This is a genomic window from Isoptericola sp. NPDC056578, from assembly GCF_042793275.1.
Taxonomy (GTDB): Bacteria; Actinomycetota; Actinomycetes; order Actinomycetales; family Cellulomonadaceae; genus Isoptericola.
Genome location: NZ_JBHTVC010000015.1, coordinates 13,123 through 67,582, shown reverse-complemented (window position 1 = coordinate 67,582; position 54,460 = coordinate 13,123). Strand labels below are relative to the sequence as shown.

The following is a 54,460-nucleotide window of genomic DNA, read 5'->3' as shown; positions in this document are numbered from 1 at the left end:
CCCTCGGTCTTGCCGCGCCGCACCGCGTCGAACGCGACGGCGGCCGGGTCGGCGCCGTCCCGGTCCGAACGGACGGTCTCCACGCCCACGCGGGCGCCCCACGTCTGCAGCTGGTCGGCCGCCGCCGCGCGGAACGTGTCGGCCGCGCCGAGCACCACCGACCGGTCCTCCGCGACGAGCACGCGGGCGAGCTTGCCGACGGTCGTCGTCTTGCCGGTGCCGTTGACGCCCACGACGAGCACGACGGCGGGCAGCCGCGTGCCGTCCTCGCCGACCGGACCGGTGGTGGCGACCTCACGGTCCAGCGCCGGGTCGACGACCTTGAGCAGCTCCTCGCGCAGCAGGTCGCGCACGGCCTTCGGGTCGCGCACGCCGAGCACGCGCACGCGGGTGCGCAGGGCCTCGAGGAGCTCCTCCGCCGGGCCGGCGCCGATGTCGGCCAGCAGCAGCGTCTCCTCGAGCTCGTCCCAGTCGTCCTCGGTGAGGTGGTCGCGCGACAGGACGCTGAGCAGCCGCGCACCGAGCGGCGACCCGGACCGGGCGAGCCGGTCGCGCAGGCGCACCAGGCGGCCGGCCACCGGCTCCGGCGTCTCGAGCGCGGGGGCCGCCGGCTCCGCCACCTCGGGCTCCGCGGCGGCCGCCTCGGGGGCGGGTCCGGCGGCGGGCCGTCCCGGCGCGGGCGCGACCGTCGTCGTGCCCTCGTCGCGCCGGTCGACCTGCTCGTCGAGGCGACGGCGGCGCGACCGCGGGACGAGCAGGGCGGCGCCGCCGCCGACCACGACGACGACGCCAAGAAGGATCCAGAGCCAGAGCAGATCAGTCACGCGCACAGTCTCCCAGAAGCGCACGACCGCGCCGCGCGACCCGGGTCGCCGCCGGGTTCACCGCCGGACCCACGGGCGGGGGGTCACTCCGGCTTGCGGACCGTCCCCACGTGCCACGAGCTGCGGGCCTGCAGGCGTGCCCGGTGCAGCGCGTCGGTGAGCTCCTCCGGGTCGACGTAGCCCGGTGCGTCCTCGATCGTCGCGGCGAAGAACTCGTCCATCCCGGTCTCGACCGGGGCAGGGGGCGCGACGCGCTTGCGCCGCAGCCCGGACCGGAAGTCGCGCAGGAAGCGACCGAGGCCGGGTGCCTCGTCGTCCTGACCCCCACGACGCTCCATGACGTTGGCCACGAGGAACACCACCGCGGCGAGAACGAGGGACCCGAGGACCCAGAGGACGAACGTGAGCATGGCGCTATTCTCCCCGCGCATCGACGGTCTCGCGCATCCGCTGGGAGATGACGGTCGTCACACCGTCGCCGCGCATCGTCACGCCGTACAGCGCGTCCGCGACCTCCATCGTGCGCTTCTGGTGGGTGATGACGATGAGCTGGGAGTCCTCCTGCAGCTCGCGGAAGATCTCCAGCAGGCGGCCCAGGTTCACGTCGTCGAGCGCCGCCTCGACCTCGTCCATCACGTAGAACGGGCTGGGGCGCGCCTTGAAGATCGACACGAGGAACGCGACCGCGGTCAGCGACCGCTCCCCTCCGGACAGCAGCGACAGCCGCTTGACCTTCTTGCCCGCCGGGCGCGCCTCGACCTCGATGCCCGTGGTGAGCAGGTCACCCGGGTCGGTGAGCACCAGGCGCCCCTCGCCGCCCGGGAAGAGCCGGCCGAAGACCCGCTCGAACTGCTCCGCGGTGTCGCGGAACGCCTCCGCGAAGACCTGCTGCACCCGCTCGTCGATCTCCTCGACGATGTGCAGCAGGTCCTGGCGCGACTTCTTGAGGTCCGCGAGCTGCTCCGTGAGGAACTGGTGCCGCTCCTCCAGCGCCGCGAACTCCTCCAGGGCCAGCGGGTTGACCGCGCCGATGCGGGCGAGCGCACGCTCCGCCGTCGCGAGCCGCTTCTCCTGCTCCGCCCGCACGTAGGGCACGGGCTCCGGGTCCGGGTCCTCCTCGGCGGCGTCGGCGGGGCGCGCCACGGGCACGTCGTGGTGGGGGCCGAGCTCCTCGACCAGGACGTCGGGGTCGCTGCCGAGCTCGTCCACCGCCCGGGCCCGCAGCTGCTCGAGCCGCGCCACCTGCTGGGCGCGCGCCACCTCGTCGCGGTGCGCGACGTCGGTGAGGTCGCGCAGCTCGCCCGCGAGCCGGTCGGCGTCGACGCGGACCGCCTCGAGCTCCTGCTGCCGTGCGGCGCGCTCCTCGTCGGCGGCGGCGCGCTCGGCCTGGGCGCGCTCGATCGAACGGGCGAGCACGGTGAGGGCCGTGCCCGCGTCGTCGCGCACGCCGGCCGCCGTCCGTGCCTCGGCCGCGCGCTGCACCGCGCGTCGCTCCGCCTTCTCGCGGGCGGCCCGCTCCTGCGCCGCGGCCCGCGCGAGGCCCTGCGCACGGCCGGCGACGGCGCGCGCCCGCTCCTCGCCGGTGCGCAGCTCGAGGCGCGCCTCCGTCTCGGCGGCGCGCGCCTCGGTGGCGGCCGCCTGCGTCGTCTCGCGGGCCGCCTGCGCCTCGGCGACCTGCTCCTGGGTCTGCGCCGGCTCGGCCTCCGCGACCTCCAGGCGACGGGCCAGCTCGGCCAGCTCCGCCTCGTCGGCCTCCCGGCGCTCCGCCGCCTGTGCCAGCGTCGCGCGGTGCCGCTCCGCCTCCGCGAGCGCGGACCGGTGCGCCGAGCCCAGCGTGCCGAGCTGCTCCGCGACGGCGGCGAGCGCCGCGTCCGACTCGTGCAGCCGCGCCAGGGTGTCGTCGTGGGCGGCCTGCGCCGCTTCGAGCCGTTCGCGCGTCCCGACCAGCTCGAAGCGACACCGCTCGGCACGGGCCGCCGCGTCGTCGAGCCCCTCCTTGGCCTCGTCCAGCGCGGACGTCAGGTGCAGCACGCTCGGCGCGGCCGCGGAGCCGCCCCAGGCCCGCGTGGCGCCCAGCAGGTCGCCCGCCCGCGTCACGGCGACGACGGCGGGCGCCGCCTGGACCAGGGCGCGCGCCTGGGCCAGGTCGTCCACGACGACCACGTCGCGCAGCAGCGTGCGCAACGGCGCGGCCGCGGGCCCCGCCACGGTGACGACGTCGGCCGCGCGGCGTGCGCCGTCGGGCAGGTCGGCGGGGACGGCGGTCGGCCCCGACGGGCCGTCGTCCGCGCCGCCCACGACGAGCCCGGCGCGGCCGGCGTCGTCGTCGCGCAGGCGGCGCAGCGCGTCGACCGCCGCGCCGAGGTCGCGCACGGCCACGGCGTCCGCGACCGGGCCGAGCGCGGCCGTCACCGCGTCCTCGTAGCCGGGCTCGACGCCGAGCAGCGCGGCGACCGAGCCGAGCACGCCGGGCGCGGCGTCCGCGAGCAGGGCCCCCGCGCCGTCCTTGCGGTCCAGGCTGAGCTCGAGGGCCTCGACGCGCGCGCTCCAGGTGGCGCGGTCGCGCTCGGCCTCGGCCGCGCGGGCCTCGAGGTCTCCCACCGCCTCCTGCGCCTCGGCCAGCGCCGTCGTCGCCTCCTCGTGCCGGGCGTCGAGGTCCTCCTCGCCCTCCTCGGCACCCACGACCTGCACCTCGAGCGCGCCGAACTCGCGCGCCGCCGCCTCGGCCCGGCGCTCCGCCTCGGCCACGACCTCGCGCACGCGCTCCAGCTCGGCGTCGCCGGCCTCGACGCGGCTGCGGCGCGCGGCCACCTGCCCCGAGAGCCGGGCGAGGCCCTCGCGGCGGTCGGCCGCGCCGCGGTGCAGGGTCGCGAGCTCGCGCTCCGCGGCGTCCGCGGCCTTCTCGGCGTCGGTGCGGGCGGCGACGGCGGAGTCGAGCGCGGCGCGCGCGAGCTCGACCTCGCGGGTCAGCTCCGCCTCCGTGGCGCGCGCGCGCTCGGCCTGGGCCTCCAGGTCGGCCGGGTCCTGCCCCCGGTGCTCCGGCTCGGCGGCACCCAGCAGCCGCACCCGCTCGTCGGCGAGCGTGGCGAGGCCCCGCAGCCGCTCGCGCAGCGCGCTCAGCGCGTGGAACGCGTCGGCCGCGCGACCGGCGTCCGCGACCGCGGCGGACGCCGCGACCTCGAGCCGCGCCAGGTGCTCCCGCGCCCGCTCCAGGCCCTGCTCCGTCTCCTGCTGCCGCTCGCGCAGCGCCGCCTCGTCGGCCCGCTCCTGGGCCATCTGGGCGGTGAGCTGGGCCAGGTCGTCCGCGAGCAGGCGGGCCTTCGCGTCGCGCAGGTCGGCCTGGACGGTGCGGGCCCTGCGCGCCGCCTCCGCCTGCCGTCCGAGCGGCCCGAGCTGACGGCGCAGCTCCGCGGTGAGGTCCGTGAGGCGGGCGAGGTTGCCCTGCATCGCCTCGAGCTTGCGCAGCGCCTTCTCCTTGCGCTTGCGGTGCTTGAGGACGCCGGCCGCCTCCTCGACGAAGCCGCGCCGGTCGTCGGGGGTGGCGCGCAGCACGGCGTCGAGCTGCCCCTGACCCACCACGACGTGCATCTCGCGGCCGATGCCGGAGTCGCTCAGCAGCTCCTGGATGTCGAGCAGCCGGCAGGAGCTGCCGTTGATCGCGTACTCCGACCCGCCGCTGCGGAACAGCGTGCGGGTGATCGTCACCTCGGTGTAGTCGATCGGCAGGGCGCCGTCGGTGTTGTCGATCGTGAGGGACACCTCGGCCCGGCCGAGCGGCGGACGGCCGGCGGTGCCGGCGAAGATGACGTCCTCCATCTTGCCGCCGCGCAGCGACTTGGCGCCCTGCTCCCCCATCACCCAGGAGAGCGCGTCGACCACGTTCGACTTGCCCGAGCCGTTCGGCCCGACGACGCACGTGATGCCCGGCTCGAGGCTCAGCGTCGTCGCCGAGGCGAACGACTTGAAGCCGCGGAGCGTGAGCGTCTTGAGGTGCACCCGGCGAGCCTAACCGCCGGATCCCGCCGATCCGCGGAACTACGCCGGTCCCGCCCGGAGACGTCCGGACACGCCGACGGCCGGGCCCGTGCGAGCCCGGCCGTGCGACGTCGTGCGTGAGTCGTGCGAGACGTGCGAGCGCTCAGAGGTTCGGGAACCAGAGGCCGATCTCGCGGGCCGCGGACTCGGGCGAGTCGGACCCGTGCACCAGGTTCTGCTGCACCTTGAGGCCCCAGTCACGACCGAGGTCGCCGCGGATGGTGCCGGGGGCCGCCTCGGTGGGGTTGGTCGCCCCCGCCAGCGAACGGAAGCCCGGGATGACGCCCTGGCCCTCGGCGACGACGGCGAGCGTCGGGCCCGAGAGCATGAAGTCCACGAGCGGCTGGTAGAACGGCTTGCCCTCGTGCTCGGCGTAGTGCGCGGCGAGGAGCTCGGTCGTGGCCTGCTTCAGCTCGACGGCGACGAGCGAGTAGCCCTTCGCCTCGATGCGCCGCAGCACCTCGCCGGACAGGCCGCGGCGCACGCCGTCGGGCTTGACGAGCACCAGGGTGCGCTCGATGGCGGGCTCGGCGGGCAGGGTGGTGTCTGCGACGTCGGTCATGGCGGAGAGCCTATCGGCGCCCGTGCCGTGCCCCGTACGCCCGACCGCCCGACGACCCCGGCGCGGCCGGTCAGAGGTTCGGCGCCGTCTCCGGGTGCTGCGCGTCGTACTCCGCGCGCTCGCGGTCGATGCGTCCGCCCAGGCGCATCGAGACGACCCACATCGCGACGAACACCACACCGACCACGAACATCATCGGCAGCAGCAGGCCCATCGCCAGCACGGGCACCTGCACGACCGTCCCCGCGTAGTACCCCAGCGGCGTCCCGACCATGCGGGACATCACCAGCAGCACCACGAACAGCACGCCGATCACGAGCCACAGGGCGAGCGGCGACTCGATCACCAGGGGGCCGCGCTCGTAGCCGGTGTTCCGCAGCCCGTAGAGGGCGACGCCGGCGAACAGCACCACGAACGCCTCCAGCTGCAGCATCATCGACGTGAACTGCACCTTGGCGGGCTTGCGGGGCTTGATGCGGTCCCCCGGGCGGGGACGGTCGTCCTTCTTGCTCACGACCCCACGATATCCGCGCGCTCGCGGGTGCCGGGACCGTCCTCGTCGGAGGTGACCTCGGACGCGCCGTCGGCGACCGGCAGCTCGTCGAGCGCCCCCGCCCTGGCCGGGTCGGCGACCGCCTCGCCGCGCGCCACCATGCCGGCGACGTCGGAGAGCTTGATCACGGGCAGGAAGAGGGCGAGCACCAGGCCCAGCACGATCAGGGGCAGCAGGTACCAGAACGACGGCGCCAGGGCGTCGGCGTAGGCGTCGATGACGCCGGTCTTCAGCGGCTCGGGCAGCTGCTGCACGAGGGCGGGGGTGAGGCTGGACTCCCCCGCACCGGCCGCGCCGCCCGGCACGCCGGCGAACACGCCCTGCAGGTTGTCGGTGAGCCGCGTGGTGAAGATCGTCGTGAACAGGGCCGTACCCGTGGCGGCGCCGATCTCGCGGAAGAAGTTGTTGGAGCTCGTGGCGGTGCCCAGCTCGTGCGGGTCCACGGCGTTCTGCACCGCGAGCACGACGGTCTGCATCACGAGGCCCATGCCGGCGCCGAGCGTGAAGATCATCGCGCCGAACGTCCACATGGACATGTCGCCCGACAGGGTCGTCAGCCACACCATCGCCAGCGCGACGACGATCAGCCCGACCACGGGGTACGCCTTGTACTTCCCCGTCTTGGAGATCGCGATGCCCGACACGATCGAGGTCAGCATCATGCCGGCCATCATCGGGAGCATCAGCCAGCCGGACTCGGTCACGCCGGCGCCGGTCGACATCTGCAGGAACGTCGGGATCATCGCCATCGCCGAGAACATGCCCATGCCGAGCACCAGGCCGATGAGCGTGGTGATCGTGAAGGTCCGGTTCTTGAACAGGCGCAGCGGGATCAGCGGCTCGGCGACGCGCGTCTCGGCCACGATGAACCCGGCCACGGCGGCCAGCGTCAGCACGACCAGCCCGGACAGGCGCCAGTCGGTCCAGTCGTAGCCGCTCGAGGAGAGCGACTCCCAGCTCGTGACGAGCACGATGCCGGTGGTGGCCACCGCCATCGTGACGATCCCGGCCCAGTCGACCGGACGGGAGGAGCGGTGGGAGGGCAGCTTGAGCGCGAACCACGCGATGACGAACGCGGCGACGCCGACGGGGAGGTTGATCCAGAACGTCCAGCGCCAGCCCGGGCCCTCGGTGAGCCACCCGCCGAGGAGCGGCCCGAGGACGGCGGAGATGCCGAACAGCGCACCGAGCGGGCCCATGTACTTGCCGCGCTCGGACGCCGGCACGATGTCGGCGATGATCGACTGCGACAGGATCATCAGGCCGCCGCCGCCGAGGCCCTGGACCCCGCGCCACAGGACGAGCTCGATCATGTTCTGCGAGAGCGCGGCGCCCACGGAGGCGAGGGTGAACAGCCCGATCGCGACGAGGAACGGCCAGCGCCGGCCCATGAGGTCGCCGAACTTGCCGTACAGGGGCATGCCGATGGCGACGGCCAGGATGTAGGCCGTGATGACCCACCCCTGGTGCTCGACACCGTTCAGCTCGCCGACGATCGTGGGCATCGCGGTGCCGACGATCGTCTGGTCGAGGGAGGACAGGAACATCGACGCCATCAGGGCGCCGAAGATCAGCCAGACGGTGCGCTGCGTCAGGACGACGAGCGGCTTGTCCGGCGCGGCGGGAGCGGCATGGCTCATGGAACACCTCGGATCGGCGGCGCACGGGGCGCCGGGGTAGTGACGGGGGCGGGGATGCTTCGGGTGACGACGTGCGCGGGTGCCGGCGGGCACCCGGGGGTCACGACGTGAGGATGGCGGCGAGCTGGCCGACGACGTGCGGCACGTGGTCGCCGACGTCGCCCTCGTGACCGGCGCGGGCCCAGTCGTCCATCGCTGCTCGCGTGACGACGAACACGACCATGGCGCACATCTCGGGGTCGGCGGGCAACGGGGCCGCCTCGTGCCGCCGCTCGAACAGGGCGACGACCTGGGTCTTGTGCCGCTCGAACCAGGCGAAGTGCCGGCCGAGCAGCCGTGGCTCCAGCTGCAGGATCTCCATCACCTGCTCGCCGTGGTGCTGCCCCGGGCCCGCGAAAGCCTCGAGCAGGGACCGGACGAGCACCTCGAGGTCGGCCACGAGGCGTCCGTGGGGCCCGCCGGCCGCGAACGCCTCGCGGATCTCGGCGCTCAGCTCGAACGAGCCCTGGCCGAGCACCGCGTCGTCCTTCGACTCGAAGTAGTTGAAGAACGTGCGGGGAGAGATCTGGGCCGCCTCGGCGATCTCCTCCACGGTCACGGCGTCCAGGCCGCGCTCGAGCACGAGGCGCTGGGCGGCGTCGACGATCGCGTCCGTGCGCGCGCGCTTCTTGCGCTCACGCAGTCCGAGGTCACCGGCGGGAGGAGTCACCGGACAATCATGCACCCGCTGCAATATTGCACCAAGTGCAATTTCCTGTGAGCGTGGTCACACCTCGCCGAAGCCGCCCTCGATCAGCCCGACGACGGTGGCCACCGCGTCGCGCGCGTCCGCCCCGTGCGCGGCCACCTCGACCTCGGTGCCGGCGGCCGTGCCCAGCGCCATGAGCTGCAGGACGCTCGTCGCGTCCACGCCCTGCAGGGTGACCGGCCCGCCGAACGCCGCCGCGGCGCGTGCCACCACCGCCGCCGGGCGGGCGTGCAGACCCAGCGGGTTGCGGATCACGACCCGCGCCGAGACCGTCTCGCCGCCCGCGTCCGAGGCCTCGGGGGTCGGGGCCGTCGGCGGGGCGACGGGCGGGGCGACGGGCGGGGCGACGGGCGGGGCGACGGGCGCGCCCGCCCCCTCGGCGGCGGCCAGCACCGCGTCCAGGTCGCCGCCCTGCTGCGCCGCGACCGCCGCGGCGACGGTGCCCTCGACGAACGGCGCGTCGGCGAGGCGCACCCGGTCCGCCAGGTCGGCGTCGAGCTCCAGCGCCGTCTCGACGGTCAGCACGGCGGAGCCCAGGTCCGCCAGGACGACGACGCCGTCGACGCGCGGCAGCGCGTGGCCCAGAGCGTCCTGCACGACCTCCAGCGACGTGCCCAGGCCGCCGTCGCCGTCCCCCGCCCCGCTCTCCAGGACGACGTCCGGCGCCATCTCGCGGGCCAGCTCGACCGCACCCTCGGCGAGCCGCGTCGAGTGGGAGACCAGCAGCAGCCCGACGCTCACTCCGCGACCGCCTCCGCCTCGCTCTCGCCCGCCGTGGAGTCGGGCGTGGAGTCGGGCGCGGAATCGGGCGTGGCGTCGAGCGCCGCGTCGAGCGCCGCGCGCAGCACCAGCGCCGTCGAGCGCGCGCCCGGGTCCTCGTGGCCGGCGCTCCGCTCCCCCAGGTAGGAGGCGCGCCCCTTGGTCGCGACGAGCGGGATCGTGCCGGTGGCCCCCGCGTCGGCCGCCTCCGCGGCGGCTCGGAGCACGTCGACAGGGTCCCGACCGGCGTCCGCGGCGGTGGTGGCCGCCTCGACCGCGGGGGCGAGGGCGTCGACCATCGTCTTCTCCCCGACCTGCGCCTTGCCGCGCGACGTCACGCCCTCGAGCGCGGCGTCGAGCAGCACCACGACGCCGGACCCGTCCACGCTGGGGCGGGCGGACCGCTTCGCCGCCCGCAGGAACGCCGTCCCGTACAGCGGCCCCGAGGCGCCGCCGACCTTCGACATCAGGGTCGTCGCGACGAGCATCAGCACGTCGCCCACCTCCGCGCGCTCCGGGGTGCCCGGCTCGTCCAGCTTCGCGACCACGGCCTGGAACCCGCGGTGCAGGTTCTCCCCGTGGTCGCCGTCCCCGATCTGCCGGTCGAGCTCCGTGAGCTCGTCCTTCGACCCCGCCACGACGTCGGCGGTGCGCCGCACCCAACGCTCCGCCCAAGCCACGTCGAGCCCCATGACCGCACGCCTCCTCGCCTCGGGGCGCCCCGCGGCGCCCGTCACCAGTGCAACGCCGCCGTACGCACCGGCGCGTCCCACAGCCCCCGCAGCTCGTCGTCCAGCCGCAGCAGCGTGATCGACGCGCCCTGCATCTCCAGCGACGTCACGTAGTTGCCCACGAGCGACCGGGAGACGGTGACACCGCGCTCCTCGAGCAGCCCGCGCGCTCGACCATAGACGACGTACAGCTCCGACAGCGGCGTGCCCCCCATCCCGTTGACGAACAGCAGCACGTCGTCGCCGCCGCCCAGCCGCAGGTCGTCGGCGACCGGGTCGAGCAGGCTGCGCGTGATCTCGGCGGCGCCGGCGAACGGGATGCGGTGGCGGCCGGGCTCGCCGTGGATGCCGATGCCGATCTCGACCTCGTCGTCGGGCAGGTCGAAGGACGGCTTCCCGACGTGCGGCACCGTGCAGGCCGTGAGCGCGACGCCCATGCTGCGCACGTTCGCCACGACGCGGCCGGCGATCTCGGTGACGGCGCCGAGGTCGTCGCCGCGGGCCGCGGCGGCGCCCGCGATCTTCTCCACGCAGACGGTGCCGGCGACGCCGCGGCGGCCCGCCGTGTACAGCGAGTCCTCGACGGCGACGTCGTCGTTGACGAGGATCGTCGCCACCTGCGACCCCTCCGCCTCGACGAGCTCCACGGCCGTCTCGAAGTTGAGCACGTCGCCCGTGTAGTTCTTCACGATCGCCACGACGCCGGCGCCCGAGTCCGCGCCCAGGATCGCCGGGACGATCTGGTCCGGCGTGGGCGAGGTGAACACCGCGCCCGGGACCGCCGCGTCGAGCATCCCGTCCCCGACGAACCCGGCGTGCAGCGGCTCGTGCCCCGAGCCTCCGCCGCTGACCAGCCCCACCTTGCCCGGGACGGGCCCGCCGGCCCGCGTCACGTACACGGGCTCGTCGTGCACCTCGACCAGGTCGGCGTGGGCGAGCCCGAATCCCGCGAGCGAGTCGGTCACCGCGTCCGCGGGGTCGTCGAGCAGCTTCTTCATGTCGTGCCTCCTCGCCTGGCACCGCCGTGCACCGTGGCGGCCTGTCCCCATCCAACACCCGGGCGGCACGCCACGCAGCACCCCCGGGGGGTGGCGGGCGGGTGATCGTGCGCGCGTCCCGGACGGGCGCGTCAGCCGCGGCCGAGCAGGATCCGGGCGTCCGCGACGGTGATGACCGAGCCGGTGACGAGCACGCCGCGGCCGGTGCCGACGCCCACCTGGTCGCCGCTCTCGGCGAGGTCGGCCGCCATCTGCAGCGCCTCGTCGAGGCGGGCGGCGGTGCGTACGCGGTCCTCGCCGAAGATCTCGTGGGCCACCTCGAGCAGGTCCTCGGGGTCGGCCGAGCGGGCCGACGAGTTCTTCGTGAGCACGAGCTCCGTGAGCGCCGGCTCGAGCGTCGCGAGCAGCCCTTCGACGTCCTTGTCCGCCATCACGGCGACGACGCCGACCAGGCGCGGCAGGTCGAACTCCTCGTCGAGCGCGTCGACGAGGGCCTGCGCCCCGTGCGGGTTGTGGGCCGCGTCCACCAGGACGGTCGGGCTCGAGCGCACCACCTCGAGGCGCCCGGGCACGACGACGTCGGCGAACGCCGTCTCGACCACGCCGCCGTCCAGGGCCCGGCCGCCGAGCAGCGCCTCGACCGCGGCGAGCGCGAGGAGCGCGTTGTGGGCCTGGTACGCGCCGTGCAGCGGCACCAGCACCTCGGTGTACAGGCCGGCGGGGGTACGCAGGTCGACGAGCTGCCCACCGACGGCCGGCCGACGGCCGGCGACCTCGAGCTCCACGCCCTCGCGCAGCAGGTGCGCCGACACCTCCGCCGCACGTTCGCGCAGGATCTCGTCGACGACGACCTCCTGCTCGGCGCTCACGACCGTGGCGCCCTCCTTGACGATGCCGGACTTCTCCGTGGCGATCTCCGCCAGCGTCGAGCCGAGCCAGCGCTCGTGGTCGATGCCCACCGGGGTGAGCACCGCGACCTCGCCGTCGACGACGTTGGTGGAGTCCCACCGGCCGCCCATGCCGACCTCGACGACCGCGACGTCGACCGGGGCGTCCGCGAAGGCCGCGACCGCCATGACGGTGAGCACCTCGAAGAAGCTCAGCCGCGGGCCGTCCGCCTCCTGCGACTCGCGGTCGACCACGCCGATGTAGGGCGCGACGTCCTCCCAGACCTCGACGAAGCGGGCGGCGCTCAGCGGCTCGCCGTCCACCTGGATGCGCTCGGTGACGCTCGTGAGGTGGGGCGACGTGAACAGGCCGGTGCGCAGGCCGTGCTCGCGCACGAGCCGCTCGGTCATGCGCGCCGTCGACGACTTGCCGTTGGTGCCGGTGAGGTGGATCGCGCGGAACGCGTGCTGCGGGTCGCCCAGCAGCTCGAGCACGCGCCGCACGCGGTCGAGCGTCGGGTCGATGTCGTGCTCCGGCGCCCGCGACATGATCTCCGCGTACACCTCGCGCAGCGACTCCTGCGCCACGGCGTCCTCCGCCGCCGCGCGGGCGGCCTGGCGCTCGGCGGCACGGGCCTTGCGCACGGCGGACGAGGGCTTGTTCTCAGCGTCGGGGGTCACCCCCGAAGGATAGGCGCTGCGCGCCCGCCGACGACGGCCGGTCAGCGCGGCGCGAGCACCACGACCGGGGTCTCCCCGGCGCGGTGCGCGGCGAACCGGTCGATCTCGCCCCAGCCCTGGTGGCGGCCGACGAGCGTCCAGAGCCGGTCGCGCTCCTCGCCCTGCGCCGCCGCCGCCCGGACCGGTCGCGGGCCGTCGACGGTGTCCACCTCGGCGTCCGGGTGCGCGCGCAGGTTGAGCCACCACGCGGGCGGCGGGTCGCCCCAGCCGTTCATCGCCAGGGTCACGTACCGGCCGTCGTCCTCGACGTAGCCGAGGATCACGGCACGCTCCTGGCCGCTGCGGCGCCCGACGACGCGCAGGCGCAGCATGCCGAACTTGCCGCCGGGGGTGGGCCGCCGCAGCGGCCACCGGCCGCCGCTGATCCGGTAGCCGGCGCGCTGGACCGCCCACGCCGAGCGGACGAACCATCGCGGCGGGACGAAGGGCGGGCGGGACTCGGGGGCCGGTGTCGCGTGCGTGCTGCCCATGGCGGACTCCTCGGCGAACTCCTCGCAGCGGGCCGGCGCGGCACGCCGGGGCACCAGGCTAGCCCCGGGGTGGGCGCCGCGCCGCTGTCGTCGGCCGGGGCTACGGTCGGGTCGTGGCCACCGCCTCCGACGCTCCCGAGCGTCCCGTCCGCCTCGCTCATCGCGTCGTCCCCGGCCCTCCGGGGTCGGACGCCGCGCCGCTGGTGCTGCTGCACGGCGGGGGCGGTGACGGCTCGACGTGGGACCCGTTCCTCGGCCCGCTCTCCCGCCGCGGCCCGGTCGTGGTGCCGGACCTGCGGGGCGCGGGGCGCAGCCCGCGGCGCGGCGTCGGGTCGGTGACCGAGCTGCGGGACGACGTGCTGCTGCTGCTCGACGACCTCGCCCTGGACCGCGCGGTGCTGGTCGGGCACTCGCTGGGCGCACTCGTCGGGCTGCTGGTCGCCCTCGAGCGGCCCGACCGCGTCGCGGCGCTGGTGCTCGAGGAGCCCCCGCCCCTGGAGCCCTTCCGCCTCCCCGCGCCGGCCAGGCGCCCGGACGACGCGTCGTTCTACGAGCGGGAGATCCGCCCCGCGGTGCTGGCGGCGCTCGCCGCCCCGGACCCCGCCTGGGTGGACGGTCTGGCCGCCGTCGCCGCGCCGACGCTGGTGATCGGAGGCGGCCCCGACAGCCACCTGCCGCAGGACGCGATGGCCCGCACGGCGGCCCGGCTGCCCGACGCCCGGTTCGTCACGCTGTCCGGCGGCCACCTGGTGCACCCGCACGCCCCCGACGCGTTCCTGCGCGAGGTCGAGGGGTTCCTCGACCTCGCGCAGGGCGGCTCGTGACGGCTGGTCCGCGGGTCAGCCGGCCGGCGTCTCCCGCTTGCTCACGCGCACGGCGCGCTCGCCGTCGCCCGCCGCCACGGCGAGGTCGAGGGCGAGGGTCTCGCGGGCGATGAGCTCCCGGTAGGTCTCCACCGCGGCGACGTGCTCGGCGGGCACGTCGAGCTCCAGGGCGATGCGGTCGCTCACCTCCAGGCCCGCGGCCTTGCGGGCGTCCTGCACGTCGCGGATAACGTCGCGGGCGTAGCCCTCGGCGCGCAGCGCGTCGTCGAGCGCGAGGTCCAGGACGACGAACCCGCCGCCCGGCAGCACGGACGCCGCGACGTGCTCGCCGGCCGCGTCGCCCACGACGGTGGTGAGCTCGTACTCCGCCTCGAGGAGGGGCTCGTCGCCGGCGTCGGTCGTGACGACGACGGTGCCGTCGTCGTCCCGGCGCCACGCGCCCGCCTTCGCCGCCTTGATGACGGACTGGACGCCGCGGCCCAGACGCGGGCCGGCGGCCCGGGCGTTGACGGCCAGTCGCTCGGTGATGCCGAACCGCTCGGACGCGTCGGCGTCCGCCTCGACGAGGTCGACCGCCTTGACGTTGAGCTCCGACGTCAGCAGGCCGACGTAGTCCGCGAGCGCCGCCGGGTCCGGCACGGCCACCGTGAGGCGGGCCAGCGGCTGGCGCACGCGCAGCTGGTGCGCCTTGCGCAGCGCGAGCGCGCTGGACACGACCGCGCGCACCTCGTCCATCGCCGCGACGAGCTCGTCGTCGCGCACGAGCGCGGCCTCGGGGACCTGGTGGACCGCGACGGCGTGGGCGCCGTCGGCGCCCTCGAACCGCTCGCCGACGTCCTGCGCGGTCGCCGGCCAGTCCGTGAGGTGCACGGACCGGCCGCCGGTGAGGCCGCGCCAGACCTCCTCGGTGAGCAGCGGCGCCAGCGGCGCCATGACGCGCGTCAGCGTCTCGAGCGCCGTGTACAGCGTGTCGAACGCGTCGGCGTCCTCGGCCCAGAACCGGTCGCGCTGGGTGCGCACGTACCAGTTGGTCAGGACGTCGAGGTGCTCGCGCACCGACTCGCAGGCGCCTCCGATGTCGTAGGCGTCGAGCTGTGCGGTGACCTTCGCGACCAGGTCGTGGGTGCGGGCCAGCAGGTAGCGGTCGAGGGCGGGCAGGCCGGGGACGCGCTCGGCCGTGACGGGCTGCGCCGTGTAGCCCGCGCCGTCCGCGGCGCTGTTCGCGTACAGGGTGAAGAAGTAGTAGGTGCTCCACAGCGGCAGCAGCACCTGGCGCACGGAGTCGCGGATGCCCTCCTCCGTGACGACGAGGTTGCCGCCGCGCAGGATCGGGCTGGCCATGAGGAACCAGCGCATCGCGTCGGAGCCGTCGCGGTCGAACACCTCGGAGACGTCCGGGTAGTTGCGCAGGGACTTGCTCATCTTGCGGCCGTCGGACCCGAGCACGATGCCGTGCGAGACGGCGGTGCGGAACGCGGGCCGGTCGAACAGCGCGGTGGCGAGCACGTGCAGCAGGTAGAACCAGCCGCGCGTCTGGCCGATGTACTCGACGATGAAGTCGCCCGGGTAGTGGTGCTCGAACCAGTCGGCGTTCTCGAACGGGTAGTGCACCTGGGCGTACGGCATGGAGCCGGAGTCCATCCACACGTCCATGACGTCCTCGACGCGGCGCATCGTGGACTTCCCGGTCGGGTCGTCGGGGTTCGGGCGGGTGAGCTCGTCGACGAACGGGCGGTGCAGGTCCGGCTCTCCGTCAGGGCCCAGCGGCAGGCGGCCGAAGTCGCGCTCGATCTCCGCCAGCGAACCGTAGACGTCGATGCGCGGGTGCGCCGGGTCGTCGCTCTTCCACACCGGCACCGGGGATCCCCAGAACCGGTTGCGGCTCAGCGACCAGTCGCGGGCGTTCGCGAGCCACTTGCCGAACTGGCCGTCCTTGATGTGCTCGGGGGTCCAGGCGATCTCCTGGTTGAGCTCGACCATGCGGTCCTTGAACTTCGTCACCTCGACGAACCACGAGGACACGCCCATGTAGATCAGCGGCTGCCGGCAGCGCCAGCAGTGCGGGTAGGAGTGCGCGTACGACTCGCGGCGCAGCAGCACCGTGCCGGCGGTGACCGACCCGGCGTCGGCCTCCCCGCGGGTGCGCGCCTTGAGGTGGTCGATGATCGGCAGGTTCGCGTCGAAGACCTGCAGCCCGGCGTACTCGTCCACGGGGTGGATGAACTTGCCGTCCGCGCCCACCGGCATGACGGACGCGACGCCCTCGCGGTCGCACACGACCTTGTCGTCCTCGCCGAACGCGCCGGCGCTGTGCACCAGACCGGTGCCGTCCGTCGTCGTGACGAAGTCGGCCTCCACCACCCGGTGCGCGCGCTCGCGCCCCTCGTAGTACGAGAACGGCGGGGTGTAGGAGGTCTGGAGCAGGTCGCGGCCGGAGAGGCGACCGACGACGCGCGGCGCGTCCTCGTCCGGGTCGGTGAGCTCGCGGGCGTACGCGTCCACGCGCGCCGCGGCGAGCACGTAGCGCTGCGGCGCGCCCGTGAACGACGACTCCACGACGACGTACTCGATGTCCTCGCCGACCATGACGAGCAGGTTGGACGGGAGCGTCCACGGCGTCGTGGTCCAGATGAGGAGCTTGTCGCCGGGGCGCACGACGTCCTGGCCCGCGGGCACGGCGGTGACGTCGAAGCCGACGGTCACGGCCGGGTCCTGCCGGGTCTGGTAGACGTCGTCGTCCATGCGCAGCTCGTGGTTGCTCAGCGGCGTCTGGTCGTTCCAGCAGTACGGCAGCACGCGGTAGCCCTCGTACACGAGGCCCGCGTCGTAGAGCTTCTTGAAGCCCCAGAGCACCGACTCCATGTAGGTGACGTTGAGCGTCTTGTAGTCGTGGTCGAAGTCGACCCAGCGCGCCTGGCGGGTGACGTAGTCGCGCCACTCGGACGTGTACTTCAGCACCGACGAGCGACAGGCGGCGTTGAACTTCTCGATGCCGAGCTCGAGGATCTCGTCCTTGGTCTTGATGCCGAGCTGGCTCATCGCCTCGAGCTCGGCGGGCAGGCCGTGCGTGTCCCACCCGAACCGGCGCTCCACGTGCTTGCCGCGCATCGTCTGGTAGCGCGGGACGACGTCCTTCGCGTAGCCGGTGAGCAGGTGGCCGTAGTGCGGCAGGCCGTTGGCGAACGGCGGGCCGTCGTAGAACACGAACTCGTTGCTGCCGTTCTCCCCCGCCGGGTTCTTCGCGACGGACGCGCGGAACGTGTCGTCGGCGGCCCAGAAGTCCAGGACCTCGCGCTCGATCGCCGGCAGGTCCGGGGACGCGGGGACCCCGGCGATGCCGAAGGCGGCGCCCTGGTGGGGCTGGTCGGACGAGCGGTGCTGCGGATAGGCCATGGGTGGGCTCCTGTGCGGACGAGCTGGCGGTCGGTGGTACGACGTCGGTGCTGCTGTGCTGGTGCTGTGCAAGGACGACGCCCCCGCCCCGAAGGGCGCGGGTCCCGCGGTACCACCTCGCTTGCGGACGCCGCTCGCGCTGACCTCCGCCGCTCGTTCACGGCTGTGACGGGCCTACCCGTCCGGTTCTACTGAGAGCGCGGGTGCGCTCGGTTCTTCCGGAGGCTCACCGGTGATGGCCGGGTCGACGCCTGTGCGTCCATGGTAGCCAGCCGCGCAAGTGCGGTCGTCGAGGGGCGGCTTCGGCAGCAGGAGGAAAAACCCGGGCGGCATCGCGGACGTTCTCGCCAGGATGGCGGGTATGGACGAGGTCGAGGTCGTCGTGGCCCACAGCCAGCGCGCGACGCTGCGCGTGGGCGACATGTTCCTGAAGGTCGACGGCGACCCGGGGCACGCCGAGCGAGAGGCGCGGGCGATGGCACTGGCTCCGGTCCCGACCCCGGCGATCCTCTGGTGCGAGCCGCCCGTGCTCGCCATCGCCGCCGTGCCCGGACAGGCGCTCGGCGTCCTCGGCGAACCGTCACCGGCGTCGTCGGCGGCCTGGGCCGCGGCCGGCGCCGCCGCCCGGACGCTGCACGACGCACCGCTGCCGCCGTGGCCGGGACGCCCGCTCGACGACATCAGGGCCGAGCTCGACGCCGAATGCGCCTGGCTGCTCGATCACAATGTCCTGCCCCCCGAGGTGATCCGCCACAACCGCGAGATCGCCGAGGCCGCCCTGCGGCCCTGGTCCCCGGTGTTCGTCCACGGCGACCTCCAGCTCACCCACGTGTTCGTCGACGGCGACGAGCTCACCGGCATCATCGACTGGTCCGAGGCCGCGCCCGGCGACGCGATGTTCGACCTCGCCATCCTGACGCTCGGGCACGAGGAGCGCCTGGACGACGTGCTGGCCGGCTACGGCCCCGGCGCGGACCGGGCCGTGATCCGCGCCTGGTGGTCGCTGCGGAGCCTGACGGCGTCGCGCTGGCTGATCGAGCACGGCTTCGACCCGGACGCGCCGGGAGCCGAGCTCGACGTGCTCAGAGCCCGGATGCGGGAGACCTAGGCACGGGCCTGCGAGCCCGCCACCTCACGCGCGGGCGTCCGCCGCCATCGCCTCGAGCGCGGCGAACGGCGCCGGGGCCGCGAAGCGCCCGCGCAGCGACGGCTCGTACGCCGTGAGCGGCCGCGCCTGGAAGAACCTCGCCAGCGCGGGGTCGTCCGGCTCGACGCCCAGCTCCGGAGCGGGCACGAACCCGAAGCGGGAGTAGTACGCCGGGTCGCCGACGAGCACGACGAGCGGCTCCCCCAGCGCGTCGGCGGCGCCCAGCACCGTGTGCACCAGCGCGGAGCCGACGCCGCGGGCCTGGTGGTCCGGGTGCACGCTCAGCGGGCCGAGCACGAGGGCAGGGTCGTCGCCCACGCGCGCCCGCGTGCACACGACGTGCCCGACGACGTCGTCCCCCGCGCCGGCGACGAACGCGAGCTCGGGGATCCAGCACTCGTCCGCGCGCAGGAGGCCGACGAGCGTCGCCTCGCCGGGTGCGCCGTCCGGCTCCACGGGCGGCGCCGAGTACGGCGCGCCCGCGAAGGCGGCGGCGGTGACGGCGCGGACGGCGGCGGCGTCGGTCGGGAGCTCGCGGCGGATCAGCATGGGCCGATGGTGGCATCGGCCCGCCGTCGTCGTCTCCGGTATTCCCGGTCCCGCCGCGGCGGACGCCGCGGTCTACAGTCCCTCGCATGCGCCGCGGACCGATCGTCGCCCTCGCCGGGATCTCCGGGCTCGCCGCCGTGCTGGCCTGGAGCGAGTGGCTGAACCGGCGCTGGTCGCGCACCCTCGTGGCCGACGCCGCGGGGCCGACGCAGGCCGTCGTCGTCCTGGGGTTCCGCAATCCCGGCCCGGCGGCGAACGTCGTCAACCGCTGGCGGGTGCGCGCGGGGCTGCGGTCGATCGACCCGGCGGCACGCGCGCGGCTCGTGCTCAGCGGGGGCACGACGACGTCCCGCCGCTCCGAGGCGAGGGTGCTGGCCGACCGCGCCGTCGGCGTCCTGGGCTATGACGGCCCTCTGGTGCTGGAGGAGGAGAGCCGGACCACCTGGGAGAACGTCGCGCGCGTCCTCCCGCTGGTCGAGGACGCCGACCGGATCACGTTCGTCTCGCAGCCGGCGCACGCGCTCAAGGCCCGGGTCTACGTGGCCCGTCAGCGGCCGGACCTCATGGGCCGGCTGACCCGCGCGGCCGACCACCGCTGGGGCGAGTGGCTGCCGCTCAAGCCGGCCCTCGCCGCCTACGGCCTGTGGACGCTGCGGGGCGTCCGGCGCGACCTGCGCGGGCGGTGACACCGCGCCGCACGGCTCGTATCGTGACGTCGTGACCGTCACCCAGGCGCTGCTCGCCTTCGCGCTCGTCGCGGGCCTCCTCACCCTCGTCCCCGGACTCGACACCGCGCTGGTGCTGCGCAGCACCGTGACCCGCTCGCGCTCGCACGGGTTCGCGGCGCTCGGCGGCATCCAGGTCGGCACCCTCGTGTGGGGCGCCGCCGCCGCGGGCGGCGCGGCGGCGCTGCTCGCCGCCAGCCAGACGGCGTACCGCGTGCTCACCCTGGCGGGCGCGGCATACATGGTCTGGATGGGGGCGTCGATGCTCTGGCGGTCCTTCCGGTCCCCCCGCGACGCAGCCGGCGAGGTCGACGTGCCGCTGCCGACAGGCGGCCGCTGGCGCGACTTCGGGCTGGGGCTCAGCACCAACCTCATGAACCCGAAGGTCGGCGTCTTCTACGTCGCCGCGATCCCCCAGTTCGTGCCCGACGGCGTCAACCCGCTGCTCATGGGCCTGCTGCTCGCCCTGGTGCACTGCGTGCTCGGGACCGTCTGGCTGTCGCTCGTCGTCCTCGGGGCGGGCTGGTTCGGGCCCCGGCTGCGCCGGTCGGGCGCCGTGCGCTGGGTGGACCGCGTCACCGGCGGGGTGCTGGTCCTGTTCGGCGCCCGGCTGGCGGCCACCGCGCGCGTCTGACGCCGCCCCGGGCCGGTCCGCGCCCGATCAGGTGATCGTCAGCTCGATCGTGTGCCAGCCGGTGGCGCCGTCCGGCGCGGGTGGTGCCTCCGCCTCGACCTGGACGGTGCCGTCCGCGTCCGTCGCGCGTACCGCCACGAGGTGGTCGCCGGGGGGCGCGTCCCAGTCCAGGCGCCACTGGCGCCACGTGTCCGGGCCGACGGTCTCGGCGAGCTCGGCCGCGACCCAGTCGCCGTCGTCCACCCGCACCTCGACGCCGGAGATCCCGGTGTGCTGGGCCCAGGCGACGCCCGCGAGCGTCACGGTGCCGGCGGGCAGGTCGTCGCCCGGGCGCGGGACGTCGATGCGCGACGACAGCTTGATCGGACCCAGCGCAGACCAGCCGCGCGGCGTCCAGTAGCCCTGCTCGTCGGCGAACCGGGTGACCTTGAGCTCGGTGACCCACTTGGTGGCCGACACGTACCCGTACAGGCCGGGCACCACGAGGCGCGCGGGGAAGCCGTGCTCGGTGGGCAGGGGCTCGCCGTTCATGCCGACCGCCACGAGGCAGGCGCGGTCGGGCTCCTGCAGCACCTCCAGCGGCGTGCCCGCCGTGAAGCCGTCGGTGCTGCGCGAGAGCACCATGTCCGCGCCGGCCTGCGGCTTCGCCCGGGCCAGCAGCTCCCGCACGGGGTAGCCGAGCCACAGCGCGTTGCCGATGAGGCTCCCGCCCACCTCGTTGGAGACGCACGCCAGCGTGACGTGATGCTCCTCGAGCGGCAGCGCGAGCAGGTCGTCCCACGTGATCGTGAACGGCTCGTCCACGAGGCCGGTCACGGTGAGCGACCAGTCGTCGGGGTCCACCTGCGGCACGACCAGGGCCGTGTCGATGCGGTAGAACTCCGGGTTCGGCGTGACGTACGGAGCGGCACCCTCGACGCCGAGGTCGGCGCCCGCGGGCACCGGCGGCGCCGACGTCGCGGGCCGGGGTAGCCGGATCGCCTCCCGCGCGGCCGTCACCGCGCGACCGCCGGCGGAGACCACGCGCGAGACGCCGAGCACGACCACGGCGCCCGCCGCCGTGACGCCGGTCCACTGCAGGAAGCGGCGCCGGTCGATCGCGGACCGCCAGTCGGCCCCGGGCCGCTCGTCCTCGGCGAACCACGTCTCGACCCGCCGCAGCAGGGCGCTGAGCAGGGCGATCGCGGCCACCACCCCGAGCAGGCTCGGCAGCGCCCAGGCGATGTTCGCCCCCGGACGTCCGGCGGCCACGACGGCCGCCACCGCGCCCACGGCGCCCAGCAGGACGGCGCCCCACGGCGGACGACGCCGCTCCAGGAACCCGACGAGCGCCGCCCCGGCGAGGGAGACGGCGCCCATCGTCGCGAGCAGCACGGCCTTGTCTGCCGTGCCGAACCACGACACCGCCAGGTCCTTCAGCCAGCCGGGGACGCCGTCCACCACCGCCCCGCCGACCGCCACGACCGGGCTCGACGACGGGTCGACGAACGCCGCGACCAGCTCCGCGACCGCCAGGCCCGCCGCCGTCGCGACCACGCCCGCGAGCGCCGCCCACCAGCCGTCGCGCCGCTTCGGCTCGGGCGGGACCCACGACTCGGCGTCCCAGCCCCCGGCGTCTCCCGGTGAGCTGCTCATGACCTCAGCGTCCCACCACGGGGCTGGCGGGGGCACCGGGGTCCGGCCAGCCGGCGAGGTGCCCGAGCCACGCGAGGGCGAGCCACGACCCCTCGAGGTCCAGCTCCGTCCCCGGACCCGTGACGCGCGCGGAGCAGAGTGCGTCCAGCGTCCACGGTCCCTGCTCCGCCGGCGCGAGCGTCAGCGACCGGAGCGTCAGCGTCGTGCGGTCCAGCTCGACGTCGGCGGGCGCCGCACCGGACGTCGCCGGCAGCGCGGCCCAGGTCCGCCGGCGCGAGGTCCACAGGGTCGGGCGCGCGCCGTCGACCTCGGCGAGCCCGTCCGCGGTGCCGCCGACGACGGCGCAGGGCAGCTCGGCGACGGGCTCGGCGGGGTCGCGCGGCACCCGCGGCGGCTCGTCCCCGAGGCTCGCCACGTCGCCCGTCGGCGCGTTCCCGTTCGCGATCGACAGCGCGAGGTCCACGGCGGCGCGCACGAGGCCCGACGCCGCGCCCGCGCTCTCGCGCACCCCGCGCCGCTGCCGGCGCGGGCGTCGCCACGAGATCACGTCCTGGACCCGGGGACTCGTCATGGCGTCGACCGTAGCGCCACCACGGTCGACGTCACGCCCCGGCGACCGCCGGGTCCTGCCGGGGCACGTGCGCGAAGACCGACTGCCCCAGCCAGCGGGGCACCTGGCGCCGTGCCACCTCGGGGCCCACGAGGTCCACCTCGCGCGAGCGCAGCGCGTTCGCCCAGGTCACGTCACCCCGCCACAGGCGGGTGAGGGCCCGCAGCGGCGTCGTCACGACCACCGCCGCTGCGTAGCCGGGGTCGTAGTCGCACACCTCGACCTGCCCGTCCCGCACGACGATCCACCACCGGGACACCCGGGGGGCCACGTCGGTGAGCACGATCCCGAGGACGGTCCGCTCCCGGGGCCAGGCGGCGACGTCGATCGTGCGGCGCATGTCCCACAGCAGCAGGTGCGGGTCGAGGTCCTCCTCACCGAGTCCGCCGACCCACCGCGTGCCCCAGGCGCCGAGCGCCTCGACCACCGGCCGCAGCTCCTCGCCGGCGGGCGTGAGCACGTAGCGGACGTGGCCCTCGTCACCGGCGCGTCGCACGACGCCCGCACGTTCCAGGGTCCGCAGCCGCTTCGACAGCAGCGTGGGCGACATCTTCGGGTTGCCGCGCCGCAGCTCGTTGAACCGCGAGCTGCCGAGCAGCAGCTCGCGCACGACGAGCAGCGTCCACCGCTCGTCGAGCACCTCCATCGCCTTGGCGACGGGGCAGAACTGCCCGTAGCCCGCCATCCCCCCAGTGAACGCCCGCGACGCGCGGCGGGCCAGTACAGATCCAGGACTTCGCCCGGTCCAGATCCGGCACTGGATCGCGGCCGGCGCCGGGCGCACCGTGAAGGGGTCGGCACGGTCCCGTGCCGGTCACCGTGGAGCGAAGGAGCCCCTCATGAGCGTCACCGATCCCCGGACCGTCCCCGCCGAGCTGCTCGAGACGGTCCGCACCAAGCACCGCGCCGTCTGGGAGTCGGGCGACTATCCAGCCGTCGCGGACCAGGTCATCCCCTCGTTGGGGGCCGTCCTCGTGGGGGCGTGCGACGTCGGCCCGGGCGACCGGGTGCTCGACGTCGGCGCCGGCTCGGGCAACGCGTCGATCCCGGCCGCGCTGGCGGGGGCCGACGTCGTCGCCTCCGACCTGTCCCCCGAGCTCCTCGAGGCGGGCCGACGACGCGCCGAGGCCACGGGCGCCACCCTGCGCTGGGAGCCGGCCGACGCGCACGCGCTCCCGTTCGACGACGGCGCGTTCGACGTCACCCTGTCGTGCGTGGGCGTGATGTTCGCGCCGTTCCACCAGCTCGCGGCCACCGAGCTCGCACGGGTGACCCGCCCCGGCGGCACGATCGGGAACGTCGCGTGGACGCCGGACGGGTTCATCGGCCAGATGTTCGCGACCCTCAAGCCCTACGCGCCCCCGCCGCCGCCCGGGGCCCTCCCGCCGCCGCTGTGGGGCACCGAGGAGCACGTGCTCGCGCTCTTCGGCGACCGCGTCACCGACGTCCGGGCCGAGGTGCACGGGCTCGTCGTCGACCGCTTCTCCGACGGCGCCGCGTTCCGCGACTTCTTCAAGGCCACCTACGGGCCGACCATCGCGACGTACCGGCACCTCGGGGACGACGACGCCCGGGCGGCCGAGCTCGACGACGCGCTGGCCGCGCTCGGCGACCGGCACCTGCGGGACGACGGCACGATGGTCTGGGACTACCTGCTGGTGCGCGTGACCCGGGCGTGAGCCCGCGCCCTCACCCCGCGGCGATGAGGCGGTGACGGACCCGGTCGAGCTCCGGGTCCGTCACGCCGTGCGCGCGCAGGTAGTCCGCCGGGTCCACGCCGTCGAGGAAGTCCCCGAGCGCCGCGGCGACGGTGTCGCACCAGGCCGCCAGCACGTCGGGCGCGCGGTGCGGCTCGCTCCATCCCGGCTCGGTGACGGCCCGGTCGTTGTTCGCGCGCACGGCCCGCAGGTAGTCGTCGACGACGACCGGGCGGGGGACGCCGACGAGGGTCAGCAGCAGGGCGGTGACCATGCCGGTCCGGTCGCGCCCGCCCGCACAGTGGTAGACGACGGCGCCGTCGGGCGCGTCGGCGATCGTGCGGAACACGTCGGTGACGAGCCCGGGCCAGCGCTCGAGCACGGTCGCGTAGTAGCGCGGGGTGTCGAGGTGCGGCGCCCAGGCGCGCATGAACTCCTCGTCGTCCGGGTCCTCGACGGGGCGGTGGTGACGCGTCACGGTCGGCGGCAGCTCCAGCGGCTCGATCTCGGCCGCGTTGCGCAGGTCGACGACGGTGCGCACGCCCGCGGCGGCCATCGCCGCGAGGCCCTCGGGGCCGGCGTCGTCGAGCCGCGACGTCCGGTAGAGGCTCCCGGTCCGGGTGCGCCCGCCGTCGGCGGTGGGCAGCCCGCCCAGGTCGCGGGCGTTCGGCAGCGCGCCCCAGTGCACCGCGCGGGCGTCGGGGCCGGTCGAGGCGGGGCCGCCCCCGCGGGCGAGGTGTCGGTCGGGATGCTCACGGGCGTCAGGCAACCACACGTCGTCGGCTGGGCGTACTAGGCTCGACGCCGGATCACGGGCACGACTCTGGCCCGTCGGCGCGACCCGGGCTGTGGGCCGCGGTTCCACCGGCGCGAGATGGCGCGCCGTCGGACGACACCACCGACGACGACCCCTGGAGCTTCCGCGTGCCCCGACTCCCCCGTACCGCCGTGCCCGGCGTTGCCCTGCTCGCCCTGTCCCTCGCCGCCCTCACCGGCTGCGGCCAGGACCCTGCCGACGCCGCGCCCTCGGCCGCCCCGACGGACGGGTCCGCCGGGGGGACCACCTACCCGCTGACGCTCGACAACTGCGGTGTCGAGACGACGGTCGACGGCGCACCGCAGCGCGTGGTGACGATCAAGTCGAGCACCACGGAGATGCTGCTCGCCCTCGGGCTCGGCGACCGCATCGTCGGGTCGGCGTTCCTCGACGGCCCCGTGCCGGACTCGCTGGCCGACGCCGCCGCCGACGTGCCCGCCGTCGCCGAGCCGATGGCGGAGCAGGTGCCCGGCGCGGAGGCCGTGCTCGGCCTGGAGCCCGACCTCGTCTACGCCGGCTGGGAGTCCAACCTCACCGCCGACGGCGCGGGCGACCGTGCCACGCTGGCGAAGCTCGGCGTGGCGACCTACGTCTCCCCCGCCGCCTGCAAGGCGCCGGAGTACATGCCGGACCCGCTGACCTTCGACGACGTCTTCGCCGAGATCGACGAGGTGGGCGAGGTCTTCGACGCCTCCGACGCCGCCGACGACCTCGTCGCGACGCAGCAGGACGCGCTCGCGTCCGTCGCCCCCGACGACCGCGGCCTCACCGCGCTCTGGTACTCCTCGGGCGACGACATCCCCTACGTCGGGGCGGGCATCGGCGCGCCGCAGATGATCATGGACGCCGTCGGCCTGGAGAACGTCGCGGGCGACGTGGACGACACCTGGACGTCGTTCTCCTGGGAGCAGGCGATCGAGGCGGACCCGGACGTCGTCGTGCTCGTCGACGCGACGTGGAACAGCGCGGAGCAGAAGATCGAGCGGCTCGAGTCGAACCCCGCCACCGCCCGGATGACGGCCGTGCGCGAGGGGCGCTACCTCATCGTGCCGTTCCCCGCGTCCGAGGCCGGCGTGCGCAACGTCGACGCCGTCGTCGACCTCGCCGACCAGCTGGCGGGCCTCGACCTGTGACGACCGTCGCCGAGCCGGTCCGCACCCCGCCGTCGACGTCGTCGACGGCGCGGCGGGGCGCGGCCTGGTGGCTGCCCGCGTCGGTGGTCGTGCTCGTCGCGACCGTCCTCGTGACCGTGACGGTCGGCCCGGCCGACCTGTCCGTCGCGGACGTGTGGCGTTCGATCGCGACGCACGTCGGCCTCGGCGGCGCGCTGGGCCTCGAGCCGCTCGACGCGCTGCCGGACGGCATGGTCTGGGAGCTGCGGCTGCCCCGCGTGCTCACCGCCGCGGCGGTGGGGGCGGGTCTCGCGGTGTGCGGCGTCGTCATGCAGTCCCTCACGCGCAACCCGCTCGCGGACCCCTACCTGCTGGGGCTGTCGTCCGGGGCGTCGCTGGGAGCGGTGCTCGTGCTGGTCGCCGGGCTGACGGTGCTGCTGCCGGTCGCCGCGTTCGGCGGCGCGGTCGCGGCGCTCGCCGCCGCCCTCGGGCTGGCCGGCGCGATCGGCACGATCACGCCGACCCGCACCGTGCTGGCCGGGCTGGCGGTGAGTCAGCTCGCCGCGGCCGCGACGAGCTTCGTCATCTTCTGGTCCGCCACCGGCGACTCGTACCGCGAGATCCTGTCGTGGCTCATGGGGTCGGTCGCGGGCGCGACCTGGACCTCGGTCGCGATCACCGGCGTGGCCGTGCTGGTGCTGGGCACCCTGCTCGCCTCGACCGGCTCGATCCTCGACGCGTTCACCTTCGGCGACACCGCGGCCGCCACGCTCGGCGTGCCCGTCGCGCGGGTGCGGTGGCTGCTGCTGGTGGGCGTCGCGCTGCTCACGGGCGCCCTGGTGTCCCAGAGCGGGTCGATCGGGTTCGTCGGCCTGATCCTGCCGCACGCCGTACGGCTGCTCACCGGTGCGCGGCACCGGCTGCTCCTGCCGCTGTCCGCGCTGTGCGGGGCGTCGTTCCTCGTCTGGGCCGACACGCTCGCCCGCACGGTCTTCGCCCCCCGCGAGGTGCCCGTGGGCATCGTCACCGCCGCGATCGGCGCGCCCGTGTTCGCCCTGCTGCTGTGGCGCGGCCGGAGGATCGCATGACCACCGAGACCCGCTCCCAGGCTCGCACCGAGACCCGCACCGGCACCCCCGCCCGGGACGCCGCGGCTCCGGCCGCCGACGGCCTGGACGCCGCCCGGGTCTCGTGGTCGACGGGCGGCCGCCTGATCCTCGACGGCGTGGACGTCACCGCCACCGCGGGCGCGGTGACCGGGCTGCTCGGCCCGAACGGCTCGGGCAAGTCCACGCTGCTGCGCGTGCTCGCCGGGGTGCAGGCGCCGACGGACGACGCACGCTCGGGCGGCGCACGCGTCGTCTTCGGTGGCGCCGACCTCCTCGCCCTGCCGCGGCGTCGTCGCGCACGGACGCTCGCGTTCGTCGAGCAGGAGGCGTCCACCGACCTGCCGGTGACGGTGCTCGACGCCGTCCTGCTCGGCCGCATCCCCCACCGCTCCCTGCTGGCCGGTGACTCCGCGGACGACCGCGCCGCCGCCCGGCGCGCCCTCGACGACGTCGGGGCGGCGCACCTTGCCGACCGCGAGGTCACGACCCTCTCCGGCGGCGAGCGCCAGCGCGTGCACATGGCGCGCGCCCTGGCGCAGGAGCCCGCGCTCGTCCTGCTGGACGAGCCGACCAACCACCTCGACATCGCCGCCCAGCTCGACGCGCTACGCATCCTGCGCGACCTCGCCGACCGGGGCGTCACCGTGCTCGCCGCCCTGCACGACCTCCAGCTCGCCGCCCAGCACTGCGACCACGTGGTGCTGCTGTCCGGAGGCCGCGTCGTCGTCGCCGGCGACGTGCGCGACGTCCTCGTGCCCGACGTCCTCGACCCCGTCTACGGCGTGCGCACCGAGGTGCTCACCCACCCGCGCACCGGTCGCCCGGTGCTGACGTTCGAGCCGGCCGACTGATCCGCTGCATCAGGCCCGCGGACGCCGCCCCAGCTCGATGGCCGGGCAGCGGTCCATCACCATGTCGAGTCCGGCGGCGCGGACGCGGGCCGCGGCGGCCTCGTCGACGACGTCGAGCTGGAACCACACCGCCTTGGCGCCGATCGCGATCGCCTCGTCGGCGACGGCCCCGGCCAGCTCGGAGCGGACGAAGACGTCCACGACGTCGACCGGGAACGGGATGTCCGCCAGGCTCGCGTAACCCTGCTCGCCGTGCACGGTCTCGGCGCGCGGGTGCACGGGCACGATCCGCTTGCCCGCGCGCTGCAGCACCCCCGCGACGCCGTACGCGGCCCGCTCCGTGTTCGTGGACAGCCCGACGACGGCCCAGGTGGTGGTCTCGTCGAGGACGCGGTCGATGGTCGCGTCGACGTCGGTGGTGGTCTCGCTGACCTCTGAGCTGCTCATGCCTCGTGCAACCGGCACCTCGATCGGCCTGTTCCAGTCGCGCGGGTCCCTGATCCTCATGCGTGCCCCCTCGTCGTCCGTTCCGTCCGAGCCCTCGTCCGAGCCGTCATGCGACCGCCAGCGCCACGCCCGCGAGCGCGCACGACGCGGCGCAGGCGACGGTCCGCACGTGGTTGAGCCGGCTCCAGGGCCGGTCGAACGCGGCCCACCCGGCGGCGTCCCGGTGCGCCATGACGTGGTTGTTCAGCGGCACGTTGCCCACCGCCGTCACCCCGAGCATGCCCACGACCACCAGCACGGCGCTCGCCACGACCAGCCACGCGCCGTCATACCCGCCGACGAGACCGACCACCGCCGAGCCCGCGGGCACGACCACGGCCGCGCCGAACAGGGTCATGAACGGTGGCCGGACGGCGTCCTCGTTGATCGCCGCGATCGCGGCGGCCGCCGCCGCGGGGTCGAGCCTGCGCAGCCCCGGCATGACGAAGGTCGAGAACGCCGCGAACACCCCGCCCGCCAGACCGGTGGTCAGCACGGTCAGCACGAGGAGCACGCCCCAGAGGTCCATGGGCCCATCCAACCAGCGGGACGGCCCCGGCCGCAGCAGGATGGACCGCATGCCCGTGCCTCCGGCCGTCTCCAAGGCCACCAAGCGTTTCAACCCGTACGCCCTCAAGGTGAGCTCGCGCGTGCCGCCGTGGGTCACGCTGCACCACACCGGCCGCAAGAGCGGCCGCGAGTACCGCACCCCCGTGGTGGCGTTCGCCGCCCGGGCGCCGATCGACACGCGGGTCGCCCGGCCCGGCGACCCGGTCGAGATCGGGGAGTACCGCGACATCCTCGTGCTGACACCGCTGCCCTGGGGCCCGGACGTGGACTGGTGCCGCAACGTGCGCGCCGCGGGCTCGTACCGGCTCACCCGCAAGGGGGTCGACTACCGCGCGGACCAGCTCCGCGTCGTGGACGCCGACGACGCCCGCGGGATGCTCGGCGGGTTCGTCGGCGCGGCGTCGGGGCTGATCGGCATCGAGTCGTTCCTCGTCGGGCGGCTGCACCGCTGGCCGGTCGACGAGCCAGGGCAGGGCTGAGGACCCGACGGCGTCGGCGGCGCGGGGCAGCTCCCCGGACACGAGGCCGGCGCCCGACGGTCCGTCCGCGCGCGCCCCGAGCAGAACACCGCGCGGCACTCGGCCGGTGGCGCGTCAGGCGTCCACGCCGTCGAGCAGCCCCGTCAGGATCCGGGGCAGCAGACGCCCCAGCAGGTCCTGGTCGCCCGTCGCGGGGGCCGACGTCGCGATCGCCCGCGCGAGGTGCGGATGCTCCCCGGCGACGACGACCGCGCGGAGGTACTCCTCCTGCGCCGACCGCCACTCCTCGGTCGAGCGGTCCGCGGCGAGCTCGGTCGCGGCGAGCGTCGCCACGAGCCCGATCGTCAGGCCCACGGCCTCGAGCTTGACCTGGCCGGGCGCGTCGACCGGGTCCAGCGCGGCGAGCGCCCGCTCGAGGAGGACGACGCCGTGGGGCGTCATCGGCGGCTGCGCCTGCAGGACGTCGACCGTCCACGGGTGACTCCGGCAGAGGGAGTCCAGCGCGCGGGCGAGCGCGAGGACGTCGGCCTGCCAACCACCGGTGAGGGAGGGGTACCGGACGTCGGCGAGCACCGCGTCGAGCATGAGCTGGATCAGCTCGTCGCGGCTGTCGACGTACCGGTACAGCGCGGTGGCGCCGGCTCCGATCGCGGCCGCCACCTTGCGCATCGACACGGCTCCGAGGCCCCCGGCGTCGGCCAGTCGGACCGCGGCGGCCGCGATGCCGGCGCGGTCGTGCCCGGGTGCCGGTCCGCGGCCCGCCCGTTCGGTCCGCAGCCAGATGCTGCGGCGCCGCTCGCTCTCTGTGTACATCGCTCGCAGTCTAGTAGCCTGGAGTACAGCGAACACTGTTCACAGAGAGCCCGAGGCGCCCGATGACCCCGCCGACCCGCTTTGCCACCCATGACGACGTCACCATCGCGTACGAGACGTTCGGCGACCCGGCCTCCGGCGAGCCGCTCCTGCTGATCATGGGGCTGGACTTCCAGATGGTGTGGTGGCCCGACGCCCTCTGCGAGCTGCTGGTCGACGCAGGGTTCGCCGTCGTGCGATTCGACAACCGCGACACCGGGCTCTCCACGCACTTCACGTCGCCGGCACGACAGAACCCCTGGCGGGCGATGCTCGGCGGGACGGCCCCGGCGTACACCGGCACGGACATGCTCGACGATGTCGAGACCGTGCTGGACGCCGTCGGATGGACGTCGGCGCACCTGCTGGGCATCTCGCTCGGCGCCGGCGTCGCGCAGGCGGCCGCGCTCCGACGTCCGACCCGGGTCCGCAGCCTGACCAGCTGCTGCGGCCTGCCGTGCACCGCCCCCGCGTGGCGCAGGTTGGCGTACGTGCGGTTCGGCATCTTCCGCGAGCTGGCGAGGCTCGGCGAGCCGACCACGTCCGCAGAGGCCGTCGACGTCCTGGTGGCGATCTGGCGGGCCCTCTCCGACCCGGCGCCGATCGACGAGGAGTGGGCCCGCCAGGCCGCGACCGTGAGCCACGACCGCGCGCCCCGGGACCCGCGCACCACCCAGCGGCAGCTCGCCGCGTGGTCCCGGGAGCGCCTGCCCGCGCTCTCGACCCTCCGCGTCCCGACCCTCGTGGTCTCCGGCGAGGACGACCCGCTCATGAAGGTGTCGGGCGGGCGCGACGTCGCCCGTCAGGTCCCGGGCGCCGTCTTCCGGACCCACCCGGGGATGGGGCACACGCTCCCGGAGAGGGTCTGGCCGGCGCTCGTCGCGGACCTGCGGCGGCTGGCGGACCGGGCGAGGGCAGCGGCCTAGGTGAACCCCCCTGGGCGCCGGGCGCGGCACCAGGGCCGGTTTCAGGGACCTCCCGGTTCCGTGACGCCGGTCACCTTCCGTACGTTCGACGGCATGATCGAGGCACAGGGTCTGTCCAAGCACTACGGGAGCACGACCGCCGTCGAGCGCGTCACCTTCACGGTGCGGCCCGGCGTCGTCACCGGCTTCCTCGGCCCCAACGGGGCGGGCAAGTCCACCACCATGCGCATGATCATGGGGCTCGACCGGCCCTCCGCGGGCTCGGTCACCGTCAACGGCCGCGCGTACGCGCGGCACCGGTCCCCGCTCACCGAGGTGGGCGCGCTCCTCGAGGCCCGTGCCGTGCACCCCGGCCGGACGGCGCGGTCGCACCTGCGCGCGCTGGCCGCCACGCACGGCATCCCCGACCGGCGGGTCGACGAGGTCATCGACATGACCGGCCTGGCCTCCGTGGCCCGCAAGCGGGTCGGCGGGTTCTCGCTCGGCATGGGCCAGCGGCTCGGCATCGCGTCGGCACTGCTGGGCGACCCGCGCACGCTCATCCTCGACGAGCCCGTCAACGGCCTCGACCCCGAGGGCGTGCTGTGGGTGCGCCGCCTCGCGCGGAGCCTCGCGGCCGACGGCCGCACCGTCTTCCTGTCCAGCCACCTCATGAGCGAGATGGCGCTCACCGCCGACCACGTCATCGTCATCGGGCGCGGCCGCATCCTCGCCGACGCTCCGGTCAGCGACGTCGTCGAGGCCGCGTCGCGGCGCGCGGTCACCGTCCGCACCCCCGGCCCATCGGCCCTGCGCACCGCGCTGGAGCGCGCGGGCGCCGCCGTCGTCGTGCCCGACGTCGCCCACGAGGGCTCGCTGGAGGTCACGGGCCTGGACGCCGCCGCGATCGGCGAGATCGCCCTCACCGCCGGCGTCGCGCTGCACGAGCTGACCCCGGTCGCCTCGACCCTCGAGGACGCCTACCTGGAGCTCACGGCGGACGCCGTCGAGTACCGCACCGACGACACCTCCGACCAGCTGGCGGCCGCCGGCACGACGACCACGGGAGACCCGTCATGAGCGCCGACCCGCGGCTCGCGACCCCGAGCGGCGCCGTCGCGGTGACGTTCGGGTACGGGCTCGCGCAGCTCACCGTGGCAGTGCTCGCCGTCCTGACCATCACCGGCGAACACTCCACCGGGATGATCCGCGCGACCTTCGCCGCCGTGCCCCGGCGGCTGCCCGTCCTGTGGGCCAAGCTCCTGGTCGTCGCGGCGACGACGGCGCTGCTGGCCGTCGTCGGCCTGGCCGCGGCCTGGCTCGCGACGCGTCCTCGCTGTCCGCCGACGGACTCGCGCTGGACCTCTCCGACGGCGAGCATCTCCGCGCCCTGGGCGGCACGGTCGCGTACCTGGTGACCGTCGCCGCGCTGTCGCTGGGCATCGGCGCCCTCTGGCGGAGCACCGCGGCCGGGATCGCCACCACCCTGGGCCTGCTGATGGTGCTGCCGCTGCTGTTCCAGGTGCTCGCCGGCTCGGCCGCCTGGGCGCAGGACGTCTACGCCTACCTCCCGACCGTGGCCGGCGAGCGCCTCGTCGCCACCGGGCCCACCCCGGACGGGCTCCTCTCCCCCGGTGCCGGGTTCGCGGTGCTGGCGGCCTACGCGACGGCGGTGCTCGCCGCGGCCGCCGTCGCCGTCCGGCGCCGCGACGCGTGACCGCGCTCGCGGCCGGGCTCAGTCGTCGCGCGCCTCCTTCACCTGGGCGACCAGCTGGGTCGGGTTCACGAACCTCAGGGCGGCGACGAGCATGACGAGCATCGTCGCCGTGTACATGACGGCCATGGCGGAGACGAGCTGGCGGGCCTCGCCGCCGCCCGCCGACGTCATGGCGCGGTAGATCGCCACGACGAGGGTGTCGGACTGCGGCCCGGACACGAGGAACGTCAGCTCGAACATGCCGACGGTGCGCACGAGCACGAGGATCGACGCCGCGAGGATGCCGGGCACGAGCAGCGGGGCCAGGATGCGCGTGAACACCTGCCGCATCCCGGCGCCGCACATGCGCGCCGCGGACTCGATCGCGGGGTTGATCTGCTCGATGAACGGCGTCATGGTCAGGATCACGAACGGCACCGAGGGCACCAGGTTGACGAGGATCACCGCGATCACCGACCGGCCCAGTCCGAACGCGTACATCACGGTGGCGAGCGGGATGCCGAACGTGATCGGCGGCATGAGGATCGGCAGCAGGAAGAGCAGGTTCACCAGACGCTTGCCGGGGAAGCTCCGCCGTGCCAGCAGGTACGCCGCCGGCACGCCGATCAGCACGGACAGCACGACGACGGCGAGCGCCACCCCGACCGTCACGCCCACCACGTGCGTGAGGTCGAACCGGTCCCACGAGCTCGCGTACCACTCGGTGGTCCACTCGGCCGGCAGCCACGTGTCGAACCACGACCGCCCGAACGAGTCCACGACCACGGCCGTGATGATGCCGAGCAGGAACACCAGGAACGCGGCCATGCCCGCCCAGACGAACCACGTCGACGGCGACGCCGCCAACGACCGCTCGCCCGGGGGCCTGCCCGCCGCGCCCCGCGCGCGGGCCGGAGCGTCCTGCGGCGCGCCCGACGTCGTCGGGCTCTCGAGCGTGCTCATCCCTTGCCTCCCGTCGATCCCTTGTAGAGCAGCGACCGCCAGGCGAGCACGACCGCGATGACGATCAGCTCGACGACGCCCATCATGAGCGCGATGGTCGAGGCCATCGCGTAGTCGTTCTGCTCGCCGAAGGCGCGGAACGCCATGAGCGACATCACGCGCGTGGAGCCCATCGCGTCACCGACGAGGCGGGCGGACGGGAACACCGAGAACGCCAGCACGAACGTGAGGACGAACGTGGTGGCCAGCCCGGGCGCGAGCAGCGGCAGGGTGATCCGCCGGAACCGCTGCCACCAGCCGGCGCCGAGCGTGCGCGCCGCCGAGTCGAGCGACGGGTCGATGCCCGACAGGTAGCTCGACACCAGCAGGAACGCGAACGGGAACCCGGTGATGATCAGCGAGAACATCACGCCGGTGTAGTTGTTCACGAGCTGCACCGGCTCGTCGACGAGCCCCGTCGCCAGCAGGAACCGGTTGAGCCACCCCTGGCGCCCGGCGAAGATGAGCAGCCCCTGCGCCGTGAGCACCGTGCCGAGCGTGATCGGCAGCACCAGCACCGACGTCATGAACCGCTTGAAGCGGAACTTGCGGCGCAGCACCATCGCCACGGGGATCGACGCGAGCACGTTGAACAGCGCCGCCGGCAGGGCGAGGCGCATCGTGATCCAGATCGAGTCGAAGACGAACGGGTCGCGGAAGAACGCCACGTAGTTCGCCAGGATCCCGCCGCCCCACTGCTCCTGGGTGGCGGCGCTCGGCTGGAAGGTGAGCCCGATCCCGTACGAGAACGGGTACACGAACAGCGCGAGCGCGAAGACCAGCGCGGGCACCATGAGCCACAGCGACGAGTCGATGCCGCGCTCCGCGAGCCGGTGGCGCAGGCTCGCGGTGCTGCGCGCGGGGTGGTCGGCGACGGCGGTCATGCCACCGTCACCGCCTCCGCCCGGTCGGCGGCCGCCGGCGCCGCCGAGAGCTCCGCCGGGAAGACGAGCACCCGGTCGGAGGCCGCGGTGAGGCGCACGGCGTCCCCCACCGCGGGCGCCGTCGGCGTGCGCACGTGCAGCGTGGCGCCGTCCGCCGTCTGCACCACCACGGCGAACTCCCGACCGTGGTACTCGACGACGGCGACCACGCCCTCGACGACGTTGCCGTCGCGCGGCGCGTGGCCGTCGGCCAGCACCGTGAGGTCGTCCGGCCGCACCGCCACCCGGACCTCGTCCCCCGCCGCGACGTCGCCCACCGTGCGTCCGTGCAGCGTCAGCCCGCCGACACGGACGGTGCCCTCGCCGCCCGGGGTCCCGGCGAGGATGTTGCGGTAGCCCATGAAGTCCGCGACGTGCCAGTTGCGCGGGTGGTCGTAGAGGTCGTCCGGTGCACCGATCTGCTGCACCCTGCCCTCGCGCAGCACGACGAGGCGGTCGGCCAGGGACAGCGCCTCCTCCTGGTCGTGCGTCACGTAGATCGTCGTGAGCCCCAGCTCCTGGTGCAGCCGCCGGATCTCCGTGCGCATGTCGAGCCGCAGCTTCGCGTCGAGGTTCGACAGCGGCTCGTCCATGAGCACCAGCGACGGCTCCAGCACCACCGCGCGCGCGATCGCGACGCGCTGCTGCTGCCCGCCGGAGAGCTGGCCCGGCAGCTTCTTGGCGTGCTGCTCCAGCTTCACCAGCGCGATGGCCTCGGCGACCCGCCGCGTGACGTCCGCGCGCGGCAGGCCCCGCATCTGCAGCCCGAACGCGACGTTCTTCTCCACGGTGAGGTGCGGGAAGAGCGCGTAGCTCTGGAACACCATCCCGAAGCCGCGCTTCTCGCTGGGCACCGTGTCCACCCGACGCCCGTCGAGCAGGATCTGTCCGTGGGTCAGCGGGAGCAGACCCGCGAGGCAGTTGAGCGCCGTCGACTTGCCGCAGCCCGACGGGCCGAGCAGGGCGATGAACTCGCCCGCCCGGACCGTCAGGTCGAGGCCCGCCAGGGCCTGGTGGCCGCCGAAGCTGCGCCCGACGTCGCGCAGCTCCAACGACTCGAACGTGCCGGCCGTGATCGCCATCGGGCCCTCACTCCTCCGTGTACTTGCCGGCGCCGACCTCGCGGTCCCAGATGTCGAAGGCCTTGACCATCGCGTCCGGGGCGAGCGGCGTCGTCGACGGGGCCGACTCGATGAGGTCGTCGTACCAGTCGCGGCCGTACTTCTCGATGGTCTCCTGCGACTCCTGCGGGGCCTTGTCGAGCGTGGCGCCCTCGACCGCGGGGCCGGGGTAGAAGTAGCCGTGGTCGTAGGCCTTGGCGTTCTGCTCGGGCGTGAGAACGTCCTGCAGCAGCAGGAGGATCGCCGAGATCTTGTCCGCCGACTGCCCCTTCGGGATCGCGGCGTAGTGCGCGTCGGTCACCCACGTGAAGTCGTCGAACGGGGCCGCCTCGAGCGTGTTCGGCAGCCGACCGTCGGTGCGCGGCTCGATCTCCCAGCCCGTCGTCGTGGGGATCATGCTCCAGGTGCCGTCACCGACGTTGGTGACGACCTGCCCGGTGCCGGTCGGGTAGTTGTCGACGTACTGGCCCAGCTCCTTGAGGTAGGCCCACGTCTTGTCCCAGCCGTTCTCCGGGTCCTTCGGGTCCTTGTCGCCCAGGATGTACGGCAGGCCCATGAGGAACGTGCGGCCGGGGCCGGAGTTCGCGGGTCGCGCGTACCCGAACTTGCCCGGGTTGGCCTTCGCCCAGTCGAGCAGCTCCTGGGGTGTCGACGGCACGTCCGTCACGACCTCCGGGTCGTACTGGAGCAGCGGCCCGGACGGGTAGTACGTGACGACGACGCCGTACCCCTCGGCGAGGTCCTGCATGGCCGCCGCCGGCTCGAGGTAGTTCTCCTGGTTCGACAGGCGGTCGCCGAAGTCGTCGACGACGGGCACCCACAGGTCCTGCGCGATGCCGGCGGACAGGCCGTCGTTGCCGGTCAGCACGAGGTCCACCGAGAGGTTCCCGGAGTCCACCTGGGGCTTCACGATGCCCGTGACGTCCGGCGCGCCGCCGGTCTCCCAGGTGACGGACGAGACGACGTCGGGGTTCGCCTCGACGAAGGCGTCGACCATCGGCTCGGTGAGCTTCTGGTTCCCCGCGACGTCGAGGATGTGCAGCTCGACGGGCTCCGACGGGGCGTCGGGGACGTCGGCCGCGTCGGTCACGGCGGGACCGCTGCCGTCGCCCTCGGCCGCCGGTGGGGCGCAGCCCGCCACGGTGACGACGCCGAGACCGGCGAGGCAGAGGAGTGCGGCAGTACGGGACACGCTGGATGACCGCATGACGGAGGTACGCATGAGACCTGCTTCCTTCTGATTCGGGGCGACGTTGGCCCGGGGACGTCAGGAGCCCTCGTCGACGTCGGCGAGGGGTGGTGCTACTCGAGGGGTACAGGGGGGCCGGCGGACGTCCTCGTGGGGGCGCCCGTCCGGCGGTCCACGACCTCGTGGACGGCGCCCGTGGAGCCACGGACCACGAGCTCGACGGGCAGGCGGTCCACGGCCGGACCGGGACGCGCCCCGGCGTCGACCCGGGCCGGGGGGTCCTCGGAGCCGAGCTCCCCGACCAGCAGGTCCACCGCGCGGCGGCCCAGTCTCGTGCGGGGAACGCGGATGGTGGTCAGCGCCGGGGACACGAGCGTGGCGACCGCGACGTCGTCGAACCCGACCACCGACACGTCGTCGGGCACCTTCACCCCGCGTTCCCGGAAGCGGCCGAGCATCCCGAGCGCCATGAGGTCGTTGAAGGCGACGACGGCCGTCACGTCCTGCGCGAGCACGTGGTCCGCCGCGGCGAAGCCCCCCGAGAAGTAGGGGCTGAAGGCGCCGAGCTCGACGAGCGACAGACCGTCCAGGCTCTCGGCGGCGCGCCGCAGACCGTCCGAGCGGCGTTCGCTCGACCAGGAGCTGACCGGGCCCGCCGCCACCGCGACCCGGCGGTGGCCGAGGACGTAGAGGTGGCGCAGCGCCTGCGAGACGCCGTCACGGTCGTCGACGGCGACCGACGGCAGGGCACCGACCTCCCGGCTCACGAGCACCGTCGGGACGTCGCCCGCGAGGCCGAGCACGTCGTGGTCGCTCGAGCGGGGCGACGCGAGGAGCACGCCGTCGACCCGACGCGCGAGCTCGCGGACGAGCGCGGTCTCCGAGGTCGCGTCCTCCTCCGAGTCGACGATGAAGACGGCGTAGCCGAGCGCCCTCGCGCGCGCCTGGACGCCCTTCGTCACCGAGGCGAAGTAGGGGTTCTCCAGGTCGGGGACCAGCAGCCCGATGGCGTGGGTCCGTCCCATCCGCAGCCCGCGGGCCGTCGGGTCGGGCTGGTACCCCAGTCGGGCTGCCGCGGCGACGACCCGGTCGCGCGTGGCAGGAGAGACCCGGCCCGTCGACGCCAGGGCACGGGAGACGGTCGACACGGAGACCCCCGCCGACTCGGCCACGTCACGCGCGCTCGCCATGACACCCCTTCAGGTCGGACCGGTGCGCCGTCGCACCCGCCGTGCCGCAACAGTGGCAAACGATTGCAGGCGGGTCAACCCCCTGGTCGTCCTCCTTGGGGCCGACGTGGGCCTGCGCGCAGCGCCGAGCGCAGCGCGTCGGTGCGCAATCGATCCCGGCCACGGGCGACCGTCGAGGGGCCACGGCGGACGGGGGCGCGGCACAATGGCCCCATGACGGCACAGCTCTGGATCACCGGCGACCCCGAGACGGACGCACTGCTGAGCGACGACATGTTCGCGCTGCTCGTGGGCATGCTCCTCGACCAGCAGTACCCGATGGAGCACGCGTTCGCGGGGCCGCGCAAGATCCGCGACCGGCTGGGCAGCATCGACCCGCACGCGGTGGCGGACGCCGACCCGGACGAGTTCGTCACCCTCGCCACCACTCCCCCGGCCATCCACCGGTACGGCCGGTCCATGGCGGGCCGCGTGCAGGCGCTGGCGCGGGTGATCGTGGACGACTACGACGGCGACGTCGCGAAGCTCTGGACGACGGCCGGGGCCGAGGGGCCGGCCACCGGCGCGGAGGTGCTGGCCCGCCTGCGCGCGCTACCGGGCTTCGGCGAGCAGAAGGCCAAGATCTTCCTCGCCATGCTCGGCAAGCAGCGCGACGTCCGGCCCGTGGGCTGGCAGGAGGCCGCCGGGCACTACGGCGACGACGGCTCGCGCCGCTCGATCGCCGACGTGACCAGCGCGGAGTCCCTCGCCGAGGTGCGGACCTTCAAGAAGGCGCAGAAGGCGGCGGCGAAGGCGGCCAAGCAGGGCTGAGGCCCCGCTCGGCCGCCGCGGGACGCCGGTTCAGCGGCCGTGGTGCCCGTGCGGGAGCGGCACCTTCCACACCTCGCCGTCGAGGGTGACGACGTAGGCCGTGCGCCCGACGATCTCGAAGGACGTCGGGCGGTCGAGCCCGGTCGCCACGGCTCGCAGGACGCCGTGCCGCCCGGCCTTCATCACCTGGCCGGTGTCCGGGTCGGCGGGCGACCCCTCGGGGTTGCCCGGGGTGAAGTGGCCCTGAGCGAGCGCGTAGAGCCCGCCCCGTCCGCGCTCGACGTCGACGAGCAGGCGGCCGCCGGAGGCGACCTCGTGGACGCCGTGCCTCCAGGGGGTGAAGGCGACGACCCGGCCGTCGCGCGGCAGGTGGGGCACCGGACCCGCCTGGGCGACCAGGACGGTCCGGCCGATGGTCTCCAGGCCCGTCGGCACGACGTTGCCGAACGCGCGGACCTGCGTGATCGAGCCGTCGGGCGTCACGTACAGCACCCGGTTGTGGTGGCCGTCGGTGACGAGGAACCCCCTGCGGTACGGCTCCATGGCGTACTGCAGGCCGGACGGGACGAAGAAGTCGGTCGTCGGCGGGTGGGCGATCGACCAGGCGCCGATGTCGGCGACGGGACGCGCGACGCCGTCCCGGCCGACCCGGTACAGGCCGGAGACCTGCGGGTCCGCGAGCGACACGAGGACGTACGCGGTGCGGCCGCGGAACGCGACGTCGAGTGCGCCGCCGGGCGTCCCCGGCTGCTGCACGGGCAGCCCCGAGACGAAGGTCGAGGCGGCGCCGGTGCGGCGGTCGATCCGGGAGACCTCCCCGGATACCGGTTCGGTGACGTAGAGGGCCCCGTCGGGACCGACGGTGGAGCCGGCGCCGCCGGACAGCCCGGTGGTCAGGAGCGACGGGTCGGCGTGATGGTGGCCGTGGTCGTGGCCGTGGTGCGACGGAGTCGCGGCAGCGGTCGCGACCGTGGTCGCGGCGAGCATGGTGGACAGCAGGACGGCGATGATGCGTGGGGTGCGCATGGGGACCCCTCCCGAGGTGCGTCGTTGCACGGACGGTGAGGCTCGGCGCGGTGGCCGGGTCGGGACGTGGCGCTCCCCTCGCCGTGATCGACGCTACGCCCGATGCCCCTCGCCGTCACGGGCCGTTCGCCCCGGCGACCACCCGGCGGCGCGCAGCCGTCCGAGCGCGCGGTCGTGGGGCAGCGCGTGCCGGGTCCCGCGGTGCCCGACGGTCGTCGTGGCGGTGAAGACCGACGCGAGCAGCGCCTCCTCGACGGCGTCCGTCGCGGCCGCGAACAGCGGGTCCAGCGCGTCGTCGGGCACGAGCGGGTCGGCGGGGTCCGCCGTCGTGAACGCGAGGCCGTAGTCGCCGCTGCCGTGCGCGAAGTCGGAGCCCACCCGGCCCATGGCGAACACGGCGCGGCGCACCACCCGTTCGAGCCGCCTGGCGTCGAGCGGGGCGTCGGTGGCCACGACGATCATGCACGAGTTGCCCTCCGCCGGACCGGATCCCTTCGGCACCGCGTCGATCTCTTCGGCACGGGGAACTGCCGAAGAGATCGACTCCGTGCCGAGCAGATCTGCCGCGGGCAGCGGCACGCCCTGCACGGTGAGGGTGCCGGAGAAGTTGGACTGCACCAGCACGCCCACCGTGCGCGGCCGGCCCGCGACGTCGACCCGGCGCGACGACGTCCCGATCCCGCCCTTGTACCCGAGCGTGGCGGTCCCCGCCCCCGCACCGACGCAGCCCTGCTCCACCGGGCCGGACGTCGCGCCGTCGAGCGCGGCGAGCACGTGCGCCTCGGTGATCGGCCGGGCGCGGATGTCCGAGAGGTACCCGTCGTTCGTCTCCCCCACCACCGGGTTGAGGGTGCGCACGTCCTCGTAGCCGGGCCAGGCGAGCACGTGGGTGACGAGCGCGTCGGCGGCGCGGAACGCGGAGAGCGTCGCGGTGAGGAGGATCGGCGTCTCGATCGCGCCGAGCTGCTCGAGCTGCGTCGCGCCCACGAGCTTGCCGTACCCGTTGCCCACGAACAGCCCGCACGGCAGCGCTCGCCGCTGCCCGGGCCCGGCGCCGAGCGCGTCGGGGACGACGGCGGTGACGCCCGTGTGCAGATGCTCGCCCTCGTGCAGGGTGGTGTGCCCGACGCGCACCCCCGGGACGTCGGTGATCGCGTTCGCCGGGCCCGTGGGCAGACCGCCGACGACGACGCCGAGCTCGCGGGGCCCCGGCCGCGCGGCGCTCATGCCCGCCCCGTGGGGACGAGCCGAGCCGGGTGGACGTCGCGCCAGGTGCGGGAGCCGTCGACCAGGTCCTGCACGTGCTCGCGGAACCGCGGGCACGTGGCGATGTCGTGCGCCCGGCACGACAGGGCGTGCTCCGTCATGTGCCGGGAGCGGTCGATCTCCTCCTGGCGCCGGTCGAGCTCGGCCAGGTGCGCGGTGAGCACCTCGTGGCGGTCACGGGCGCCGCGCCCCGTGGACCCGGCGTCGAGCAGCACCTGGATCTGCTCGAGGCTCATGCCCGCGACCTTGGAGCTGAGGATCGTCGCCACCCGCACGACGTCGTCGGGCCCGTAGCGCCGCCGCCCCGCGCCGTCGCGGACCGGGTCCAGCAGGCCGACGTCCTCCCAGTAGCGCAGCACGTGCGTCTCCAGGCCGAAGCGCTCGGCCAGCTCCCCCACGCTCCACGTCTGCTGGGCCGCACCGCTCGACGCCATCCCACTTGACTTCATGTCGACATGAAGTCACAGCCTGGGGTCAGCACGCAACCCGACCCGAAGGAGACGCCATGAGCGACACCACCCGCCACGACCTGCACGACGCCGTGATCATCGGCGGCGGACCGGCCGGCCTCGCGGCCGCTCTGATGCTCGGCCGCACCCACCGCGACGTCGTCGTGCTCGACTCCGGCACCTACCGCAACGACCCCACCGACGCGATGCACAACGTGCTCGGCTTCGACGGCGTGGCGCCGGCGGAGTTCCGCGGCGCCGCGCACCGCACGCTGGCCGCGTACGAGACGGTCGAGCTGCGCCGCGCCACCGCCCACGACGTCGCCCCGCTCGACCCCGCGTCGCCGGCCGACGGGTTCGTCGTGCGCACCGACGACGGCGACGTCGCCGCCCGCCGCCTGCTGCTCGCCACCGGCGTGCGCGACGAGCTGCCCCCGACGCCCGGGCTGGAGCGGCTGTTCGGCACCGTCGCCGCACACTGCCCGTACTGCCACGGTCACGAGTTCTCCGGCACCCCGGTCGCGATCCTCGGCGCCGGGCCGCACGCCCCGCGCGTCGCCGGCCTGGTCGAGCGGATCGCGACCCGCGTCGTCGTCCTGGCCGACGGCGGCGACGTCGACCCGCAGGTCCGCGCGGCGCTCGACGCCCGCGGCGTCGCCGTCCGGCCGGAGAAGGTGCTCCGCCTGGAGCCGCTGACGCTGCCCGGCGGGCACCCGGGCGCACGGGCCGTGCTGGACGGCGCCGCGGCGGAGGAGCTCGGCGGGATCATGGTCGCCCCGACGCTGCACCAGGCGGCGCCGTTCGCCGCCCGCCTCGGGCTCGAGCTGCGCGAGTCCGGCTGCGTGGCCGTCGACGCCATGGCCCGCACCAGCATGCCCGGGGTCCTCGCGGCCGGCGACCTCGCCCACACCGCCGACTTCCCCATGCCCGTGAGCTCCGTGACCGCGGCGATGGCGGCCGGACAGCTCGCCGCGGCGTCGATCGACGCCGACCTGCTGGCCGGCCCGCGCTGACCGTCTCGCACGCTCGGGACGACGGGCAGGATGGCGGCATGATCCGCCACCATCTGTTCGTCGTCGCCCATCCGCAGGCCGAGCACACCGCCGCCGACCTCGTCGGCGGGTGGTACGACTCGCGTCTCACGGACCGAGGACTCGCCGACGCGCACCGGGTTGCCGCGGAGCTCGGCCGGCGGCTCGACGCCCGTCCGGATCCCCGGCGTCCGGTGCGCGTCACGACCTCCGACCTCGCCCGTGCGGCGGAGACCGCGGACGTCGTCGCCGCGGCGCTCGGGGTCGCGGTCGCGCGCGACCGGCGACTGCGGGAGATCAGCTTCGGCACCGCCGAGGGCCGACCGAACGCGTGGCTCGCCGCGCGGCGGGTCCACGCGCCCGACGACGACAGGCTCGACCACCGCGGCCCCGTGCCCGGCGCGGAGACGCGACGCGAGGTGGCCGACCGGGTCCACGCGTGCGTCGCCGGGCTGATGACGGACACGGACCACGACCACGTGGTGGTGACGCACGGTTTCGCGCACACGTTCGTCGTGACGGCGTGGCTGCACGTCCCCGTCGAGGCGGCGGGCTTCGCCGCCTTCGCCACGTCACCGGGCGCGATCACCCACCTCACCCACGACGACGGGTGGGGCAACCGGACGCTCGTGGAGCTCGGCGCGACGTCCCACCTCGCGGCCGCCCACTAGGCTCGCCGCATGACCTCAGCGCACCCCCTGCCGCTCGGCCCTGCCCCGCGACCCACCACGGGAGACGACCTCGCCGACCGGCTCCGCGCCCTCGCGACGCGGGCGGCCGGCGCCGGCGTCGCCGGCCTCGACCGGGCGCGCGTCACCGCCACCCTGGAGGGCGCGGACGTCGCGACGCTCGAGGCGGACCTCACCGGCGTGGCGTTCGGCGCGCAGCAGAAGGCCCCGGGCGTCGGGTGGCAGCCCGGCACGATCACCGCGCGCGAGGACGGCACGGTGCGCCGCCTGCGCGTCGACGCCCACCCGCTCACCGCCGTCGACCTGCCCGTGGACGTCACCGCCGAGGCCGAGGGGCTGCGGTTCACCTGGGTCGAGGGCGCCGACGGCCAGGTCGGGTTCGAGCCGGTCGAGCCCGACGACGCGCACCCGGTGACCGGTCACGCCCGCGTCGCGGTCTCCCGCGCCGGCCTGGTCGCGACCGTGCACGGCCTGCTCGCCGTCTCGCTGCAGTCCCAGGGCATCACGCTGAGCGACCTGGACGTGCAGCTCGACTCCCACGGCCCGCGCGCGGCAGGCCTGCGCATCGAGGCGAAGATCCGCAAGGGGTTCCTCTCCGCGGGCGTCTCCGCCACGGCGTCGGCCTCGGTCGACGCGGCGATGGTGCTGACCGTCGGCGACGTGCGCATCTCCAGCGGCAACCCGCTCGTCGCCGCGATGCTCGGCGCCGTCCGGGGCCGCGTCGAGGCCGCGGCGAACCGCCGCATCGACCTCGCGGCTGCGCTGCCGCCCGGGGTCCGGCTCGCGGACGTGCGCCTCGACGTCGGCGAGGAGCTCGTGCTCACGGCCCGGCTGGGCTGAGCACGCGCACGGGACGTCAGGCGATGGCGGGCTGGTCGAGCACCCACCGCCAGGTCCCGTCGGCCTGACGACGGGCGACCTCGGCCGTCACCGCCCCCGACTCCAACCGGGTGGACGTCAGCGCCAGGTCGCCCTGGACCAGCGCCCGCGCCGGCACGCCCGGGGCGAGCTGCGGCCGCGCGGCGAGGATCAGCCCGAGGGCCGCCCGGATCGCCTCGCGACCGACCTGCTGCTCCCCGGGCGGGAACGCGAACACGGCGTCGGGCTCGTAGAGGGCGACCAGGCCCTCGAGGTCGCCGGCGTTCAACCGTTCGACGAACAGCCGTCCGAGGTCGTCGGGCTCGAGCGCCGGCACATGCTCATCGTTGACCATGCGGCGATCGTGCCACCGCCACCGACGTCCGTCCACGGTCCTGGGTGGCCCGCCTGTCGGTGCCGCGTGCGAGATTCGGGTCATGCCCGATCGCCCCGACGTCCCTCCCTCGCTCGTCGAGCACCTGGGGAGCCTGCTCGACTTCCCGGAGTGCGCGCGGGAGGACGCCTGGACCGGTGTCCGGTGGCGGGTGCGCAAGGCCACCGTGGCGCACGTCTTCGGCGGCGAGGACCAGCTCTTCCGCGTGACCTTCCGCGCCGAGCCGCAGGAGGTCCGGGCGTTCGAGCACCTCGGTCACCCGTACTTCCGCGCCGGCTGGGGCGGCAACGTCGTGGGCGTGGTCCTCGACGACCGCACCGACTGGGACGAGATGGCCGAGCTGCTCACCGACTCCTACTGCCTCCAGGCGCCACGCACGCTGGCCGAGGCCGTCGACCGGCCGGAGCCGCCGGACGACGGCGCGGCGACCGCCGGCTGACGCCCGTCAGAGGGAGACGGACGTCCCGACCAGCACCAGCTCGGACGTGTGCGACCCGGCCACGCCGACGTCGGCGGGCCGCGGGCGGAACCCGGGCAGGTCCTCCAGCCCGCCGCCGGCGGCGACGACCCGCAGGTCCAGCGGCTGCCCGGCGGGCACGACGAGCCGCACCTCGAAGCCGTCGTCGCCCGGGGCGTAGAAGCGGGTGTCGAGGGCGCCGCCCTCGACCGGCACCGTCCGGCCGGCGACCTTCGCGCTCTCCACGCTCGAGGCGTTCAGCTGCACGTACCGCAGGGCTCCCGCGGTGCCGATCGGCGCCCCCGCACCGGGGGTCACGCGCAGGGTGAGGACGCGGGCGTCGCCCGCCGGCTCGGCGTCCAGCACGTCGACGACGGGGGCGGGCAGGTCGGCCGCCTCGGCGTCGCCGGCGTGCACCTCGCCCGCGAACATCGGGAACGGCTCGGACAGGTCGGTCTCGGTGTCCACGAACTGCGCGGTCCACCTGCTCGGGGTGCCCTCGTCGGAGACCCAGTGCGCCGAGCCGGTGTCGGCGTCCAGCGCGTACGCGAGGCGGGTGGGCTCGGGGTGCTCGGCGTCGAACGGGTCGGCGACGAATCCGACGACGAGCGCGACGACGCCCACCGCGGCGCACCCGCCCACCAGCCCGAGCGCGCGACGCCGGCCGCGGGGCCACAGCACCGCGAGGACGGGGGTGAGCGCCAGCGCGAGAAGCGCGGCGACGACCGCGGGCGCGGCGCCCGTCGCGAGGCCCAGCGCCGGGAAGAACAGCAGCACGATCGGCACCAGCACGACGACGCCCACGGCCGCGCCCAGGGTCACGACCACGCGGCGGCCCACGACGCCGCGCGCCACCCGCAGCGTGAGCAGCCAGGCCACGGCGCCCGCGAGCGCCGGCAGCGCGGCGAGGTAGGAGCCGCCGGGCGTGACGGCGGCGAGGACGACGCCGAGGACGGCGAGCCAGCCGAGCGTCCCGACCGCGAGCGCCGCCCCGCCGAGCGATCGGCGCAGCCCGAGGAACCAGGCGGTCCACACGGTCGCGACGATGCCGAGCAGCGCGACGCGGAAGCCCCACGGTCGCCACGGGTCGAGCATCTCGTCGTAGCCGGGCCGCACCAGGCCCATGACCCACCACAGGGTGATCGACCCGACGACGGCCCCGGCGAGCGGGAGCAGCGCGGACGCGAAGCCCAGGGCGAGGGTGCCGGCCGTGGTCCGCTCGCCCCGCACCTCGCGCCGGCGGGCGAGGGCGACGGCCAGGGCACCGACCGCGACCACGGCGGCGACGGCGAGCGGCCACACCAGCCAGCCCGGGTAGCGCGCGAGCACCCCTCCCGGCAGCGGGAAGTAGGTGGCGTCGTCGGCCGACGGCGTGGCGAGCGCCGCCGCGTCGGCGTCCCCGAGCTCGCGCGCCAGCGCCAGCATGTTGGCGCCGTGGTGCTGCAGGCTCGCCGTCGACATCCGCTCGGGGGTGTCCTGCGGCGCGTGGTAGGTCGCCGAGCCGTCGATGTACGCGGAGTTGAGGCCGGTGAACCGGCCCTCCGGGTCGTCGAGGAACGGCGAGAAGTCGGTGTCGTTCGGCAGGATGCGGTACACCTCGACCGCCATCGAGCTGCCCACGGGGTACGGCACGTGGGAGTAGGCGTCGACGAGGGCCGCGTTGCCGTCCGACGTCTCGAACATGATCGCCGGGCCGGACGAGCCGCGGGCCTCGACGTTGACCACGACGCCCCCGTCGGCCGCGCGCGGGTCGGAGTCCGCGAACGCCTCCGCGCCGCACAGGCACGCCTCCTCCGCGTCGGTGAACACGAGCACGAGGTCGTTGCGCAGCGGTTCGCCGGCGCCGAGCGCGCGGGCGGTCTCCAGCAGGGTCGCGACGCCGGCGCCGTCGTCGTTGGCGCCGTGCGACACCTCGGCGGAGTCGTAGTGCGCGACGAGGAAGACCGGACCGGTCGGGTCGGTCCCCGGGATCGTGGCGACGACGTTCTTCGTGGCCGCGACGCGGCTCTGGTCGCCCAGCCGGCCGGACATGCCGACACCGTCGGTCACCTCCGGGGCGAGCCCGAGCTCCTCCAGGTCGGCCACGATCGTGTCGCGGACGGCGGCCGCGGCGGCCGTGCCGTGCGGGTGCACCTCGCCGCCGACCGCCTCGACCGTCGCGAACGCCCGCTCGGCGCTGAACTCGTCCGCGGCGGCGTCCGCCGACCGGGCGGACGGCGGCAGCACCGCCCAGACGGCGAGCGCCGTCAGGACGAGCAGGAAAAGGGAGCACGCGAGCGACGTCGCCCGCGACCGGGTGTGGGTCACCCGGGCACGCTAGCGGCGCCCGCGCGGTGTGGCCCAATCGTGATACGCGCCGTCTCAGGTGGACCGCCGCCTGGACCATCGCCGGACCGACAGGCGGACCGACCTGCGGATCGATGGTTGGATCGCCCCGTGCGCGCGATGACGTTCGACCGGTTCGGCGGGCCCGTCACGGTTCGCGGGATGCCCGACCCCGCGGCGCCGCCCGGCGGCGTCGTGGTGCGTGTCCACGCGAGCGGCCTGTGCCTGAGCGACTGGCACGCCTGGGCGGGGCACGACACGGACATCACCTCCCTCCCCCACGTGCCCGGCCACGAGCTCGCCGGGGTGGTCGCCGCGGTGGGCGACGGCGTGCGGCGCTGGAGCGTGGGCGACCGCGTGACGTCGCCGTTCGTCTGCGGTTGCGGGCACTGCGACTGGTGCCGCTCCGGGCAGGCGCAGGTCTGCCCCGACCAGACGCAGCCCGGGTTCACGCACGCCGGGTCGTTCGCGGAGCTCGTGGTGCTGCACGCCGCCGACACCAACCTCGTCGGCCTGCCCGACGCCGTGGACGACGCCACCGCCGCGAGCCTCGGCTGCCGCTTCGCCACGGCCTACCGTGCCGTCGCAGGCCGGGCCCGGGTGCTCCCGGACGAGCGCGTCGTGGTGCTGGGCGCGGGCGGCGTGGGCCTCAGCGCCGTCATGGTCGCCGCGGCGCTCGGCGCCCAGGTGGTGGCCGTCGACCGGCACGACGGCGCGCTCGAGGCCGCGCGCCGGGCCGGGGCCGCGCACACCGTCCGCGCGGACGAGGACGTCGACGTCGCCGCGGTGGTGCAGGACCTCACCGGCGGCTGCCACGTGAGCGTCGACGCGGTCGGCAGCGAGCGCACCTGCGCCGACGCGATCGGCAGCCTGCGCCGCCGCGGGCGGCACGTGCAGGTCGGCCTGCTGCCGCCGGTCGACGGCCACCCCCGCGTGCCGATGTCCCGCGTGATCGGCTGGGAGCTGGACGTGCTGGGCAGCCACGGGATGGCCGCCGCCGACTACCCGGAGATGCTGGCGCGGGTCGCCGACGGCACGCTGCGCCCCGCCGACCTCGTCGACCGCGTCGTCGGCCTGGACGAGGGGGCGCGGCTCCTCCCCGACCTGCCCCGCACCCCGCGCTCCGGGATGGTCGTCGTCGACCCGCGCCGCTGAACACGGGGCGGACAGAGCGGGGCGGGCGAGGCGGGGCGGCAGGGAACCGACGTCGACGTCACGGAGATCACCCCGCCGGCACCCTCCCGGTCATGGCCCGGCCACCCGGTCGGGGCTATGCTGGCCGACGGCCTGAGCAGCAGCGGCGACCGCCGCGACGACGACGAGGGAGGTGCGCGCCACATGACCCGTAGCGAGCCTCCCAGTAGTCCGAGCCGCGACTGACGGCTCCCCGCCCGGCCACGACGCCGGGCGGCCGTGGCGCACGCGCTCCTGACCGGCGCCACCGTTCTCCGAGCGCCCCGACGATCCGGGGCGCCCCCAGCCGCAGTCGCGGGACCGACGACCGTCCCTCGTCCCTGCACGCCCTCGGAGTCCGCCATGTCCGTCACCTCCCCCCGCGCCACCGGCTCCCGCACGGTCCGCACCCGTCCCCTGCTCGGCGCGCTGCGCCCCCGCCGCGCCACCCCGGCCTCCGGCGCGGGTGGCCACCTCGGCAGCGCCCGCACCGACGCCTCGGCGACGCGGCGCGACGTGCCCGGCCGCTCGTCGATCGTCGAGTCCGCCCTGTACGACGCCGACGGCCGCCGGGTCGCGAGCTTCACGCGCCTCGCGGACACGTTCCGCGAGCTGCGCGCCCACCCCGGCGGCATGGCGTGGATCGGGCTCGAACGACCCGACGAGACCGAGCTCGCCCAGCTGGCGCGGGAGTTCGACCTGCACCCCCTGGCCGTCGAGGACGCGATCGTCGCGCACCAGCGGCCCAAGATCGAGCGCTACGGCGACACGCTGTTCGTCGTCCTGCACGCGGCCCGCTACCTCGACCACGCGGAGGAGGTGGAGTTCTCCGAGCTGCACGTCTTCGTGGGCCCCGACTTCGTCGTCACGGTCCGGCACGGCGCGTGCCCCGACCTGGCGGCCGTGCGCACCCACCTCGAGGCGCACCCGGCCATGCTGGCCCGCGGCCCCGAGTCGGTGCTGTACGCGATCGTGGACCGCGTCGTCGACGACTACGCACCCGTCGTGGCCGGGCTCGACGGCGACATCGACGAGATCGAGTCCGAGGTGTTCGGCGGCGACGCGGCGGTGTCGCGCCGCATCTACGAGCTCTCCCGCGAGGTGGTCGAGTTCCAGCGGGCGGTGCGCCCCCTGCAGCGCGTGTGCGGCTCGCTCGCCAAGGGCGCGGAGAAGTACGGCGTCACCGAGGAGATGCAGGCGTACCTGCGCGACGTCGCCGACCACCTCACCGAGGTCGCGGACCGCGTCGAGTCGTTCCGCGCCGCCCTGCGCGACATCCTCACCGTGAACGCGACCCTCGTGGCCCAGCGGCAGAACGAGGAGATGACGCACCTCACGGAGGTGAGCATCCGCCAGGGCGAGGAGGTCAAGAAGATCTCCGGGTGGGCGGCCATCCTGTTCGCGCCGACCCTGGTCGGCACCGTGTACGGGATGAACTTCGACGACATGCCGGAGCTGCACTGGGCCTGGGGCTACCCGGCCGCGCTGGTGGCCATGCTCAGCGTGAGCGTGGCGCTCTTCGCCGTCTTCCGCTGGAAGCGCTGGATCTGAGCGGGGCCACGCCGGGCGGCTGCCGCCGCGTGGTCGCGCGCGCCGTCGCCGGGCGCGGTCGCTAGGGTCGCGGGGTGACCTCGACCGCGACGACCGCGCCCGGCAGCCCGACCACCGACCCCGGCGGTCTCAACCCCGCCACCCGCACGCTCGTGTCGCTCGGTGCGGCCGTCCTCGTCCTCGCGGGGGTGCACTGGGCCTCGGACGTCCTGGCGCCGGTGTTCCTCGCCGCCGTGATCGTCATCATCTGCCACCCCGTGCGCCGCCCGCTCGAGGCCCGGGGCTGGCCGCGCTGGGCGGCGACCACGGCCGTGATCGTCGTCGCGTACCTCATCCTCGCGGCCCTGCTCGCGATGCTCGTCTTCGCCGGCTTCCAGTTCGCCGACCTGGTCACCGAGTACTTCCGCGACCTCGAGCAGTCGGTGTCCCAGATCGCCGCACAGCTCGCCGAGCTCGGCCTGGACACGCAGGTCACCGACGCCGCGACGTCGTTCCTGGAGCCCTCCCGGCTGCTGTCCCTCGCAGGCAGCGTGAGCGGCATGGTCCTGTCGATCGCGACGGCCTTCTTCTTCGTGCTCGCCTACGCGATCTTCATGGCGGCCGACGCCGCCCGGTACGCGACCGCGTCCCGCGTCTTCGGCGCCACGCACGCGGAGCAGATCGGTCGCGCGACGCGGTTCAGCACCGGGGTGCGCCGCTACTTCGTGGTCAACGCGACCTTCGGTGCGATCGTCGCGATCGTCGACGGCTTCGCGCTCGCGCTGCTCGGCGTCCCCGCCCCGGTCGTGTGGGCGATCCTCGCGTTCGTCACCAACTTCATCCCGAACATCGGGTTCGTGCTCGGCCTGGTCCCGCCGCTCGTCATGGCGTTCGTCGTCGGCGGCTGGCCCCTGGCCCTGGCCGTCGCGGCCGTCTACTGCGTCGTGAACGTGGTGCTCCAGGTGCTCGTGCAGCCCAAGTTCGTCTCCGACGCCGTCAGCCTCAGCCTCACGCTGAGCTTCATGTCCGTGGTCTTCTGGACCTTCGTCATCGGCCCGCTCGGCGCCATCCTCGCGATCCCGCTCACCCTGCTGGTGCGGGCGCTCGTCCTCGAGGGCGACCCGCGCACCGTGTGGCTCCGGTGGCTCTCGGGCGACGACGTCACGCCCCAGGACGAGCGCCCCGCCACCCCGATGCCCGGCGCCGTCGCCGATGCCCCCGCCGAACCTGCCCCCTCGCACCCCGCCGTGGACCGGGTCCGGCACGCGCTGGACGGCGCCGGCGCGGACGGCGACATACGTTGGCTCGACGACCACGCCACCACCGCCGCACGGGCCGCCGAGGCCCTCGGTGTCCCCGTCGGCGCCATCGCGAACTCGCTGGTCTTCACGCTCGACGACGAGCCGGTGCTCGTCCTGACGAGCGGCGCCCACCGCGTCGACACCGAGTTCCTGGGCTCCCGCCTCGGCGGCCGGCTCGCGCGGGCGAGCAAGGAGACCGTGCGCGACGCCACCGGCCAGGTGATCGGCGGCGTCGCGCCCGTGGGCCATCCCGCCCCCGTGCGCACGCTCGTCGACGTCGACCTCCGGGGCCACGACGTCGTGTGGGCCGCGGCGGGGCACGCGCGGACCGTGTTCCCGACGTCCTACGACGAGCTGGTGCGGATCACGGGCGGCACGCCGACGCCGGTCGTGCCGCCCGCGGAGTGAATCCGGCTGTCCTCGGGCACGGGTCCGCTCAGTAGCCCAGCGCGTCCAGGGCGGCGTCCGCCATCGCGCTCTCGCCGCGCGCGTTCGGGTGCACGGGCACCACGTTCGTGCCGAACAGCAACGGTTCCACCCAGCGCTCGCCGGCCGGGGCGCAGGCGTCGCGGCCCTCGCTGCGCTCCGCGAGGTCGACGAACGTCGCCCCCGCCTCGTCGGCGGCCCGCTCGATGACGCCGTTGAGCGTGGCCTGCAGGTCGCGCAGGTAGGGCACGTCGCCCGCCGCGACGGGGAGCTTGGAGAAGCACCCCTTCTCCGCGGGCACGATCCACGGGTAGCCGAGGATCGCGACGTCGGCGTGCGGCGCCCGGGCCTTGATGTCCTCGAGCGCCTGCCGGACGGCCGGGTACGTGGACTCCTCGACCTGGTCGGTGAAGCGGTCGCCGTAGGTGCGCTCGCACGGGTTGCCGCGCCCGGCCGTGACGGCGCCGGCCGAGCCGCAGGCCAGCAGCGCGCCGATGAACGTGCTGTTGTCGTTGCCGCCGATGGTGAGCGTGACCAGGTCGGCGTCCTCGGTCACGGCGTCGAGCTGCGGCGCGACGCCCGGATACTGGGCCTTGCCGAGGTCCTTGGTCTGGGCCGCCCCGCAGGTGACGTCCACCAGGTCCGCGCCGAGACGGTCGGCGACGAAGTGCGGGTAGTTCAGCGTCGTGCGCAGGCAGGCGAGCGGGGCGTCGGGATCGGGCGGAAGGATGCCCGACCCGGCCGAGTACGAGTCGCCGAGGGCGACGTACCGCACCGGATCAGGCGCCGCTCCGGCGGGTGCCGCGACGGCGACGACGCCGGCGGCGGCGAGCGCGGCGGCGGAGGCCGCGGCGAGGGCGGTACGGCGAGTGCGACGTGCGAGGTGCATGACAACTCCCTTGTGTGTCCGCAGGCGCTCGACGGTGAACGCCGAGACCGAGTATCACGACGTGCGACGGCGTCTACCAGACGACGCGCCGACGATCCTTGCCCCCGGCACCCGCCCTGCCGGTCGCCGGGCCGCGGCTAGCGTGGTGAGAGCGCCCCGCTCCCCGAGCGGGACCGCACCCGACCACCCACGACCACGCGACCGAGGGGCACGACGATGGCTCACGGCGACATCACGCACATCGACATCCCGGTGACGGACAAGGAACGCGCCAGAGGCTTCTACTCCGGCCTGTTCGGCTGGCAGATCGAGGCACCGCCCGGGTTCGAGGACTACCCGATGTGGCGGGCACCCAACCAGATCAGCGGGGGCGGGCTGGCGCCGCGCGGCGACGGGTTCGACCAGCCCCGCAGCTACGTCGAGGTCGACTCCATCGACGAGACCCTCGCCCGGGTGCGCGAGCTGGGCGGCACGGTGCTCATGGAGAAGTCCGAGATCAGCCCCACCAGCTGGTGGGCCGTGCTGGAGGACCCGGACGGCAACCGGATCGGCCTCTACGAGGGCACGACGGACGCCGGCTGAGCCGACCGGGGCCGGCTTCTCGGCGCCTCAGCGGGCGAACAGGGCGCCTCCGTCGGGGTCGCCCTCCCGCCGCGGGTGCAGCGCCGACGGGGCCGGCCACGGCAGCGCGAACCGCTCGACGGCGACGTCGATCGCGCCGAGGTCGTCGGTCTGCACGACGACGCGGTCGGGCGTGACCTCGACGAGCTTCACGCGCAGCGGCTCGTCGTCGTCGCGCTCGAGCGTCCAGACGTCGGCCATCCACGACAGCCCGGTCGACTCGAGCGCCTCCTCGGCATCCGTCCAGTCGAGCGGCCCGCTCACGTCCCGACCGAGCAGCGACACGGCGACCCAGCCGTCGCCCTCGGGGCGCAGCCAGCCCAGCGCCTCGCGGTCGTCGGGGCGGCGGTGCTCGATCCAGTCCGCGGGCAGGGGGTTCTCCGGCGCAGGCATGTCGGCACCGTAGGCGACGGCGCGCGGGCTCCGCGAGCGGAATCCCGGACTACCTCGCGGGTTCCGGTGCTACCTCGCGGAGATCGGTGCTACCTCGCGGGTTCCGGTGCTACCTCGCGGGTTCCGGTGCTACCTCGCGAGGTCGGCGCGACCGTCGGCGAGGCCGCGGGCGTAGGCCTCCGCGCTGCCCTCACGGAACAGGTCGTCGGCGCTGGGGCGCACCAGCGTGCGGGCACCGGGGCCGTCGGCCTCCGGCCCCTCCCCCGCGCGGACGTGCCGCGCGAGGCCGCGCACCACCGCGACGGGTCGGCCGTCCGCCTTGCCGCGCACCAGCTCCGAGGCGGCTGCGACCTCGTCC

At 74.9% G+C, this 54,460-nt stretch carries 55 protein-coding genes and 2 pseudogenes (1 of these 57 cut by a window edge); 23 read left to right on the top strand and 34 right to left on the bottom strand.

Annotated features, from left to right (window positions below; translation table 11 throughout):
- From ftsY to ACFQ80_RS08350, 12 genes are all read right to left on the bottom strand, one after another.
- Positions 1–824: the 5' portion of a signal recognition particle-docking protein FtsY gene (gene ftsY / locus ACFQ80_RS08405; RefSeq protein ID WP_430563321.1), read on the bottom strand. It extends 355 nt beyond the left edge of the window; 824 of the gene's 1,179 nt are visible here — the first part of the coding sequence; the start codon lies at positions 822–824; the stop codon falls past the left edge of the window.
- 83 nt (positions 825–907) lie between these two features.
- Positions 908–1,234, bottom strand: coding sequence for a hypothetical protein (locus ACFQ80_RS08400; RefSeq protein ID WP_430549876.1), 327 nt, complete (start codon positions 1,232–1,234; stop codon positions 908–910).
- 4 nt (positions 1,235–1,238) lie between these two features.
- Entirely contained in the window at positions 1,239–4,820 is a 3,582-nt protein-coding gene (smc, locus tag ACFQ80_RS08395; RefSeq protein WP_430549875.1) for a chromosome segregation protein SMC, read from the bottom strand.
- A gap of 142 nt (positions 4,821–4,962) precedes the next feature.
- Positions 4,963–5,421, bottom strand: coding sequence for a nucleoside-diphosphate kinase (gene ndk, locus ACFQ80_RS08390; RefSeq protein ID WP_430563320.1), 459 nt, complete (start codon positions 5,419–5,421; stop codon positions 4,963–4,965).
- A gap of 70 nt (positions 5,422–5,491) precedes the next feature.
- A complete protein-coding gene (locus tag ACFQ80_RS08385; protein WP_430549873.1) occupies positions 5,492–5,935 on the bottom strand; it encodes a DUF4233 domain-containing protein in 444 nt (147 codons plus the stop codon).
- Positions 5,932–7,614 carry an MDR family MFS transporter gene (locus tag ACFQ80_RS08380; RefSeq protein WP_430563319.1) on the bottom strand — a complete coding sequence of 561 codons (1,683 nt, stop codon included), beginning with the start codon at positions 7,612–7,614 and terminating at the stop codon, positions 5,932–5,934. Before ACFQ80_RS08380 ends, ACFQ80_RS08385 begins: the two co-directional genes overlap by 4 nt.
- A gap of 100 nt (positions 7,615–7,714) precedes the next feature.
- Positions 7,715–8,323, bottom strand: a complete 609-nt coding sequence (locus tag ACFQ80_RS08375; protein ID WP_430549871.1) for a TetR/AcrR family transcriptional regulator — start codon at positions 8,321–8,323, stop codon at positions 7,715–7,717.
- Positions 8,324–8,380: 57 nt separating this feature from the next.
- Positions 8,381–9,103 (bottom strand): dihydroxyacetone kinase phosphoryl donor subunit DhaM, encoded by a 723-nt coding sequence (dhaM, locus tag ACFQ80_RS08370; protein WP_430563318.1) that lies wholly within the window; start codon positions 9,101–9,103, stop codon positions 8,381–8,383.
- Positions 9,100–9,813, bottom strand: a complete 714-nt coding sequence (dhaL, locus tag ACFQ80_RS08365; protein WP_430563317.1) for a dihydroxyacetone kinase subunit DhaL — start codon at positions 9,811–9,813, stop codon at positions 9,100–9,102. The genes dhaM and dhaL overlap by 4 nt, the downstream gene beginning before the upstream one ends.
- A 41-nt stretch (positions 9,814–9,854) precedes the next feature.
- The gene (gene dhaK, locus ACFQ80_RS08360) at positions 9,855–10,850 is read right to left on the bottom strand and encodes a dihydroxyacetone kinase subunit DhaK (RefSeq protein WP_430549868.1); all 996 of its coding nucleotides are present in this window, start codon (positions 10,848–10,850) and stop codon (positions 9,855–9,857) included.
- Positions 10,851–10,981: 131 nt separating this feature from the next.
- A complete protein-coding gene (locus ACFQ80_RS08355; RefSeq protein WP_430549867.1) occupies positions 10,982–12,418 on the bottom strand; it encodes a bifunctional folylpolyglutamate synthase/dihydrofolate synthase in 1,437 nt (478 codons plus the stop codon).
- 41 nt (positions 12,419–12,459) lie between these two features.
- Entirely contained in the window at positions 12,460–12,948 is a 489-nt protein-coding gene (locus ACFQ80_RS08350) for a nitroreductase/quinone reductase family protein (RefSeq protein WP_430563316.1), read from the bottom strand.
- 113 nt (positions 12,949–13,061) lie between these two features.
- On the opposite strand from ACFQ80_RS08350, the gene ACFQ80_RS08345 reads away from it, so the two are divergent.
- A complete protein-coding gene (locus ACFQ80_RS08345; RefSeq protein WP_430563315.1) occupies positions 13,062–13,772 on the top strand; it encodes an alpha/beta fold hydrolase in 711 nt (236 codons plus the stop codon).
- Positions 13,773–13,787: 15 nt separating this feature from the next.
- Here ACFQ80_RS08345 and ileS read toward each other — a convergent pair whose 3' ends face one another.
- On the bottom strand, positions 13,788–17,165 hold the full coding sequence (ileS, locus tag ACFQ80_RS08340; protein WP_430563314.1) for an isoleucine--tRNA ligase: 3,378 nt from the start codon (positions 17,163–17,165) through the stop codon (positions 13,788–13,790).
- Between the two features lie 361 nt (positions 17,166–17,526).
- Here ileS and ACFQ80_RS08335 point away from each other — a divergent pair, with 361 nt between their 5' ends.
- A complete protein-coding gene (locus ACFQ80_RS08335) occupies positions 17,527–18,273 on the top strand; it encodes a phosphotransferase family protein (protein ID WP_430563313.1) in 747 nt (248 codons plus the stop codon).
- Positions 18,274–18,297: 24 nt separating this feature from the next.
- On the opposite strand, the gene ACFQ80_RS08330 is transcribed toward ACFQ80_RS08335, so the two are convergent.
- Positions 18,298–18,861 carry a GNAT family N-acetyltransferase gene (locus ACFQ80_RS08330; RefSeq protein WP_430563312.1) on the bottom strand — a complete coding sequence of 188 codons (564 nt, stop codon included), beginning with the start codon at positions 18,859–18,861 and terminating at the stop codon, positions 18,298–18,300.
- A gap of 86 nt (positions 18,862–18,947) precedes the next feature.
- Between ACFQ80_RS08330 and ACFQ80_RS08325 the strand changes: the two genes are divergently transcribed.
- Together ACFQ80_RS08325 and ACFQ80_RS08320 are read left to right on the top strand one after the other, a co-directional pair.
- Complete coding sequence (locus ACFQ80_RS08325) at positions 18,948–19,547, top strand: YdcF family protein (protein WP_430563311.1); 600 nt, start codon at positions 18,948–18,950, stop codon at positions 19,545–19,547.
- 31 nt (positions 19,548–19,578) lie between these two features.
- The gene (locus tag ACFQ80_RS08320) at positions 19,579–20,220 is read left to right on the top strand and encodes a LysE family translocator (RefSeq protein WP_430549860.1); all 642 of its coding nucleotides are present in this window, start codon (positions 19,579–19,581) and stop codon (positions 20,218–20,220) included.
- Positions 20,221–20,247: 27 nt separating this feature from the next.
- Here ACFQ80_RS08320 and ACFQ80_RS08315 read toward each other — a convergent pair whose 3' ends face one another.
- From ACFQ80_RS08315 to ACFQ80_RS08305, 3 genes are read right to left on the bottom strand one after another with little or no spacing between them, the layout of a single operon-like run.
- Positions 20,248–21,855: a molybdopterin-dependent oxidoreductase gene (locus tag ACFQ80_RS08315; RefSeq protein ID WP_430563310.1), complete on the bottom strand. Its 1,608-nt coding sequence runs from the start codon at positions 21,853–21,855 to the stop codon at positions 20,248–20,250.
- A gap of 4 nt (positions 21,856–21,859) precedes the next feature.
- The gene (locus tag ACFQ80_RS08310; protein ID WP_430563309.1) at positions 21,860–22,426 is read right to left on the bottom strand and encodes a hypothetical protein; all 567 of its coding nucleotides are present in this window, start codon (positions 22,424–22,426) and stop codon (positions 21,860–21,862) included.
- Between the two features lie 31 nt (positions 22,427–22,457).
- Positions 22,458–23,150 carry a winged helix-turn-helix transcriptional regulator gene (locus ACFQ80_RS08305; RefSeq protein ID WP_430563308.1) on the bottom strand — a complete coding sequence of 231 codons (693 nt, stop codon included), beginning with the start codon at positions 23,148–23,150 and terminating at the stop codon, positions 22,458–22,460.
- A gap of 154 nt (positions 23,151–23,304) precedes the next feature.
- Between ACFQ80_RS08305 and ACFQ80_RS08300 the strand changes: the two genes are divergently transcribed.
- The gene (locus tag ACFQ80_RS08300) at positions 23,305–24,144 is read left to right on the top strand and encodes a class I SAM-dependent methyltransferase (protein ID WP_430563307.1); all 840 of its coding nucleotides are present in this window, start codon (positions 23,305–23,307) and stop codon (positions 24,142–24,144) included.
- Positions 24,145–24,154: 10 nt separating this feature from the next.
- Here ACFQ80_RS08300 and ACFQ80_RS08295 read toward each other — a convergent pair whose 3' ends face one another.
- Positions 24,155–24,931, bottom strand: a complete 777-nt coding sequence (locus tag ACFQ80_RS08295) for a tyrosine-protein phosphatase (protein ID WP_430563306.1) — start codon at positions 24,929–24,931, stop codon at positions 24,155–24,157.
- A gap of 155 nt (positions 24,932–25,086) precedes the next feature.
- On the opposite strand from ACFQ80_RS08295, the gene ACFQ80_RS08290 reads away from it, so the two are divergent.
- Genes ACFQ80_RS08290 through ACFQ80_RS08280 form a run of 3 tightly spaced genes read left to right on the top strand, consistent with a single transcriptional unit; the run spans position 25,087 to position 28,051 of the window.
- Complete coding sequence (locus ACFQ80_RS08290; protein WP_430549854.1) at positions 25,087–26,112, top strand: putative F420-0 ABC transporter substrate-binding protein; 1,026 nt, start codon at positions 25,087–25,089, stop codon at positions 26,110–26,112.
- Positions 26,109–27,179 carry a putative F420-0 ABC transporter permease subunit gene (locus ACFQ80_RS08285; protein WP_430563305.1) on the top strand — a complete coding sequence of 357 codons (1,071 nt, stop codon included), beginning with the start codon at positions 26,109–26,111 and terminating at the stop codon, positions 27,177–27,179. The genes ACFQ80_RS08290 and ACFQ80_RS08285 overlap by 4 nt, the downstream gene beginning before the upstream one ends.
- Complete coding sequence (locus tag ACFQ80_RS08280) at positions 27,176–28,051, top strand: putative F420-0 ABC transporter ATP-binding protein (protein WP_430563304.1); 876 nt, start codon at positions 27,176–27,178, stop codon at positions 28,049–28,051. Before ACFQ80_RS08285 ends, ACFQ80_RS08280 begins: the two co-directional genes overlap by 4 nt.
- Before the next feature lie 9 nt (positions 28,052–28,060).
- On the opposite strand, the gene ACFQ80_RS08275 is transcribed toward ACFQ80_RS08280, so the two are convergent.
- Entirely contained in the window at positions 28,061–28,498 is a 438-nt protein-coding gene (locus tag ACFQ80_RS08275) for a CoA-binding protein (RefSeq protein ID WP_430549851.1), read from the bottom strand.
- Positions 28,499–28,604: 106 nt separating this feature from the next.
- Positions 28,605–29,066: an anthrone oxygenase family protein gene (locus ACFQ80_RS08270; RefSeq protein ID WP_430549850.1), complete on the bottom strand. Its 462-nt coding sequence runs from the start codon at positions 29,064–29,066 to the stop codon at positions 28,605–28,607.
- A 49-nt stretch (positions 29,067–29,115) separates the two neighbouring features.
- On the opposite strand from ACFQ80_RS08270, the gene ACFQ80_RS08265 reads away from it, so the two are divergent.
- Positions 29,116–29,586, top strand: coding sequence for a hypothetical protein (locus tag ACFQ80_RS08265; protein ID WP_430563303.1), 471 nt, complete (start codon positions 29,116–29,118; stop codon positions 29,584–29,586).
- A gap of 114 nt (positions 29,587–29,700) precedes the next feature.
- Here ACFQ80_RS08265 and ACFQ80_RS08260 read toward each other — a convergent pair whose 3' ends face one another.
- The gene (locus tag ACFQ80_RS08260) at positions 29,701–30,399 is read right to left on the bottom strand and encodes a TetR/AcrR family transcriptional regulator C-terminal domain-containing protein (RefSeq protein ID WP_430563302.1); all 699 of its coding nucleotides are present in this window, start codon (positions 30,397–30,399) and stop codon (positions 29,701–29,703) included.
- Positions 30,400–30,461: 62 nt separating this feature from the next.
- Between ACFQ80_RS08260 and ACFQ80_RS08255 the strand changes: the two genes are divergently transcribed.
- The 4 genes from ACFQ80_RS08255 (at position 30,462) to ACFQ80_RS08240 (ending at position 33,060) form a co-directional block, all read left to right on the top strand.
- Positions 30,462–31,364 carry an alpha/beta fold hydrolase gene (locus tag ACFQ80_RS08255; RefSeq protein ID WP_430563301.1) on the top strand — a complete coding sequence of 301 codons (903 nt, stop codon included), beginning with the start codon at positions 30,462–30,464 and terminating at the stop codon, positions 31,362–31,364.
- Positions 31,365–31,457: 93 nt separating this feature from the next.
- Positions 31,458–32,423, top strand: a complete 966-nt coding sequence (locus ACFQ80_RS08250) for an ABC transporter ATP-binding protein (RefSeq protein ID WP_430563300.1) — start codon at positions 31,458–31,460, stop codon at positions 32,421–32,423.
- On the top strand, positions 32,420–32,761 hold the full coding sequence (locus ACFQ80_RS08245) for a hypothetical protein (protein ID WP_430563299.1): 342 nt from the start codon (positions 32,420–32,422) through the stop codon (positions 32,759–32,761). Before ACFQ80_RS08250 ends, ACFQ80_RS08245 begins: the two co-directional genes overlap by 4 nt.
- On the top strand, positions 32,758–33,060 hold the full coding sequence (locus ACFQ80_RS08240; protein WP_430563298.1) for a hypothetical protein: 303 nt from the start codon (positions 32,758–32,760) through the stop codon (positions 33,058–33,060). Before ACFQ80_RS08245 ends, ACFQ80_RS08240 begins: the two co-directional genes overlap by 4 nt.
- An 18-nt stretch (positions 33,061–33,078) precedes the next feature.
- Here the strand turns inward: ACFQ80_RS08240 and ACFQ80_RS08235 are convergent, their stop codons facing one another.
- From ACFQ80_RS08235 to ACFQ80_RS08215, 5 genes are all read right to left on the bottom strand, one after another.
- On the bottom strand, positions 33,079–34,002 hold the full coding sequence (locus ACFQ80_RS08235) for an ABC transporter permease (protein ID WP_430563297.1): 924 nt from the start codon (positions 34,000–34,002) through the stop codon (positions 33,079–33,081).
- Positions 33,999–34,925, bottom strand: a complete 927-nt coding sequence (locus ACFQ80_RS08230) for an ABC transporter permease (RefSeq protein WP_430563296.1) — start codon at positions 34,923–34,925, stop codon at positions 33,999–34,001. The genes ACFQ80_RS08235 and ACFQ80_RS08230 overlap by 4 nt, the downstream gene beginning before the upstream one ends.
- Positions 34,922–36,046, bottom strand: coding sequence for an ABC transporter ATP-binding protein (locus ACFQ80_RS08225; protein WP_430563295.1), 1,125 nt, complete (start codon positions 36,044–36,046; stop codon positions 34,922–34,924). Before ACFQ80_RS08225 ends, ACFQ80_RS08230 begins: the two co-directional genes overlap by 4 nt.
- Before the next feature lie 7 nt (positions 36,047–36,053).
- Entirely contained in the window at positions 36,054–37,277 is a 1,224-nt protein-coding gene (locus ACFQ80_RS08220) for an extracellular solute-binding protein (protein ID WP_430549843.1), read from the bottom strand.
- A 110-nt stretch (positions 37,278–37,387) separates the two neighbouring features.
- Positions 37,388–38,464 (bottom strand): LacI family DNA-binding transcriptional regulator, encoded by a 1,077-nt coding sequence (locus ACFQ80_RS08215; protein ID WP_430549842.1) that lies wholly within the window; start codon positions 38,462–38,464, stop codon positions 37,388–37,390.
- A 213-nt stretch (positions 38,465–38,677) separates the two neighbouring features.
- Between ACFQ80_RS08215 and ACFQ80_RS08210 the strand changes: the two genes are divergently transcribed.
- Positions 38,678–39,274, top strand: coding sequence for an HhH-GPD-type base excision DNA repair protein (locus tag ACFQ80_RS08210; RefSeq protein ID WP_430563294.1), 597 nt, complete (start codon positions 38,678–38,680; stop codon positions 39,272–39,274).
- 30 nt (positions 39,275–39,304) lie between these two features.
- Here ACFQ80_RS08210 and ACFQ80_RS08205 read toward each other — a convergent pair whose 3' ends face one another.
- The 3 genes from ACFQ80_RS08205 to ACFQ80_RS08195 all read right to left on the bottom strand — a co-directional run bounded on the left by ACFQ80_RS08205 (position 39,305) and on the right by ACFQ80_RS08195 (position 42,000).
- Positions 39,305–40,300 (bottom strand): ScyD/ScyE family protein, encoded by a 996-nt coding sequence (locus ACFQ80_RS08205; RefSeq protein WP_430549840.1) that lies wholly within the window; start codon positions 40,298–40,300, stop codon positions 39,305–39,307.
- 93 nt (positions 40,301–40,393) lie between these two features.
- The gene (locus ACFQ80_RS08200) at positions 40,394–41,527 is read right to left on the bottom strand and encodes a P1 family peptidase (RefSeq protein WP_430563293.1); all 1,134 of its coding nucleotides are present in this window, start codon (positions 41,525–41,527) and stop codon (positions 40,394–40,396) included.
- Positions 41,524–42,000 (bottom strand): MerR family transcriptional regulator, encoded by a 477-nt coding sequence (locus ACFQ80_RS08195; protein WP_430563292.1) that lies wholly within the window; start codon positions 41,998–42,000, stop codon positions 41,524–41,526. The genes ACFQ80_RS08200 and ACFQ80_RS08195 overlap by 4 nt, the downstream gene beginning before the upstream one ends.
- Before the next feature lie 71 nt (positions 42,001–42,071).
- Here ACFQ80_RS08195 and ACFQ80_RS08190 point away from each other — a divergent pair, with 71 nt between their 5' ends.
- The 3 genes from ACFQ80_RS08190 to ACFQ80_RS08180 are packed head-to-tail and all read left to right on the top strand — an operon-like array spanning position 42,072 to position 44,575.
- Complete coding sequence (locus ACFQ80_RS08190; protein ID WP_430563291.1) at positions 42,072–43,028, top strand: NAD(P)/FAD-dependent oxidoreductase; 957 nt, start codon at positions 42,072–42,074, stop codon at positions 43,026–43,028.
- A 38-nt stretch (positions 43,029–43,066) separates the two neighbouring features.
- Positions 43,067–43,717: a histidine phosphatase family protein gene (locus tag ACFQ80_RS08185; RefSeq protein WP_430563290.1), complete on the top strand. Its 651-nt coding sequence runs from the start codon at positions 43,067–43,069 to the stop codon at positions 43,715–43,717.
- Positions 43,718–43,726: 9 nt separating this feature from the next.
- Complete coding sequence (locus ACFQ80_RS08180; RefSeq protein ID WP_430563289.1) at positions 43,727–44,575, top strand: hypothetical protein; 849 nt, start codon at positions 43,727–43,729, stop codon at positions 44,573–44,575.
- A 16-nt stretch (positions 44,576–44,591) separates the two neighbouring features.
- Here the strand turns inward: ACFQ80_RS08180 and ACFQ80_RS08175 are convergent, their stop codons facing one another.
- Positions 44,592–44,948, bottom strand: coding sequence for a YybH family protein (locus ACFQ80_RS08175; RefSeq protein ID WP_430563288.1), 357 nt, complete (start codon positions 44,946–44,948; stop codon positions 44,592–44,594).
- 82 nt (positions 44,949–45,030) lie between these two features.
- Between ACFQ80_RS08175 and ACFQ80_RS08170 the strand changes: the two genes are divergently transcribed.
- Positions 45,031–45,426, top strand: a complete 396-nt coding sequence (locus tag ACFQ80_RS08170; RefSeq protein WP_430563287.1) for an MmcQ/YjbR family DNA-binding protein — start codon at positions 45,031–45,033, stop codon at positions 45,424–45,426.
- Between the two features lie 6 nt (positions 45,427–45,432).
- Here ACFQ80_RS08170 and ACFQ80_RS08165 read toward each other — a convergent pair whose 3' ends face one another.
- Positions 45,433–47,751 (bottom strand): M28 family peptidase, encoded by a 2,319-nt coding sequence (locus ACFQ80_RS08165; protein ID WP_430563286.1) that lies wholly within the window; start codon positions 47,749–47,751, stop codon positions 45,433–45,435.
- Between the two features lie 129 nt (positions 47,752–47,880).
- On the opposite strand from ACFQ80_RS08165, the gene ACFQ80_RS08160 reads away from it, so the two are divergent.
- From ACFQ80_RS08160 to ACFQ80_RS08145, 4 genes and pseudogenes are all read left to right on the top strand, one after another.
- Positions 47,881–48,924, top strand: coding sequence for an alcohol dehydrogenase catalytic domain-containing protein (locus ACFQ80_RS08160; protein WP_430563285.1), 1,044 nt, complete (start codon positions 47,881–47,883; stop codon positions 48,922–48,924).
- A 381-nt stretch (positions 48,925–49,305) separates the two neighbouring features.
- On the top strand, positions 49,306–50,493 hold the full coding sequence (gene corA / locus ACFQ80_RS08155) for a magnesium/cobalt transporter CorA (RefSeq protein WP_430549830.1): 1,188 nt from the start codon (positions 49,306–49,308) through the stop codon (positions 50,491–50,493).
- 74 nt (positions 50,494–50,567) lie between these two features.
- Positions 50,568–51,569, top strand: a pseudogene (locus ACFQ80_RS08150) (AI-2E family transporter); the annotation flags it as partial.
- A 96-nt stretch (positions 51,570–51,665) separates the two neighbouring features.
- Positions 51,666–52,181: a YbaK/EbsC family protein gene (locus ACFQ80_RS08145; RefSeq protein ID WP_430563333.1), complete on the top strand. Its 516-nt coding sequence runs from the start codon at positions 51,666–51,668 to the stop codon at positions 52,179–52,181.
- 28 nt (positions 52,182–52,209) lie between these two features.
- Here ACFQ80_RS08145 and ACFQ80_RS08140 read toward each other — a convergent pair whose 3' ends face one another.
- A complete protein-coding gene (locus ACFQ80_RS08140; RefSeq protein ID WP_430563284.1) occupies positions 52,210–53,088 on the bottom strand; it encodes an SGNH/GDSL hydrolase family protein in 879 nt (292 codons plus the stop codon).
- Between the two features lie 216 nt (positions 53,089–53,304).
- On the opposite strand from ACFQ80_RS08140, the gene ACFQ80_RS08135 reads away from it, so the two are divergent.
- The gene (locus ACFQ80_RS08135) at positions 53,305–53,670 is read left to right on the top strand and encodes a VOC family protein (protein WP_430549828.1); all 366 of its coding nucleotides are present in this window, start codon (positions 53,305–53,307) and stop codon (positions 53,668–53,670) included.
- Between the two features lie 27 nt (positions 53,671–53,697).
- Here ACFQ80_RS08135 and ACFQ80_RS08130 read toward each other — a convergent pair whose 3' ends face one another.
- Entirely contained in the window at positions 53,698–54,102 is a 405-nt protein-coding gene (locus tag ACFQ80_RS08130; protein ID WP_430563283.1) for a hypothetical protein, read from the bottom strand.
- A 129-nt stretch (positions 54,103–54,231) separates the two neighbouring features.
- Positions 54,232–54,460 (bottom strand): annotated as a pseudogene (locus tag ACFQ80_RS08125) (F420-0--gamma-glutamyl ligase); the annotation flags it as partial.

Bases quoted from the DNA above. Each gene is read 5' to 3' on its own strand.
- ndk (WP_430563320.1), bottom strand. From the start codon at position 5,421: ATGACCGACGTCGCAGACACCACCCTGCCCGCCGAGCCCGCCATCGAG.
- ACFQ80_RS08310 (WP_430563309.1), bottom strand. From the start codon at position 22,426: ATGACGAGTCCCCGGGTCCAGGACGTGATCTCGTGGCGACGCCCGCGC.
- ACFQ80_RS08170 (WP_430563287.1), top strand. From the start codon at position 45,031: ATGCCCGATCGCCCCGACGTCCCTCCCTCGCTCGTCGAGCACCTGGGG.
- ACFQ80_RS08250 (WP_430563300.1), top strand. From the start codon at position 31,458: ATGATCGAGGCACAGGGTCTGTCCAAGCACTACGGGAGCACGACCGCC.
- dhaK (WP_430549868.1), bottom strand. From the start codon at position 10,850: ATGAAGAAGCTGCTCGACGACCCCGCGGACGCGGTGACCGACTCGCTC.
- ACFQ80_RS08330 (WP_430563312.1), bottom strand. From the start codon at position 18,861: ATGCTGATCCGCCGCGAGCTCCCGACCGACGCCGCCGCCGTCCGCGCC.
- ACFQ80_RS08315 (WP_430563310.1), bottom strand. From the start codon at position 21,855: ATGAGCAGCTCACCGGGAGACGCCGGGGGCTGGGACGCCGAGTCGTGG.
- ACFQ80_RS08200 (WP_430563293.1), bottom strand. From the start codon at position 41,527: ATGAGCGCCGCGCGGCCGGGGCCCCGCGAGCTCGGCGTCGTCGTCGGC.
- ACFQ80_RS08280 (WP_430563304.1), top strand. From the start codon at position 27,176: ATGACCACCGAGACCCGCTCCCAGGCTCGCACCGAGACCCGCACCGGC.
- ACFQ80_RS08210 (WP_430563294.1), top strand. From the start codon at position 38,678: ATGACGGCACAGCTCTGGATCACCGGCGACCCCGAGACGGACGCACTG.
- corA (WP_430549830.1), top strand. From the start codon at position 49,306: ATGTCCGTCACCTCCCCCCGCGCCACCGGCTCCCGCACGGTCCGCACC.
- ACFQ80_RS08225 (WP_430563295.1), bottom strand. From the start codon at position 36,046: ATGGCGATCACGGCCGGCACGTTCGAGTCGTTGGAGCTGCGCGACGTC.
- ACFQ80_RS08215 (WP_430549842.1), bottom strand. From the start codon at position 38,464: ATGGCGAGCGCGCGTGACGTGGCCGAGTCGGCGGGGGTCTCCGTGTCG.
- ACFQ80_RS08130 (WP_430563283.1), bottom strand. From the start codon at position 54,102: ATGCCTGCGCCGGAGAACCCCCTGCCCGCGGACTGGATCGAGCACCGC.
- ACFQ80_RS08145 (WP_430563333.1), top strand. From the start codon at position 51,666: ATGCCCGGCGCCGTCGCCGATGCCCCCGCCGAACCTGCCCCCTCGCAC.
- ACFQ80_RS08335 (WP_430563313.1), top strand. From the start codon at position 17,527: ATGGACGAGGTCGAGGTCGTCGTGGCCCACAGCCAGCGCGCGACGCTG.
- ACFQ80_RS08270 (WP_430549850.1), bottom strand. From the start codon at position 29,066: ATGGACCTCTGGGGCGTGCTCCTCGTGCTGACCGTGCTGACCACCGGT.
- ACFQ80_RS08205 (WP_430549840.1), bottom strand. From the start codon at position 40,300: ATGCGCACCCCACGCATCATCGCCGTCCTGCTGTCCACCATGCTCGCC.
- ACFQ80_RS08260 (WP_430563302.1), bottom strand. From the start codon at position 30,399: ATGTACACAGAGAGCGAGCGGCGCCGCAGCATCTGGCTGCGGACCGAA.
- ACFQ80_RS08305 (WP_430563308.1), bottom strand. From the start codon at position 23,150: ATGGCGGGCTACGGGCAGTTCTGCCCCGTCGCCAAGGCGATGGAGGTG.
- ACFQ80_RS08400 (WP_430549876.1), bottom strand. From the start codon at position 1,234: ATGCTCACGTTCGTCCTCTGGGTCCTCGGGTCCCTCGTTCTCGCCGCG.
- ACFQ80_RS08185 (WP_430563290.1), top strand. From the start codon at position 43,067: ATGATCCGCCACCATCTGTTCGTCGTCGCCCATCCGCAGGCCGAGCAC.
- ACFQ80_RS08300 (WP_430563307.1), top strand. From the start codon at position 23,305: ATGAGCGTCACCGATCCCCGGACCGTCCCCGCCGAGCTGCTCGAGACG.
- ACFQ80_RS08135 (WP_430549828.1), top strand. From the start codon at position 53,305: ATGGCTCACGGCGACATCACGCACATCGACATCCCGGTGACGGACAAG.
- ACFQ80_RS08140 (WP_430563284.1), bottom strand. From the start codon at position 53,088: ATGCACCTCGCACGTCGCACTCGCCGTACCGCCCTCGCCGCGGCCTCC.
- ACFQ80_RS08325 (WP_430563311.1), top strand. From the start codon at position 18,948: ATGCGCCGCGGACCGATCGTCGCCCTCGCCGGGATCTCCGGGCTCGCC.
- ACFQ80_RS08190 (WP_430563291.1), top strand. From the start codon at position 42,072: ATGAGCGACACCACCCGCCACGACCTGCACGACGCCGTGATCATCGGC.
- ACFQ80_RS08195 (WP_430563292.1), bottom strand. From the start codon at position 42,000: ATGGCGTCGAGCGGTGCGGCCCAGCAGACGTGGAGCGTGGGGGAGCTG.
- ACFQ80_RS08265 (WP_430563303.1), top strand. From the start codon at position 29,116: ATGCCCGTGCCTCCGGCCGTCTCCAAGGCCACCAAGCGTTTCAACCCG.
- ACFQ80_RS08235 (WP_430563297.1), bottom strand. From the start codon at position 34,002: ATGAGCACGCTCGAGAGCCCGACGACGTCGGGCGCGCCGCAGGACGCT.
- ACFQ80_RS08245 (WP_430563299.1), top strand. From the start codon at position 32,420: ATGAGCGCCGACCCGCGGCTCGCGACCCCGAGCGGCGCCGTCGCGGTG.
- ACFQ80_RS08175 (WP_430563288.1), bottom strand. From the start codon at position 44,948: ATGGTCAACGATGAGCATGTGCCGGCGCTCGAGCCCGACGACCTCGGA.
- ACFQ80_RS08275 (WP_430549851.1), bottom strand. From the start codon at position 28,498: ATGAGCAGCTCAGAGGTCAGCGAGACCACCACCGACGTCGACGCGACC.
- ACFQ80_RS08255 (WP_430563301.1), top strand. From the start codon at position 30,462: ATGACCCCGCCGACCCGCTTTGCCACCCATGACGACGTCACCATCGCG.
- ACFQ80_RS08350 (WP_430563316.1), bottom strand. From the start codon at position 12,948: ATGGGCAGCACGCACGCGACACCGGCCCCCGAGTCCCGCCCGCCCTTC.
- ACFQ80_RS08380 (WP_430563319.1), bottom strand. From the start codon at position 7,614: ATGAGCCATGCCGCTCCCGCCGCGCCGGACAAGCCGCTCGTCGTCCTG.
- ACFQ80_RS08180 (WP_430563289.1), top strand. From the start codon at position 43,727: ATGACCTCAGCGCACCCCCTGCCGCTCGGCCCTGCCCCGCGACCCACC.
- dhaL (WP_430563317.1), bottom strand. From the start codon at position 9,813: ATGGGGCTCGACGTGGCTTGGGCGGAGCGTTGGGTGCGGCGCACCGCC.
- ileS (WP_430563314.1), bottom strand. From the start codon at position 17,165: ATGGCCTATCCGCAGCACCGCTCGTCCGACCAGCCCCACCAGGGCGCC.
- ACFQ80_RS08230 (WP_430563296.1), bottom strand. From the start codon at position 34,925: ATGACCGCCGTCGCCGACCACCCCGCGCGCAGCACCGCGAGCCTGCGC.